Origin of the sequence: Kushneria indalinina DSM 14324, assembly GCF_003385845.1 — a bacterium.
In the GTDB taxonomy this organism is placed as follows: Bacteria; Pseudomonadota; Gammaproteobacteria; order Pseudomonadales; family Halomonadaceae; genus Kushneria; species Kushneria indalinina.
This window is the reverse complement of sequence record NZ_QRDJ01000007.1, coordinates 837,233-894,128: the sequence shown is the minus strand read 5'-3', so window position 1 is coordinate 894,128 and position 56,896 is coordinate 837,233. Positions and strand designations below refer to the sequence as shown.

At 62.7% G+C, this 56,896-nt stretch carries 55 protein-coding genes (2 of these 55 cut by a window edge); 35 read left to right on the top strand and 20 right to left on the bottom strand.

Features of this window, described 5'->3' with window-relative positions:
- From C8D72_RS10735 to C8D72_RS10725, 4 genes are all read right to left on the bottom strand, one after another.
- A protein-coding gene (locus C8D72_RS10735; RefSeq protein WP_245955226.1) for a metal ABC transporter permease crosses the window boundary here: on the bottom strand, nt 1–207 show its beginning. 675 nt of this gene lie to the left of the window's left edge; only the first 207 of its 882 coding nucleotides appear in the window; its start codon is at nt 205–207; its stop codon lies off the left edge, out of view.
- Nucleotides 204–974, bottom strand: a complete 771-nt coding sequence (locus C8D72_RS10730) for a metal ABC transporter ATP-binding protein (RefSeq protein ID WP_115854388.1) — start codon at nt 972–974, stop codon at nt 204–206. Before C8D72_RS10730 ends, C8D72_RS10735 begins: the two co-directional genes overlap by 4 nt.
- Nucleotides 971–1,150: a hypothetical protein gene (locus C8D72_RS17375; protein ID WP_147301528.1), complete on the bottom strand. Its 180-nt coding sequence runs from the start codon at nt 1,148–1,150 to the stop codon at nt 971–973. The genes C8D72_RS10730 and C8D72_RS17375 overlap by 4 nt, the downstream gene beginning before the upstream one ends.
- A gap of 177 nt (nt 1,151–1,327) precedes the next feature.
- The gene (locus C8D72_RS10725; protein ID WP_115854503.1) at nt 1,328–1,615 is read right to left on the bottom strand and encodes a DUF4235 domain-containing protein; all 288 of its coding nucleotides are present in this window, start codon (nt 1,613–1,615) and stop codon (nt 1,328–1,330) included.
- A 136-nt stretch (nt 1,616–1,751) separates the two neighbouring features.
- On the opposite strand from C8D72_RS10725, the gene C8D72_RS10720 reads away from it, so the two are divergent.
- From C8D72_RS10720 to C8D72_RS10675, 10 genes are all read left to right on the top strand, one after another.
- Entirely contained in the window at nt 1,752–2,417 is a 666-nt protein-coding gene (locus C8D72_RS10720; RefSeq protein WP_115854387.1) for an alpha/beta hydrolase, read from the top strand.
- Nucleotides 2,418–2,559: 142 nt separating this feature from the next.
- A complete protein-coding gene (locus C8D72_RS10715) occupies nt 2,560–3,162 on the top strand; it encodes a cupin domain-containing protein (RefSeq protein WP_115854386.1) in 603 nt (200 codons plus the stop codon).
- Between the two features lie 175 nt (nt 3,163–3,337).
- Entirely contained in the window at nt 3,338–4,669 is a 1,332-nt protein-coding gene (hisD, locus tag C8D72_RS10710) for a histidinol dehydrogenase (RefSeq protein ID WP_115854385.1), read from the top strand.
- 68 nt (nt 4,670–4,737) lie between these two features.
- Nucleotides 4,738–6,231 carry a M81 family metallopeptidase gene (locus tag C8D72_RS10705; protein WP_115854384.1) on the top strand — a complete coding sequence of 498 codons (1,494 nt, stop codon included), beginning with the start codon at nt 4,738–4,740 and terminating at the stop codon, nt 6,229–6,231.
- An 85-nt stretch (nt 6,232–6,316) separates the two neighbouring features.
- The gene (locus C8D72_RS10700) at nt 6,317–7,864 is read left to right on the top strand and encodes a sodium:solute symporter family protein (RefSeq protein WP_115854383.1); all 1,548 of its coding nucleotides are present in this window, start codon (nt 6,317–6,319) and stop codon (nt 7,862–7,864) included.
- A 12-nt stretch (nt 7,865–7,876) separates the two neighbouring features.
- A complete protein-coding gene (locus C8D72_RS10695; RefSeq protein ID WP_115854382.1) occupies nt 7,877–8,392 on the top strand; it encodes a hypothetical protein in 516 nt (171 codons plus the stop codon).
- Nucleotides 8,393–8,456: 64 nt separating this feature from the next.
- Nucleotides 8,457–9,884: an APC family permease gene (locus C8D72_RS10690; protein WP_115854381.1), complete on the top strand. Its 1,428-nt coding sequence runs from the start codon at nt 8,457–8,459 to the stop codon at nt 9,882–9,884.
- 58 nt (nt 9,885–9,942) lie between these two features.
- A complete protein-coding gene (locus tag C8D72_RS10685; RefSeq protein WP_115854380.1) occupies nt 9,943–11,301 on the top strand; it encodes an APC family permease in 1,359 nt (452 codons plus the stop codon).
- Nucleotides 11,302–11,303: 2 nt separating this feature from the next.
- Nucleotides 11,304–12,116: a carbon-nitrogen hydrolase family protein gene (locus C8D72_RS10680; protein ID WP_170140570.1), complete on the top strand. Its 813-nt coding sequence runs from the start codon at nt 11,304–11,306 to the stop codon at nt 12,114–12,116.
- Nucleotides 12,117–12,276: 160 nt separating this feature from the next.
- Nucleotides 12,277–12,957: an alpha/beta hydrolase gene (locus C8D72_RS10675; RefSeq protein ID WP_170140569.1), complete on the top strand. Its 681-nt coding sequence runs from the start codon at nt 12,277–12,279 to the stop codon at nt 12,955–12,957.
- A 100-nt stretch (nt 12,958–13,057) separates the two neighbouring features.
- Here the strand turns inward: C8D72_RS10675 and C8D72_RS10670 are convergent, their stop codons facing one another.
- The 4 genes from C8D72_RS10670 to pdxR form a co-directional block, all read right to left on the bottom strand.
- Entirely contained in the window at nt 13,058–14,530 is a 1,473-nt protein-coding gene (locus C8D72_RS10670; RefSeq protein ID WP_115854377.1) for a sodium:solute symporter family protein, read from the bottom strand.
- Nucleotides 14,523–14,732 (bottom strand): hypothetical protein, encoded by a 210-nt coding sequence (locus tag C8D72_RS10665; RefSeq protein WP_115854502.1) that lies wholly within the window; start codon nt 14,730–14,732, stop codon nt 14,523–14,525. The genes C8D72_RS10670 and C8D72_RS10665 overlap by 8 nt, the downstream gene beginning before the upstream one ends.
- 126 nt (nt 14,733–14,858) lie before the next feature.
- Nucleotides 14,859–15,128, bottom strand: coding sequence for a DksA/TraR family C4-type zinc finger protein (locus C8D72_RS10660; protein WP_115854376.1), 270 nt, complete (start codon nt 15,126–15,128; stop codon nt 14,859–14,861).
- Between the two features lie 32 nt (nt 15,129–15,160).
- Complete coding sequence (pdxR, locus tag C8D72_RS10655; RefSeq protein WP_115854375.1) at nt 15,161–16,627, bottom strand: MocR-like pyridoxine biosynthesis transcription factor PdxR; 1,467 nt, start codon at nt 16,625–16,627, stop codon at nt 15,161–15,163.
- 90 nt (nt 16,628–16,717) lie between these two features.
- Here pdxR and C8D72_RS10650 point away from each other — a divergent pair, with 90 nt between their 5' ends.
- The 5 genes from C8D72_RS10650 to C8D72_RS10630 all read left to right on the top strand — a co-directional run bounded on the left by C8D72_RS10650 (nt 16,718) and on the right by C8D72_RS10630 (nt 20,768).
- Nucleotides 16,718–17,176: a GNAT family N-acetyltransferase gene (locus tag C8D72_RS10650; protein WP_115854374.1), complete on the top strand. Its 459-nt coding sequence runs from the start codon at nt 16,718–16,720 to the stop codon at nt 17,174–17,176.
- A complete protein-coding gene (locus tag C8D72_RS10645) occupies nt 17,173–17,892 on the top strand; it encodes a GNAT family N-acetyltransferase (RefSeq protein WP_115854373.1) in 720 nt (239 codons plus the stop codon). The genes C8D72_RS10650 and C8D72_RS10645 overlap by 4 nt, the downstream gene beginning before the upstream one ends.
- A gap of 3 nt (nt 17,893–17,895) precedes the next feature.
- Nucleotides 17,896–18,534, top strand: coding sequence for an FMN-binding negative transcriptional regulator (locus C8D72_RS10640; RefSeq protein WP_115854372.1), 639 nt, complete (start codon nt 17,896–17,898; stop codon nt 18,532–18,534).
- Between the two features lie 90 nt (nt 18,535–18,624).
- The gene (locus C8D72_RS10635) at nt 18,625–19,584 is read left to right on the top strand and encodes a GlxA family transcriptional regulator (protein WP_115854371.1); all 960 of its coding nucleotides are present in this window, start codon (nt 18,625–18,627) and stop codon (nt 19,582–19,584) included.
- The gene (locus C8D72_RS10630) at nt 19,581–20,768 is read left to right on the top strand and encodes an MFS transporter (protein ID WP_245955225.1); all 1,188 of its coding nucleotides are present in this window, start codon (nt 19,581–19,583) and stop codon (nt 20,766–20,768) included. Before C8D72_RS10635 ends, C8D72_RS10630 begins: the two co-directional genes overlap by 4 nt.
- Before the next feature lie 74 nt (nt 20,769–20,842).
- Here C8D72_RS10630 and C8D72_RS10625 read toward each other — a convergent pair whose 3' ends face one another.
- The 3 genes from C8D72_RS10625 to C8D72_RS10615 form a co-directional block, all read right to left on the bottom strand.
- Nucleotides 20,843–21,208: a hypothetical protein gene (locus C8D72_RS10625; protein ID WP_115854370.1), complete on the bottom strand. Its 366-nt coding sequence runs from the start codon at nt 21,206–21,208 to the stop codon at nt 20,843–20,845.
- Nucleotides 21,209–21,316: 108 nt separating this feature from the next.
- Nucleotides 21,317–22,945 carry a BCCT family transporter gene (locus C8D72_RS10620; protein WP_211308831.1) on the bottom strand — a complete coding sequence of 543 codons (1,629 nt, stop codon included), beginning with the start codon at nt 22,943–22,945 and terminating at the stop codon, nt 21,317–21,319.
- Nucleotides 22,946–23,184: 239 nt separating this feature from the next.
- The gene (locus C8D72_RS10615) at nt 23,185–24,186 is read right to left on the bottom strand and encodes a 2OG-Fe(II) oxygenase family protein (protein WP_115854368.1); all 1,002 of its coding nucleotides are present in this window, start codon (nt 24,184–24,186) and stop codon (nt 23,185–23,187) included.
- Between the two features lie 120 nt (nt 24,187–24,306).
- Here C8D72_RS10615 and C8D72_RS10610 point away from each other — a divergent pair, with 120 nt between their 5' ends.
- The 5 genes from C8D72_RS10610 (at nt 24,307) to C8D72_RS10590 (ending at nt 29,905) form a co-directional block, all read left to right on the top strand.
- Nucleotides 24,307–25,203 carry a LysR family transcriptional regulator gene (locus tag C8D72_RS10610; RefSeq protein ID WP_115854367.1) on the top strand — a complete coding sequence of 299 codons (897 nt, stop codon included), beginning with the start codon at nt 24,307–24,309 and terminating at the stop codon, nt 25,201–25,203.
- Nucleotides 25,204–25,393: 190 nt separating this feature from the next.
- Nucleotides 25,394–26,029, top strand: coding sequence for a LemA family protein (locus C8D72_RS10605; RefSeq protein ID WP_245955224.1), 636 nt, complete (start codon nt 25,394–25,396; stop codon nt 26,027–26,029).
- A gap of 19 nt (nt 26,030–26,048) precedes the next feature.
- Nucleotides 26,049–26,801: a TPM domain-containing protein gene (locus C8D72_RS10600; RefSeq protein WP_115854365.1), complete on the top strand. Its 753-nt coding sequence runs from the start codon at nt 26,049–26,051 to the stop codon at nt 26,799–26,801.
- Nucleotides 26,802–26,824: 23 nt separating this feature from the next.
- Nucleotides 26,825–27,475: a TPM domain-containing protein gene (locus tag C8D72_RS10595; RefSeq protein ID WP_115854364.1), complete on the top strand. Its 651-nt coding sequence runs from the start codon at nt 26,825–26,827 to the stop codon at nt 27,473–27,475.
- A gap of 243 nt (nt 27,476–27,718) precedes the next feature.
- Complete coding sequence (locus C8D72_RS10590; RefSeq protein WP_115854363.1) at nt 27,719–29,905, top strand: TonB-dependent receptor; 2,187 nt, start codon at nt 27,719–27,721, stop codon at nt 29,903–29,905.
- 22 nt (nt 29,906–29,927) lie between these two features.
- Here the strand turns inward: C8D72_RS10590 and C8D72_RS10585 are convergent, their stop codons facing one another.
- Nucleotides 29,928–30,551, bottom strand: coding sequence for a YqaA family protein (locus tag C8D72_RS10585; protein ID WP_115854362.1), 624 nt, complete (start codon nt 30,549–30,551; stop codon nt 29,928–29,930).
- 203 nt (nt 30,552–30,754) lie between these two features.
- Entirely contained in the window at nt 30,755–31,144 is a 390-nt protein-coding gene (locus C8D72_RS10580) for a hypothetical protein (protein ID WP_115854361.1), read from the bottom strand.
- 370 nt (nt 31,145–31,514) lie between these two features.
- Between C8D72_RS10580 and C8D72_RS10575 the strand changes: the two genes are divergently transcribed.
- Both C8D72_RS10575 and C8D72_RS10570 read left to right on the top strand, forming a co-directional pair.
- A complete protein-coding gene (locus tag C8D72_RS10575) occupies nt 31,515–33,752 on the top strand; it encodes an NADP-dependent isocitrate dehydrogenase (protein ID WP_115854360.1) in 2,238 nt (745 codons plus the stop codon).
- A gap of 120 nt (nt 33,753–33,872) precedes the next feature.
- Nucleotides 33,873–34,271 (top strand): VOC family protein, encoded by a 399-nt coding sequence (locus C8D72_RS10570; protein WP_115854359.1) that lies wholly within the window; start codon nt 33,873–33,875, stop codon nt 34,269–34,271.
- 8 nt (nt 34,272–34,279) lie between these two features.
- Here the strand turns inward: C8D72_RS10570 and C8D72_RS10565 are convergent, their stop codons facing one another.
- Genes C8D72_RS10565 through C8D72_RS10555 form a run of 3 tightly spaced genes read right to left on the bottom strand, consistent with a single transcriptional unit; the run spans nt 34,280 to nt 36,768 of the window.
- Nucleotides 34,280–34,723, bottom strand: coding sequence for an MAPEG family protein (locus C8D72_RS10565; protein WP_115854358.1), 444 nt, complete (start codon nt 34,721–34,723; stop codon nt 34,280–34,282).
- 49 nt (nt 34,724–34,772) lie between these two features.
- Nucleotides 34,773–35,318: a collagen binding domain-containing protein gene (locus tag C8D72_RS10560; RefSeq protein ID WP_115854357.1), complete on the bottom strand. Its 546-nt coding sequence runs from the start codon at nt 35,316–35,318 to the stop codon at nt 34,773–34,775.
- Nucleotides 35,319–35,355: 37 nt separating this feature from the next.
- Nucleotides 35,356–36,768: a sigma-54 interaction domain-containing protein gene (locus C8D72_RS10555; protein WP_115854356.1), complete on the bottom strand. Its 1,413-nt coding sequence runs from the start codon at nt 36,766–36,768 to the stop codon at nt 35,356–35,358.
- Nucleotides 36,769–36,942: 174 nt separating this feature from the next.
- Between C8D72_RS10555 and speB the strand changes: the two genes are divergently transcribed.
- From speB to C8D72_RS10520, 7 genes are all read left to right on the top strand, one after another.
- The gene (gene speB, locus C8D72_RS10550) at nt 36,943–37,896 is read left to right on the top strand and encodes an agmatinase (RefSeq protein WP_115854355.1); all 954 of its coding nucleotides are present in this window, start codon (nt 36,943–36,945) and stop codon (nt 37,894–37,896) included.
- 91 nt (nt 37,897–37,987) lie between these two features.
- Nucleotides 37,988–39,376 (top strand): sodium:solute symporter family protein, encoded by a 1,389-nt coding sequence (locus C8D72_RS10545; RefSeq protein WP_115854354.1) that lies wholly within the window; start codon nt 37,988–37,990, stop codon nt 39,374–39,376.
- Nucleotides 39,373–40,971: a 5-guanidino-2-oxopentanoate decarboxylase gene (locus C8D72_RS10540; RefSeq protein WP_115854353.1), complete on the top strand. Its 1,599-nt coding sequence runs from the start codon at nt 39,373–39,375 to the stop codon at nt 40,969–40,971. Before C8D72_RS10545 ends, C8D72_RS10540 begins: the two co-directional genes overlap by 4 nt.
- A gap of 38 nt (nt 40,972–41,009) precedes the next feature.
- Nucleotides 41,010–42,326, top strand: a complete 1,317-nt coding sequence (locus tag C8D72_RS10535) for a purine-cytosine permease family protein (RefSeq protein WP_115854352.1) — start codon at nt 41,010–41,012, stop codon at nt 42,324–42,326.
- Nucleotides 42,323–43,066, top strand: a complete 744-nt coding sequence (locus tag C8D72_RS10530; protein WP_115854351.1) for an MBL fold metallo-hydrolase — start codon at nt 42,323–42,325, stop codon at nt 43,064–43,066. The genes C8D72_RS10535 and C8D72_RS10530 overlap by 4 nt, the downstream gene beginning before the upstream one ends.
- Nucleotides 43,067–43,077: 11 nt before the next feature.
- A complete protein-coding gene (locus tag C8D72_RS10525; RefSeq protein ID WP_115854350.1) occupies nt 43,078–44,529 on the top strand; it encodes an aldehyde dehydrogenase family protein in 1,452 nt (483 codons plus the stop codon).
- 84 nt (nt 44,530–44,613) lie between these two features.
- Complete coding sequence (locus tag C8D72_RS10520) at nt 44,614–45,519, top strand: DMT family transporter (protein ID WP_115854349.1); 906 nt, start codon at nt 44,614–44,616, stop codon at nt 45,517–45,519.
- Here the strand turns inward: C8D72_RS10520 and C8D72_RS10515 are convergent, their stop codons facing one another.
- The gene (locus C8D72_RS10515) at nt 45,520–46,518 is read right to left on the bottom strand and encodes a LacI family DNA-binding transcriptional regulator (protein WP_115854348.1); all 999 of its coding nucleotides are present in this window, start codon (nt 46,516–46,518) and stop codon (nt 45,520–45,522) included.
- 177 nt (nt 46,519–46,695) lie between these two features.
- On the opposite strand from C8D72_RS10515, the gene C8D72_RS10510 reads away from it, so the two are divergent.
- The 4 genes from C8D72_RS10510 (at nt 46,696) to C8D72_RS10495 (ending at nt 52,486) form a co-directional block, all read left to right on the top strand.
- Complete coding sequence (locus C8D72_RS10510; RefSeq protein ID WP_170140568.1) at nt 46,696–48,024, top strand: MFS transporter; 1,329 nt, start codon at nt 46,696–46,698, stop codon at nt 48,022–48,024.
- Nucleotides 48,025–48,069: 45 nt separating this feature from the next.
- On the top strand, nt 48,070–50,331 hold the full coding sequence (locus C8D72_RS10505) for a glycoside hydrolase family 3 C-terminal domain-containing protein (protein ID WP_115854346.1): 2,262 nt from the start codon (nt 48,070–48,072) through the stop codon (nt 50,329–50,331).
- A gap of 82 nt (nt 50,332–50,413) precedes the next feature.
- Nucleotides 50,414–51,475 (top strand): PA0069 family radical SAM protein, encoded by a 1,062-nt coding sequence (locus C8D72_RS10500; protein ID WP_115854345.1) that lies wholly within the window; start codon nt 50,414–50,416, stop codon nt 51,473–51,475.
- A 30-nt stretch (nt 51,476–51,505) separates the two neighbouring features.
- Nucleotides 51,506–52,486 carry a zinc-dependent alcohol dehydrogenase family protein gene (locus C8D72_RS10495; protein WP_211308830.1) on the top strand — a complete coding sequence of 327 codons (981 nt, stop codon included), beginning with the start codon at nt 51,506–51,508 and terminating at the stop codon, nt 52,484–52,486.
- Between the two features lie 118 nt (nt 52,487–52,604).
- Here C8D72_RS10495 and C8D72_RS10490 read toward each other — a convergent pair whose 3' ends face one another.
- The 3 genes from C8D72_RS10490 to C8D72_RS10480 form a co-directional block, all read right to left on the bottom strand.
- Nucleotides 52,605–53,708 carry a Gfo/Idh/MocA family protein gene (locus C8D72_RS10490; RefSeq protein ID WP_115854344.1) on the bottom strand — a complete coding sequence of 368 codons (1,104 nt, stop codon included), beginning with the start codon at nt 53,706–53,708 and terminating at the stop codon, nt 52,605–52,607.
- A 121-nt stretch (nt 53,709–53,829) separates the two neighbouring features.
- Nucleotides 53,830–55,053 carry a GGDEF domain-containing protein gene (locus C8D72_RS10485; RefSeq protein WP_115854343.1) on the bottom strand — a complete coding sequence of 408 codons (1,224 nt, stop codon included), beginning with the start codon at nt 55,051–55,053 and terminating at the stop codon, nt 53,830–53,832.
- Between the two features lie 301 nt (nt 55,054–55,354).
- Complete coding sequence (locus C8D72_RS10480; protein ID WP_115854342.1) at nt 55,355–56,047, bottom strand: hypothetical protein; 693 nt, start codon at nt 56,045–56,047, stop codon at nt 55,355–55,357.
- 224 nt (nt 56,048–56,271) lie between these two features.
- Between C8D72_RS10480 and C8D72_RS10475 the strand changes: the two genes are divergently transcribed.
- Both C8D72_RS10475 and C8D72_RS10470 read left to right on the top strand, forming a co-directional pair.
- Complete coding sequence (locus C8D72_RS10475; RefSeq protein WP_115854341.1) at nt 56,272–56,631, top strand: translation initiation factor; 360 nt, start codon at nt 56,272–56,274, stop codon at nt 56,629–56,631.
- Nucleotides 56,632–56,633: 2 nt separating this feature from the next.
- Nucleotides 56,634–56,896: the 5' portion of a YbaY family lipoprotein gene (locus C8D72_RS10470; protein ID WP_115854340.1), read on the top strand. Its footprint extends 157 nt past the window's final position; the window shows 263 of its 420 coding nt (coding positions 1–263); its start codon is at nt 56,634–56,636; the stop codon falls past the right edge of the window.

Below are 56,896 nucleotides of genomic sequence, written 5' to 3'. Positions count from 1 at the left end.
CGCGACCAGAAAACCGACCGCAGCGCCCGGCAGCACGGCATGGCTCATGGCGTCGCCGACCAGGCTCATGCGCCTGAGCATCAACAGTACGCCCACCGGGCCCGAGCCCAGCCCCAGCGCCATACAGGCCACCAGCGCCCGCCGCATAAAGCCAAAATCCACAAAGGGCGCCAGCGTGGCGTCATAGATCATCGAAGGAAGACTCATGCCTGCTCCTCCTCGTGAAGGGCACAGGTATGGGCGTCCGCGCGCCAGGACTCCTCCATCATGTTGGCCCGACGCAGGTTGTGATGCTGCAGCACCTCATCGGTGGGTCCCCAGGCGATCGCCTCCCGCGCCATCAACAGCGTCTGCGGAAAGCACTGACGCACCTGGGACATGTCATGCAGCACGGCAATCACGGTGCGGCCATGCTCATGCCAGTGGCGGATCAGGGTCAGCAGATCTCGGGTGGTGCGCTCATCGATGGCGTTAAAGGGTTCATCCAGCAAAATGACCGGGGCATCCTGCAGCAGAAGACGGGCAAACAGCACGCGCTGAAACTGCCCGGAGGAGAGCTCGCTAATGCGACGCTGCTCGAAGCCGGTCAGGCCGACCTTATCGAGGGCATCCAGCGCCCGGGCCACATCCTGGCGCTTCATGCCGCCAAACACGCCCAGACGATGCCAGTCCCCCATGGCCACGGTATCGAACACGCTCAAGGGGAAGCTGCGATCGACCTCGGCGGCCTGGGGCAGGTAGCCATAACGACTGGGCGACATGCCGGCGCGATCGATCCGGCCCTCCGAGGCGGCCATGGTGCCGGTCAACGCCTTGATCAGGGTGGACTTTCCGGCGCCGTTGGGACCGATGATGGCCGTCAGACTGCCGGCCTCGAAGCTGCCGGTCACATGGTGCACGGCCGGATGGCGCTGATAGGTAATCGTCAGGTTATCGAGATGAATGGGCGCACCTCGGGGATCAGAATGGCTCATGGTATGGCCACCGCCCAGTGCACCATGCCCCAGAGCCCGACCAGCCCCACAACCGCCAGCAGCAGCCGCCAGACGACCGATGAGGCCAGAATCGAGCGCCGGCAGCGGATCATGACGTTATCGCGCGCGCGCTGAGCGTTCGGCGAATCATCCATAGAAGAGAAGTGACGAGACACGATGTGATTCCATGACAGCACAATGCCGAGCGGGCAATCACTCGGCATCAAAAATGTTATAAAGTATCATCACATGAGAGTCATGGCAGTGCAATCACTCTCCGCAATGTTGCTCGCTCGGGCGCATTGTCTTCCGATCAGGCGGGTCCGCGCGAGCACTCTGCGTGTCGAAAGGCATCAGTCCTCGAGTCGTGCCAGCAGCCGCTGTCCGCGGTGTGATCGACGGGTGCGCCGCAGGCCGGCCGAGGCCACCTTCCACCCCACGATTCTGGCCGCTCCCACGACCATGCCACTGGCAGCGCCCCATAAAATGGCCTGACGCCACTCGATATCGTCCCGATCGGGATTGACGGGCGGCTCGAAGACGCCGTAGCGAAAGGTCTTTTTCAGGGTCTGACGCATCAGTATGCCCGCGACGCCCGCTGTCGCGGTGCCCACAATGGTCCATAGGGTTTGTGGCTTCATGGCAATCTCCCGTTGAATGATCAGTGACAGCCTTTCAAGCCTGGCCGATCCCGTTTGATGCCACCAGCGCCCATGGACAGCCCCGGCGTTGTCACGCACCATCCAGTGATCCCCTTGCCGACCCACAGGACGCCCCATGACCGAACAGCCCCCCGTGATCTTCGAGCCCGAACAGACACCGGCCACAGCCGTGGTCATCATCCTGCACGGCCTGGGTGCCAGCGCGCACGATTTCGACCCGCTCATTCCAGCACTTTCGCTGCCCGACGATCTGGCGGTGCGCTTTGTCTCCCCCCATGCCCCCATGTTGCCGGTCACCGTCAACAACGGCATGACCATGCCGGCCTGGTATGACATCACCAGCATGGCACTGGAGCGCGAAATCGACGAAGGCCAGCTCAGAGAATCGGCGCAGCGTATTCAGCGCCTCATCGACGAGCAGATCGCCAGCGGCATCGACAGCCGCCGCATCGTACTGGCCGGCTTCTCCCAGGGAGGCGCGGTCGCCTATGAAGCGGCCCTGACCTATCCCGAACCACTGGCCGGAGTGCTGGCCATGTCGACCTACTTTGCCACGGCCGAGAGCATCGAGACGGACGCCGCCAACCGCGACACGCCGATCGAGATCCACCACGGCACCCAGGACCCGATCGTGGATGAGACGCTCGGCCGGCGCGCCTCCGAACGCCTGACCGACATGGGCTATGACGTGGAGTACCGCACCTGGCCAATGGCCCATACCATCAGCGCCGATCAGGTCCCGGCCATTCGCCAGTGGCTGCTGGCACGGCTGTCGTCCTGATGTAGCGGAGAAGCGCTTCCCAAACGATACCGAAGGCAGCGCAGCCGGCACGAGCGCTCAACCGCCGGATTTACGTTCGAGTCTGATAAACTCGCCGCATCAGTAAAAAACACGCCGGTGGTCTCTTTTTGATGGTCGTTTCATGACAGCACACAATGTTTCAACCAGTGCAGACCCTGCGGCGCTGACCACCGGTCAACGTCTACGCACGCTGCGAAAGGCACGCAAGATGTCGATAAGGCAGCTGGCCGAGCACAGCGGCGTCACGCACCCGTTCATCTCCATGATCGAGCGGGACCGTCACAGCCCCTCCATCAGCTCTCTGAAAAGAATCCTCGACTGCCTGGGGATCACGCTGAGCGATTTCTTTTCGGAAGCGCAGGACAGCGACGACAGCCCCGTCGGCCGGCCCATCTTCTACCACGCCGATGACCTCGTCGAGCTGGCCGATGGCACCTCCCTCTCCTACCGTCAGGTTGGTTCGCATCTCGAGGGCGCCGCCATGATGATCCTGCACGAGCGCTACGCGCCCGGTGCTGACACTGGTCCGGCTCCCTACTGTCATGACGCCGAAGAAGGCGGTGTCGTGGTTCAGGGCAAACTCGAGATGACCGTCGATGGCGAGGTTCGAATCCTTGAGACCGGCGACGCCTACTATTTTGACAGCCGCCTGCCGCACAGAATGCGAAATCCCTTCGATGAGCTCTGTATTGTGGTCAGCGCCGTAAGCCCGCCCACCTTCTAAACCGTACTTCTCCAGGCCCGGCATTCGATCCAGACACCTTTTACACATTGGGCCATGGTCGTATCCGCCAGCGTTGACAGGCGGGCAAAGTGGTAAATATATTTAACGGTAAGCATATTTACCACTCTTGCAACCTATCACGGCCTGCATGGCGAATAACATGAGAGAGTACGACATGGCACGAATCACGTTCGACGACACGAAGGTGCACTACCTCAAGCAGGCCGAGACGGAGCCGGAGGACGCGGGACACGAACTGGCCAATACCGTGGCTGGCATTATTGCCGACGTGCGACAGCGGGGTGATGAGGCCCTGACGAACTATGCGGCCCGTTTTGATCACGTCGAAATCACGCACTTCGAAGTTAGCGATGAGGAAAAGTGCGCCGCCGTCGAGGCACTCGACGATCAGACCCGTCGCGATACCGAGTTTGCCATCGAGCAGGTACGCCGCTTTGCCAGCGCGCAGCTTGAAACACTCAAGCCGCTCGAGATCGAGACGCTTCCGGGTGTTCATCTCGGTCATCGTCATATTCCGCTCACCACGGTCGGCTGCTACGTCCCGGGCGGACGCTATCCGCTGCTCTCGGCACCCATCATGTCACTGGTACCGGCAACCGTGGCAGGCTGTAAAACCATCGTGGCGTGCCTGCCGCCGGGTGCCCATGAATCCATGGTGGCCATCAGCCATCTGGCCGGCGCGCATCGCATCTTTCGCATCGGCGGCGCCCAGGCGATCGCGGCCATGGCCCACGGCACGCAGAGTGTTCCCGCCGTCGACAAGATCATGGGCCCAGGCAACGCCTTCGTAAATGAAGCCAAGCGACAGGTGTTCGGCACGGTCGGTATCGATGCTCTGGCCGGCCCCAGCGAAATATTCATCATCGCCGACGACAGCGCCGACCCACGTGTGCTGGCCGCCGACATGCTCGCCCAGGCCGAGCACGACCCCCGCACCCGCCCGGGTCTTGCCACCACCAGTGAGCGCATTGCCCGCGAGACAATCGATGAGGTCGAGCGCCAGCTCGAAAGTCTCTCCACCCGAGAGACGGCCGGGGAAGCATGGCGCCAGCGCGGCGACGTGGTGGTCTGCGACGATGAAGCCACCCTGATCGCTTTTGCCGACTTCATGGCTACCGAGCATCTGCAGGTCCATACCCGCAATGCTCATGAGCTGCTGTCGCGCCTCACCAATTACGGCTCGGCGTTTATCGGTGAGAACGCAAGCGTAGTGTTTTCCGACAAGTGCTGTGGCACCAACCACACTCTGCCGACCATGACGGCGGCCCGCTATACCGGCGGCCTGTGGGTGGGCACCTACCTGAAGACCTGCACGCATCAGTGGATCGAGCCTGACGGCATTGGCGCCATCGCCCCTTCGGCCATTCGTCAGAGCCTGACCGAGCGCATGGAAGGCCACGCCCGCGCCGCCGCGCTGCGGCTTTATCCCGACCGCATCGACGACATTTTGTCAGGGCAGATCGAGGATGTGGTGAGGGAGCGCTGAGCACTCCGGCCCTCGTTAGTTGCCGGTGACATGCCGGCTCATGACAACGCCAACAAGAGGCGAAAGGCATGACGATCCTGATAGGCTCAATCAAGCAAGAAACCAATACTTTCAGTGATGTGCCGGCAACGCTTGAGACCTTTGCATCGAGCTACCTTCACTACGGTGACGATATCGCCGCGGCCCTGAGGGGCAGTCGCACCGAGCCGGGTGGTTTCCTGAAGGTGCTGCAAGACCATGGCCGGGCTTACCTTCCCACGGTTGCGGCGGCGGCCATTTCCGGCGGTCGAGTCATCGATAAGGCCTGGCAGACACTACGGGATGCCGTACTCAAGCCCCTCAGGGAAGGGGTTCGGGTAGAGGGGATCCTTCTCTCGCTGCACGGCGCGATGCTGAGCCAGCATTGTGACGATCCCGAAGGCAATCTGCTTGGTGCGGTACGTTCACTTGTGGGGGGCGACGTGCCAATCGCCGTCAGTATTGATCCCCATGCCCATCTGACCGACACCATGCTGGACAACGCCGACATCGTACTGGCGTACAAGACCTTTCCTCATATCGACCAGTTCGAAACCGGCGTACAGACCGCCGAGCTGCTGCTGGCAATGCTTGAAGGCCGGCTCAGACCGGTCACACGGCGCATCAGGCTCCCCATGCTGGTCAGCCCCGAGGCGCAGGTCGATTCGCAGTCACCGATGCGCGACGCGCTCAAAGCCGTCAGAGCGCTGGAGAAGGAAGACGGCATTGCGGCCGTGAACTACTGCCCGGTGCAGCCGTGGCTGGACATTGCAGACACCGCCTCGGTCATCAGCGTCACCAGCCATGACGATGCCCGGCGCGCACAAGAACAGGCAGAGCGGCTTGCCGAACAGATATGGGCGCTGCGCGATCGGTTTATCGTCGATCGCCTGTCACCGGACGAGGCCGTCAAACGCGGCATGATTCATACCGGCCCACGGCCACTGGCGCTGGTGGAGTCCGCAGACTCCACTCTGGCGGGCGCCCCGGGCGGCGGAGTGACCCTGCTGAAGACGCTGCTGGCCCACCAGGCCGAGGTTACAAGCTATGTCACGGTGGTCGATGCCGAGGCCGTACAGGCTGCCATCAGAGCCGGCAAAGGTGAGCGCGTCGTCACGCAGGTGGGCAAGCGTCAGCCCGAGTTCCATGATGAGCCCATCGAGATTGACGGTATCGTCACCACGCTCTCCGACGGCCGCTTTCGGCTTCAGAGCTCCGATGTCATGGAGAGCATGGGCCCCACGGCGGTGATCCGCATCGGCGCTGTCCATCTGGTGGTCTGTAGCAACGCCTTTGCCCATCTCGATCCGCAAAGCTACGAATTTCTAGGACTGCGGCTCGACCAGGCGCGCATCGTGGGCATCAAGTCCACGCTGCATTTTCGCGCCAATTATGGCGACCATGTCGACGACATCCTGCTGATCGAGGATGAGGGCGTCAGCAGTGGGCGCTTCGAGACCTTTCGCTGGCAGCATCTTTCACGGCCCATGTGGCCGCTGGACGAGTCGCAACGTGTCGAGACGCACTGGCGTCAGAGGCGCTAAGCCCGGGTTTTCGGCAGCCGCCGTTGCCAAATGAATATTCAGGACGTCTCTAACCACAATCAACAACGACACCGTGGAGACTGATATGGGCATTACCGCTTACGTGGTTCCGGTACTGGTCGTCTATTTCGCTCTGATCCTAGGGCTGGGCTACTACCACTCGAGAAAGATCGAAAACTCCGAGGATTTTCTGGTCTCCGGTCGTAACACCGGTTTCTGGGTGCTCGCCGGGACCATTGTCGGGACCAACGTTGGCGGCGGCACCATGATCGGCATCTCTGCCGAGGCCTATCGAAGCGGGGTATCGGCCATCTGGCCGGTACTGCCCTCCCTGATCTTCATCGGTTTGTGGACGTTCTTGTTCGTGCGCTATATCAACCGCATCCGCCAGGTCACGCTGCCTGACTTTCTGGTGCTGCGCTTTGGTGAACGAGTCCGCGTACCGGCCGCCATCTTTACCATGCTGCGCTCCATCGTACTGACCGGCATGCAGATTCTGGCGATGGCATCGGTCGTCTCGACCGTGCTGGGCTGGAGCATGACGGCCTCGATCATTTTCTCCTTCGTGGTCACCGTGGGCTACTGCCTGCTGGGCGGGCTGCATACCGTCATGGTGACCGATGCCATTCAGACGGTCATCCAGACGCTCGGCCCCCTGTTGATCGTGACACTCATTGTCTTCGGCCTGACACAGTCAGGCACGCTGAGTGACCAGGCCGCCACGCTGGATCCGTCAATGTGGAATGTCTGGGAACCGGGCTGGGTGGTCATACTCGGCTTCATCGCCGCCAGCGGCCCCTACTACCTGATCTATCAGCCCATGTGGCAGCGCGTCTACGCGGCCCGAGACGAGAACACGGCCGTCAAAAGCATGGCATGGGGAACGGTGTTCTCCTTTCTAACCGTATTGCTGCCCATCACCATCGGTATTCTGGCTCATCTGGTCGCTCCCGCCGACATGGACCCCAATCGAATTCTGCCGTGGCTCTATCTGGAATATTTTCCGCCACTGGTGGGGTCGTTTTTCGCCGTATCCCTGATTGCCGCCATTATGAGCGTTCTGGATTCGATGGTGCTCGATGGCTCAGCCAACTTGGTGCGCGACATCTATCAGAAGCGGCTCAACCCCCGGGCCAGCGAGCGCCAGCTGATCCGTATGGGACGGGTCTCGATACTGATCATCTCGACACTTGGGCTATTGATGGCGCTGGCCCTGCCCAATCTGATCGTACTGTGGGTATTCGCCAACGCACTGGCAGCCGGCGGCATCGTGGTACCGGCGCTGGCGGCGTGGTTTTTCAAGCGCGCCACCTCTCGCGGCGCCTTCTGGGCCATCGTCGGCGGCGGCGTGGGCACCGCGTTCTGGGGCGGCGTCAACTGGGTCATGACCGGCGACCCGGGTACGCCCTGGCTGGGCATCAGCCCGGTCTACGTCGGTTTTGTCATCAGCACGGCACTGCTGATCATCATCAGTCGCAACACCCCTCATGGGCCGGATGAGAATCCGGAATCAACGTTGTATCACTGGCGCGACGTCGCGCATGCCGATTCGCCCCAGGCATCGGTTTCCATCGAGCGGGTCTGGGCAAGCTTCATGCAACACTCATCTGCCCACCCCGCTACTCGAGCCTGAGAGGAGTATTCCATGACGATGGTATGCCATGGCCGCGTGATCAGATCGTACTTCGATGCCGCTCAGCTTGAAAAACGCTGCCTCAAGCGCTGGCACGTACTGAAATCGGCCCCGCTTTATGTGCCTGTCCACCGCGTCGCCATGGCGATAGACATTCGCCGCTTTTTTCGATACCAGCGACAGTGCGGCACGTGGCTGATCGACACTCTACAGCCGCACATACGCACCGCCAGTGAACGCGTCGACTTGGTGTTGGAGGATATCAGCGAAGGCATCGTGCTGACGCCCGAACTCTCCTCTCATGAAGCACCTGACATCGCTCGCCGCGCGCTGCTTGAGCAACGCTTTCGATTTCTCACGCAGCCTATCTCGATCAGCAGTGAGTACCTCGATACCGTCTACCACCCTTTTATGCTGCTGCTGGCTCATAAAAACAATCGGCAGCGATTGATGGTGCTCGACCGGATAACCGGCGAGGAAAACCTGTTTCTCAGGGCGCGGATGCAGTTGCCCGAATCGCTGCACTAGTAACAGCCGTTACCATCCGAACATCACAACACCAATAACAACAGCCGTCTGCAGGAGTGCCACCATGCAACCCCCATCGCATAAATCCGAGTTTGTTCGCGTACTGGCCCGCACGGATGTGCTGGCGCTGGTGTTTGGTGCCATGATCGGCTGGGGCTGGATCGTTCTGACCGGCACCGCGATTCTCAATGCCGGCAGTCTCGGCGCCATCATCGCGTTTCTGATCGGGGGCACCGCTGTGCTGCTGGTCGGTCTGACCTATGCCGAGCTGGCCGCGGCCATGCCCCGCGTTGGCGGCGAGCACGTCTACAGCTATCGAGCGATGGGGCATTTCGCCTCGTTTGTCTGCACCTGGAGCATTGTGCTGGGCTACATGAGCGTGGTGGCCTTCGAAGCAGTGGCTCTGCCGACCGTCGTGGAACAGCTCGTGCCCCACTACAGCGTCGGCTATCTCTGGACCGTTGCCGGCTGGGACGTCAATGCCAGCTGGGTCGCGGTGGGCGTGGTCGGCTCGATCGTCATGATGCTGATCAACTTCGTCGGTATCTCGACGGCGGCGCTGCTGCAAAAGCTGGTCACCGGCCTGATCCTGGCGGCCGGCGTGTTGTTCGTGACCGGGGCGCTTTTCACCGGCGAGGGCGCCAACATGACGCCGCTGTTCAATCACGACGAAGGCGGTATCGTCGGCGGCATCATGGCGGTTCTGGTCATGGTGCCCTTTTTGTTCGTGGGCTTTGACGTCATCCCCCAGGCGGCCGAGGAGATCAATCTTCCGGCGCGCAACATCGGCCGGGTCATGGTCATCGGGGTCCTGATGGCCGTGGCCTGGTATTCGCTGATCATTTTAGGCACGTCCCTGATGCTCGATCAGCCGGCGCTCGAACAGAGCTCGCTGTCGGTGCCCGATGCCATGGCGGCCGTGTTTGATAGTACCTGGGCCAGCAAACTGATGATCCTGGCGGGTATCGCCGGCATCATTACCAGCTGGAACGCAATGTATATCGGCGGCTCCCGTGCCATCTATGCCCTCGCCCACGCTGGCATGCTGCCGGCCTTTCTGGGTCATTTGCATCCTCGCTACAAAACGCCCGTCAACGCCATCATCCTGATCGTCCTGCTGTCGATCGCCGCCCCCCTGCTGGGACGCCCGGCGCTGGTATGGCTGGTCAATGCCGGCGGGCTGGGCATCGTTATGGCCTATCTGATGGTGGCACTGTCGTTTGTGATTCTGCGCCGTCGTGCGCCCGACATGCCGCGCCCCTTTCGCGTCAGCGCCGGCATGCCGGTGGGCGTTCTAGCGGCCGTTTTGTCGCTGGGCATGGTCTGTCTGTATCTGCCGGGCAGCCCTTCGGCACTGATCGCCATTGAATGGGCCATCTTCGGTGGCTGGATGCTGCTGGGGCTTGTGATGTACGCCTTCGCGCTGAAGCGTTACGGCCGCGCGCACAGCGACCGCATCATGCAGGGAATGTTTGCCGCACGGCCCGAATAGCGCATCGGCAGTATCGAATACCACAACAATCGATCACATCGACCCGTTCGGAGGCGCCATGACTAATACATCCTCATCGACCAGAACGCTGGAACGTACGCTGAACCTTTCTTCCGTGGTCGTCATTGGCGTGGCCTGGGTCACGCCGCTGATCGCGCTGGCCACCATCGGCATCATCATCGAACTCTCCAATGGCACGGCGCCTACCGCCTACCTGATCACGCTTCTGGCGATGATATTCACGGCCTGGAGTTATGGGCGCATGGCGTCGGTGCACTATAAAAGTGCCGGCTCTGCCTATACCTATGTGGGCATGGAGATGGGGCCCCGACTGGGATTTCTGACCGGCTGGCTGATCCTGCTGGATTATTTCTTTATCCCGCTGGTGGTCTGGCTGATCGGGGCGGCCTATCTGGCCGAGCAGTTTCCGGCCGTGCCACTGGGCGCGTGGATCATCGCCTTTATCGTGCCCACGACGTTGCTCAACATCATCGGTATTCGGGTGGCGGCGAAGGCCAACTACCTGCTGGTCGCCTTTCAGCTGCTGGTCATCGCCATTTTCGTGGCGCTGAGCCTATCGCATTTTGCCGGCCACGATACCGGCGCCACACTGCTGTCGCCCTTTTTCAATCAGGGCACGACGTTTGCGGCGCTGGCCACGGCGGCCGCGGTCGCGGCCTACTCCTTCATCGGTTTTGACGGTCTGACGCTTTTGACCGAGGAAACCCATGACCCACGGCGCACCATTCCGCGCGCGATGTTGATCGTGGTGGCATTTTTCGGCGTGTTGTTTGTCGGCGTGGCCTGGGTGGCGCAGCTGGTCCATCCGGGAACGGAGTTTGCCAACGTGGACTCCGCGGCTCTGGAGCTTGCGCGGCTCGTGGGTGGTCACCTGTTTGCTGCCATCGTGCTGGCCGGTCTGATCATCGGCCAGTTTGCCTGCGGTCTGGCGATACAGGCCGGCGCCTCACGGCTTCTTTTCACCATGGGCCGGGATGGCGTGTTGCCGAAATCCTTGAGCCATCTCTCGCCGCGCTACAAAACACCGGTGGTCGGCATCGTGCTGATCGGTCTGACCGGGCTGGTCGGGCTGTTCATGGACGTCACCACCTCGGCCTCGTTTATCAACTTCGGGGCTTTCAGTGCTTTCATACTGGTCAACATCAGCACCATCATGCACTACCGGCGCCATCGTCCGGGCCGGGGCATTGGCGCGATACTCGGCTGGGTCGTCCTGCCGCTGGCCGGGGCCATCGTCAATTTCTATCTGTTGATGAGCCTTGATATCGACGCACGTCTTATTGGCGGCATCTGGCTGGCGCTGGGCGTTCTCTGGCTGGCCGTGCTCACACGCGGGTTCAGGCAACCGCCGCCGCGCATGCAGCTCGACCAGCCCGATCAAACTCAGGAGCAATGATCATGACGGTCCCCATTTTACAGGTGGCGCTGGCGCAGCTTGTCCCCGTTGTTAACGACGCGGGGGCCAATCTGGTTCGCATGAGGCAGATCATGGAAGCGCATCGCGAGGCAGACCTGGTGGTCTTCCCAGAGCTCTTTTTGGGCGGCTATACCACGCGCACACCCGCGGCACAGGCCATCGATGTCGAAAGCACCGCACTGAAACAGCTCTGCGACCACGCCGCGTGGTGCGAAACCGCCGTGATTTTTGGCGCCGCCGAGCATTATCGCGGCGGTATCGCCAACTCGGCCTTCTGCATCAATCGCCACGGCGAAGTGGCCGGCATCTATCGCAAAACGCATCTGTTCGGCGATGAGATCGACGCTTTTGTCCCCGGCGACGAGCTAATTACCGTCGACATCGACGGGCACCGCCTCGGATTGATGATCTGCTTCGATGTGGAGTTTCCTGAGGTGGCGCGCGCCCTGTCACAGGCGGGCGCCGAAGCACTGGTGACCATCTCGGCCAATATGACGCCCTTTGGCATGGACCACCATCTGTTTGCCATGGCGCGGGCGGTCGAGAACACCCGGCCCCATGTCTACGTCAATCAGACGGGCGCCGGCGAGACCTTCGAGTTCACCGGCGGCTCGATGATCGTGTCGGTGGATGGCGAGCTGACGGCAGTCGCCGGCGAACACGAAGGCGTTGCACAGGGCCCGCTTGCTCTGACCAACCGCAGCGCGCTGCGCCCCGACTATCACCAGCTTAAAAGAGAAACCCTGCTGGTAAGACAGGCCAACCGAAACGATGTCACGGGCCCGACTCTCTGAGCCGATCGTATGAGCGCCCTAGATGACCGGGGCCATGCCTGCCATGCCGGCTTGCTTAAACACGGCGCCGGCGGGGCTGATCGCCTTTTGCGGCACGGAAAGGGCGCCTCATCACCGTCATCCTTGGGACATCGCTTTCATCGTCTCTCAAGGTGTCGACATGTCCTTTGCCCAGTCCTCGATCATCGAACCCGCCAGCGGCCGTCCGGCGGATGCCTGCGTTATCTTCCTGCACGGCCAGGGGGGCAGTGGTTATGACTTCGAACCGCTGTTTCATGCCCTGAACCTACCGGCCAACAGCGCGGTCCGCTTCGTGCTGCCGGGTGCCCCGATTCGCCAGCTGGAATGCCGCGAAGGCGCACGCGCCAGCGCCTGGTATGACGCCGCCCCCGGCGAGATCGCCGGCGGCCATGCCCAGCAGCAGATGATCGACGCCGTGCGTCAGGTCGAGATGCGCATCGACAGCGCGCTGGCCGACGGCATCGATGCCAGCCGCATCATTCTGGGCGGCTTCGGTCAGGGCGCGGATATCGCCGCCCACACCGCACTGGGCTATCGCAAGGGACTGGGCGGGCTGATGATGCTCTCCACCGCACTGGGCACGATGCCGTCCAATACTCATAACGCCAACCGGCACCTGCTGATCACCATGCACCACGGTCGTCAGGACCCGGTCGTGGGTGAAGCCGCCGCCCGTCAGCGCGCCGATCAATTCACCCGCATGGGCTACAGCGTCGACTACCACGCACATGCCATGGGCAACGAGTTCTGCGCCGACGAGCTGTCCCAGCTGCGCGCCTGGCTGGTCACGCGCCTGATCCGCACCCGTCTGGTCGCCTGATTCACCCCGCCTTATTAACGGATTGGATAGCGTCTGACTCCACAGCGCCGCCTTCGGGCGGTGCTGTCGTTGGTGGCGCGGTCTACTGTCATGAGAGGCATCAAGTTCTCCCCTGCCGGGCGGCAATCTGCATGAAATGCGCGGCGTGGCGGGGCGGCCGGGTCACCAGGCTTGTCGCGACGTATAAAAGCGCTGCGAGTGGCAACCCCCAGAGCCCCGGCGGCAGCCCCAGCGGTTTGATGCCGGTGACAAAACTGGCCAACACCAATGCGCCGGTGACCACAATGCTGACCAGCGCCCCGCTCGCCGTGGCGCGAGACCAGAAAAACGCGCCCACAATGGCGGGCACCGCCACCACCAGCCCGCTGGAGGAGGCCACCGACAGCACCGCAATCAGATCCAGGCGCAGCTCGGCAAAGCCCAGCGCGATCAGCGCAATCACCGGCATGACCCATTTGCCCAGCCTGAGCTGGGCCTGCTCGCCGGCCTCTTCCCCAGCCCCTCCCGTTGAAGGTGCCCGGATATCGCGCGCGATCATCGAGGCCAGCGTCAGCATGATGGAATCAATCGTCGACACCGCCGCGGCCAGAATGCCCACCATCACGATTACGCCCAGCACCGGCGGCACGTGGTTTGAGGCCAGAAGCGTCGGCGTGGCGAGATCGGCACTTTCAAGCGTCGGAAAGGCGACCAGCGCCGAAAAGCCCCACAGCACCGACACCAGCGTGTAAACCAGGCCGAACACCAGAAAGCCCAGCAGCATGCGCCGCATGGCACAGAGATCCTTCGGCATGAACAGGCGCTGGCTGACCTGGGGGTTGGAAAGGCTGAAAAAGAACCACGGCAGGGTCAGCCCCAGAAAGTTGACCAGGCTGAACACGCCATTGCCCGGCACCACCAGCGACTGCGGATGCTCACGGGCCAGCCGGTCAAAGAGCACGCCGAACCCGCCCAGTTCATGCACGACCAAAAGCGCCACCAGCGTCGAGGCCACGATCATGAAAAGGGCCTGCAGCGAATCGGTCCAGGCCACCGAGCGCATGCCGGCAATGCGCGAGAAGAGAATTGCCAGAATCGTGGCCACGACCACACCGGTCGTAAACGACACGGCGCCACCGCTCATGCCGGAGAGCAGATAGCCCACGCCTGCCAGCTGCACCGAGGCATAGGGAATCAGAAACAGACAGCTGGCCAGCGTCACCGCAATGCTTACGCCGCGGCTCTCGTAGCGATGCCCCAGCATCTCCGCCGGCGTGACAAAGCCGAAGTGGCCTCCCACCGCCCAGAAGCGCGGGCCAAAGACCGCCACCAGCGACACCCCGGCAAAGTAGAGAATCTCGAAGCCCAGCGCCCCCACGCCGCCGGCGTAGGTGAGTCCTGCCAGCCCCACCATCATGAAGGCGCTGTAGGTGGTCGCGCTGTAGCTCAGCGCCGAGACCACCCCGCCCATCTGGCGATTGCCAAGAAAATAGTCGGCCATGCCGGTGCCCTGCCCCTGCCGCGAGCGCCACGCCACGACAAGCGACACCACCAGATAAAGCCCCACCGCGCTCCAGATCAACGACTCACTCATGCCGGTCGCCCCGGCCGTGCCTGTCTGATGCTCGAAAGTGACGCGTGACCCGCGCATTGATCGCGATGACCAACACGCCCATCACGCTCCAGAGCAGAAAGCTGCCATACCAGGCATGCACCTGCGACAGCAGCGTAAAGGGCACCACAACAGCGATCATGATCAACAGTGCCATGATGCCGACCCAGCGTGACGTGGCCATCTCGTTCCCTCGCGCTTGATGATGAGACGCCAGCATAGCGCGACGCCCTTATGCTCGAAATAAGCAAAAAGCGTAAGGCATAAAAAAACCGGGCACGCCGGCCCGGTCTCTTGATGAAATTCCCCGTCAGCGCAGCTGACTGTCCTTGCTGCCGCGCCGGTTAAAGCCTGACGTCCGGCTGGTATGGCGATCCTCTTCGGCCTGGCAATTCACACACAGTCGAACGCCGGGGACCAGCTCGCGCCGACGCTCGGGAATGGGCGCCTCGCACTCTTCGCAGTGCGTCAGGCTCTCGCCCTGGTGAACCAGATGGCTGCGCGCCCGCGCCACGCCCTCTTCCACGGTATCGTCAATCTGATCCTGTACTGCGCCATCTCGTGTCCAGCCGCCGGCCATAATGCTCTCCCCTAACGCTGAAAAACCGAGCATTAAAGACGTCGCCACGCCTGCGCCAGCCAGTCACCGGCCCGGGCGATCTCCTGCTCATGACTACCAGCATAGCCCAGTACCAGCCCGGCCTGCAGTTTCGGCCCCGTAAAATAACGCGACAGCGGCGAGAGCTGAATGCCCTGGGCGTGGCCTGCCTCGACCAGCGCTTTTTCCTGTAGCGAATTATCAAGCCCGGCCAGCAGATGCATGCCGGCATGGCCGTCGGAGAGCGTGAGCCCCTCAACGGTCGCGGGCTTTAGCGCCTCACGCAGCGCCGCCTGACGAGTGCGATACGCCCGCCGCATGCGCGCCACATGACGGGAAAAATGCCCCTGCTCGATAAACTCGCCCAGTGCCGCCTGGGCCACATACTGCCCCTCCCGGTTGAGCCTGGCGTTGGCGCGTTGAAAGGGCTCGACCAGCTCCGATGGCAGCACCAGATACCCGAGCCGCAGTCCCGGATAGAGCACCTTGCTGAAGGTGCCCACATAGATGACCGGGGCATGATCCACCAGCCCCTGTAGCGAGGCCAGCGGCGGTGAGCTGTAGCGAAACTCGCTATCGTAATCATCCTCGATGATCCAGGCGCCCTGCGCCCGCGCCGTTTCCAGAAGCGCCAGCCGCCGCGCCAGGCTCAGCGTCACCCCACATGGATATTGATGCGAGGGTGTGACGTAAATCAGCTTTGGCGTCGATCCGTTGGGAGCACGCTGTGGATCGATGCCGTCTGCATCGACCGGCACTGGCACCAGCGACAGCCCCGCCGCCGTTAGCGCCACTTTCGCTCCGCCATAACCGGGCTCCTCGATCCAGGCACGGTCACCGGGGTCGGCCAGCAGCCGCGCGATCAGCTCAAAGCCCTGCTGCGCCCCCTGAGTGATCAGAATCTGATCCGGCGTGCAGCGCACCGACCGCGACAGGCGAAGATAGTCACACAGCGCGATTTTCAGCGCCGCCACTCCGCCCTCGGCCTGATAGGCCAGCCAGGATTCGGGGGCGCGCTGCTGATGGCGGCACAGCAGGCGCTGCCACTGCGCGCGGGGAAAGAGATCCAGCGCCGGAATGCCGGGGGCGAAGGCCCGGTGGCCACCGCCTGAAGGGGCGCAGGCCGCCAGCAGGCGATCGCCCCGGCAGGAAAGACCCGCCTCCCGCCGCGCCCCCGGCGCCTGATGTACCGCCTCGGCAAGCGCCAGCCGGGCCACGGACAGCCCCGCACCGGGGCGGGTGACCACCAGGCCTTCCGCCGCGAGCCGGTCCAATGCGGCCAGTGCCGTGTTGCGCGCGATGCCCAGCTCACGCGCCATGTGTCGGGAAGACGGCAGCGCCTCACCGGCGGCAAGTTCGCCGGTCTCGATCCAGCCGCGCAAGGCGCTATACAGCACCTGACTCAGCCCCGGTTCACGGTCCTGTGACAGGCGAATGGCCAGTGCCTCGATGACCCATGATGCGCGCGCACGTCGGCTCAACCGGTTCTCCTGATTTTCCTGAAACTGGACCTTATGGAAGAACCAGTATGCGGTCACGATGACAGCACGTCACCCACCGCTGGAGTCACCATGTCCGCCATTCGACCTGCCACACTCAATGACCTCGATGCCCTGACTGTACTGCTGGACGGTTATCGAATGTTTTATCAACAGGGCAGTGACGAGGCGGCCTGTCGCACCTTTCTTTATGAGCGTCTTGAGCACGGCGATTCCTGTCTGCTGGTGCACGACACCGGCCACGGCCCGGACGGCTTCGTGCAGCTCTACCCGGTGTTCTCCACCGTGAGTCTCTCTTCTCGCTGGCTGCTCAATGACCTGTTCGTGGCGCCACATGCGCGTGGGCGTGGTATCGGCCGAGCACTGATGCAGGCCGCCGCCAACCTGGCCCGTGAGCAGGGCGTCACCTCACTGATGCTGCGCACTCAGACCCACAACCATGCCGCAAAGGCGCTGTATGAATCGCTGGGCTGGCAGAAGAGTGACGATTTCGACACCTATATGCTGACCCTGCCGGCGACACGCTCATGACGGCGCCCACCGAACCCGAGACCGCCCCGGTGGGTGAGTGGATCAGCAACTGGCAGCCACCGAATCCGTTTGAGCGTACCCCTCTTGAGGGACGCGACTGCCGTGTAGAACCGTTGAATGTGGCAGCCCATGGCGAGGCGCTGTTTGATGCCTGGCAGGCGGATGGCGCCTCGCGCTGGATCTATCTCGGCGGGCGCCCGTTTGACGATCGAAAAAGCTGTCTGCGATGGCTTGAGCATCAGGCAGTGTTACGCGACCCGATGTTCATGGCGCTTGTGGATCAAGACAGTGACCGAGCACTGGGCGTGGCCGCCTGGCTCAACATTACTCCCGAGCACGGCACGATCGAACTGGGCCATCTGAGCTTTTCCACAAAAATGGCGGGCACTCGAATGGCCACCGAGGCGCTGCATCTGCTGATCGATCACGCTTTTACGCTGGGCTATCGCCGCATGGCGTGGAAATGTGACGCGCTCAATGCGCCGTCCCGACGCGCCGCCCGAAGGCTTGGTTTCCGTTTTGAAGGTCTGTTTCGACAGCACCGGGTCGTGCAGGGGCGTAATCGCGATACGAGCTGGTTTGCCCTGCTCGACCATGAGTGGCCAGCCATTGCCTGCGCACACAGGCAGTGGCTGGCACCGGATAATTTTGATGCTCAGGGACGCCAGCAACAGGCACTGTCGAGGCTGACCGCGCGTGTACTGCAGGAGGAATAAGCCATGTACCTGCCCCGCCACTTTCAAATGGAAAGCCTCGAAGCGCAGCACGCCCTGATGCGGCGCTATCCGTTCGCCACACTCGTCACCGTCTCGAGCGCCGGAATCGATGCCAACCCGCTGCCCCTGCTGCTCAACGCCTGCCGGGGTGAGCACGGCGTTCTCGAAGGTCATGTCGCCCGTGCCAATCCGCTCTGTCAGCAACCTCCCGACCACGCCATGGCACTGTTCCATGGACCGGACAGTTACATCACGCCGAACTGGTATCCGGCCAAACGCGAGCATGGCCGGGTGGTGCCCACCTGGCACTACCTGAGCATCCAGGCGCACGGCACGCTGCGCTTTATCGAGGACACCGACTGGCTGCGCTCGCATGTCGCCGAGCTGACCGACCGATTTGAGAGCGATCAAACCGCTCCCTGGTCGATCGATGACGCGCCAGCGGCGTACATCGATGGTATGTGCCGGGCCATTGTGGGCATCGAGTTTCATATCGAGCGCCTGGCCGGCAAGCACAAGGCCGCGCAGCACAAGGATGACGCCACACGCCAGGCGGTGCATGAAGGGTTTATGACTGCCGGCTGGGACGAGGGGCGCGCCGGGTGGCTGAGCGGCCAGACAGGCCCTGAACGCAACGATTGACCATTAATGTCCGAATCGGTGGGCAACGGGTCGTTGCCGACATCGCCAACCGGTCGCAGACTCGTGCTATCTCTCTACGAGAAGTCGGCGATGTCTCATACCCTGGATCTACTGGTCTACCCGAACTGCCAGCTGCTGGATGCCAGCGGCCCCTGGCAGGTATTTGCCTCGGCCAATGAGCTGGCCGGCAAGGCCTTTTATCAGCTGCGCCTGCTGGCAGAATCGCCAGGCCCTGTCACCACCAATAGTGGCATGACACTGCAGGCCACCCATGCGCTGGCCACGACCCCACCCGGCGATACGCTGCTGGTCGCCGGCGGTTCGGGCGTGCATGACCTTGAGGCGAAAACCATCGAAGCCATTGCACAGCGCGCCGCGACCACCCCGCGCGTGGGCGCGATCTGCTCCGGCGCCTTTGCCCTGGCGTGCGCCGGATTGCTTGATGGCCGCCGCGCCACCACCCACTGGCGCCATGCCGAGGCGCTGGCGCTGCAATTCCCGAAGGTACAGGTCGAGCCGGATGCCCTTTATCTGGAAAGCGGTGGCATCTACACCAGCGCCGGCGTGACGGCGGGTATCGACCTGGCTCTCTCGCTGCTGGCAAAGGATCATGGGCTGGTCCTGGCAGGAGAGGTTGCCCGGGAACTGGTGATGTTTCTGCATCGCCCGGGCAGTCAGGCGCAGTTCAGCGAAGGATTGAAGGCGCAGATGACCCGCCAGGGGCGGCTGCGCCGGCTGGTGGATCGCGTCACCGCCGAGCCCCTCGCCGACTGGCGAATCGATACCATGGCCGAGACAATGGCGGTCACCCCACGCCATCTGGCGCGACTGTTTCGTCAGGAACTGGCGATGACGCCGGGCGCCTTTCTGACCCGACTGCGGCTGGAGGCCGCCCGGCGCCTGCTGCTGGAAAGTGACACCTCAACCGCCCTGATCGCCGAGCACTGTCGCCTGGGTGGTGGCGAGCAGATGCGTCGTCTCTTTCAGCGTCATTTCGGGCTGCCGCCCTCTCTTTATCGGGCGCGCTTTGGCCCGGGAGTGACCCCATGACAGCACGACCCGAATCCACCCGGCTGCCCGTCACGGTCTGGTGGCTGGCGCTGTGTCAGGCGCTGCTGGTCAGCGGCAATATCATGCTGATCACCATCAACCCGCTAATCGGCGCGCGGCTGGCCCCGGGTGACGGCTGGATCACTCTGCCGGTGGCCGCCCAGATGCTGGGTACGACCTGCGCCACCCTGCCCGCCGGCTGGCTGACGGCGCGCTTCGGGCGGCGGCACACCTTCATGGTGGCCAATCTGGTGGGACTGGGCGGCATTGGTCTGGCGGCGCAGTCGCTGGTAAGTGAGAGCTTTGCCGGTTTCAATCTCGGCGCCTTTGCCATCGGCGCCAGCGTTGGTGCCGGCATGCTCTATCGTTTCGCCGCGGTGGATGCAGCGCCCACCCAGCGTGACCGCGCCCTGTCGATGGTGATGGCCGGTGGGGTGCTGGCAGCGCTGTTCGGCCCCTGGCTTGCCGGCGTCTCCCGCAATCTATTGCCAACGCCCTTTCTGGGCACACTGCTGGGGCTTGCCGGTCTGTATCTTGTCGCGCTTATCATTGTGGCCAACCTCGCCCTGACCGATCCGGTTGCTCGGGGCACCCGGGCCGCGCCGACATCACTGACCGCGCTGTTACGACGGCCGAGGCTGGCGGCCGCGATTCTGGCCGCGGCGCTGGGCTATACGGTGATGAATCTGGCCATGACCGCCACACCGCTGGCGATGACCCATCACGGCCATGATTTCGAGGCCACGACCTGGGTGATCAGCATGCATGTGCTGGCCATGTTCGCGCCCTCCTTTGTCACCGGTCACCTAATCCGGCGCTTTGGCCATCTCACCATGATCGTGACCGGGGCGGCCCTGCTGGCGCTGAGCGTGGCCTGCGCGCTGTTGACGCCGGCACTTTCTGCCTTTGGCGTGGGGCTGGTACTGCTGGGCCTGGGCTGGAACTTCACCTTCGTGCCCGCCAGCGCCTGGCTGACCACCGCGCACCGGCCCGAGGAGGCGCCCAGGGTGCAGGCGCTCAACGACTGCGTAGTGTTCAGCCTCGTGACGCTTTCGGCACTGGCGGCGGGGCCTCTCAATGCCTGGCTTGGCTGGCAGCAGCTCAACCTCTGGCTGCTGGTGCCCGTGATACTGATGGCACTGGGTGTGATGGGGCTGAATCGCCGGGCGCTTGCACGCCGGTAGACCGTGGCCGGACACTCGACAGACAGGCCTGCCTCTGGCGTAAGGCGGGCCTATCAACCAGCTCACCTGATGATTTACGGCGCGGTGTCGTCCTGAGTGCGCTGGTCCTGAATATCGCTGGTGCTCTGCTCTGTGCGGAGGGTGTGATCATCGTTCATGGTGCCGGCGCCGTCTTTTTGGCGCTGGCGCTGCGTGCTGTCGGTCACGGAAGAGGCTTCATGGGAGTCGCGAAGCTGCTGCTGGCGATCCCCCTGCATACTGCCGCTCTGGTCCTGCATGCCGCTGGCGCCGCCCTGACGGGACATGCCGCCGGTATTCTGCCCGGACGTTTCCATGGATGGGGAGGACAGATTGTCCTCCCCCGGCTGCGACGAGGCCAGCGCCAGCATGGGCACCAGCGCCAGGGTCAGCCCCCACGATGCGATCTGCGATGCTTTCATGACAGTGTGCTCCAATGAGTCATGCCAGCTCTGAGCATAGAGCGCGCCGGGAGTGTTCACCCTGTTTCAAGGTGCTGCTTTGGTCGGGTGGCTGGCCATTCGGTGCCATCAGCGCCCGGTCGTATCATCCCCCGTATTGCTCCAGTTGCCCTTTTGGGTCCAGGGGTCGTGACGCGGGAACGCTTCGATGCTGATTTCGGGGTCGCTGTAATCCGGTTGATAGCGCAGGTCGTACTTGGCCGCGCGCACAAAGGACACCATCAGCAGCACGGCAATCGGCAACAGCGGCAGGCCGCCCACGACACTGGCCGTCTGCAGTGTTTCCAGACCGCCCAGCCACATCAGTACCGCCGGGAGAATCGACAGTGAGAGGGCCCAGAACAGGCGGTTCCAGCGCATCGGCTCGCCCCCTTCCATTGTCGTTTCCACGGCGGCAGCCAGAATGTAGGACGTGGAGTCAAAGCTTGTGGCCGTAAACAAAATGGCCAGCAGGGTGAAGGCGGCGATGGCGATCCAGGCCATGGGCAGTTCGTGGAGGACGGCAAACATGGCTGCCGTCGGCCCCTGGTCGTTGAGGATGGAGACGGCATCGAGCTGGCCGGTCATCTGCATGTAGAGACCGAAGTTACCCAGCGTGATGAAAAAGGCCGCACACCCGAGACTGCCGAAAAAGATACCGCCGGCGACCATCTGGCGCACGGTGCGCCCGCGTGAAATACGGGCCACGAAAAACCCCATGGTCGGCGAGAACACCAGCCACCAGGCCCAATAGAACATGGTCCAGTCCTGTGGAAAACTGGAGTCGGGAAATCCGTCGATGCCGCCAAAGGGCTCGGTCCATGTCGCCATGCGGATCAGGTTGGAAAGCATCCGTCCGATGGCATCCAGCCCGGTATTGGCCATGAACAGCGTCGGCCCGAGCACGAATACGAAAATAAGCAGACCGATGGCCAGCCACAGATTGATGTCGGACAGGATCTTGATGCCCTTTTTGAGCCCCGACCAAGCACTCCAGCCAAATATCGCCGTACAGATCAGCAGCACGATCAGCTGCGGTCCGACACCCAGCGGCACGCCAAACATCTGGTGAGCGCCTTCATTGATCAACGGCGCCGCCAGACCGAGCGTGGTCGCGGTGCCCGCCATCAGGCCGAAGATGAAAAGAATATCGATCAGCTTGCCCAGCCAGCCGTTGGCGAGTTTCTCGCCCAGTACGGGCAACATTGCCTGACTGACTTTCAATACGCTTCGCTTGCGCACATGCAGGAAGTAGGCCATCGGCAGCGAGGGGATCAGATAGATCGACCAGGTCACGATCCCCCAGTGGAAGATGCCGTAGGTCGACGCCCAGCGCGCCGCCTCGTTTGACATGGGTTCGACTTCAAACGGCGGGCTCTGGATGTAATACATCCATTCGATCACCGACCAGTAGAGAATGCTGGCCCCGATCCCGCCACAAAACAGCATGGCCGCCCACGACCAGGTCCGGAACTCGGCCCGCTCGTCGGCCTCGCCAAGCTTGATCTGGCCCAGATTGCTGAAAACGACATACACCATGAACCCCATGGCCACCACGCCCAGCAGCAGATACAGCACCCCCAGCTGTTCGGTGACCACGTTTTTGGCGGTCAATACCCAGCGCGCGCCGGCCTCGGGGAAAAGAACCAGAGGCACCGCCACGGACAGCAGCAATACGAAAGCACCGATAAACGTCGGCCAATCAATGCGTTTCAACATCCACAATACTCCCATTTTATATTATTCATGAGCCATCGACCGGACAGGTCGCAACGCCGCCGTACCGGCGGTCATGGCACACCTTTTATAATCGATATCATCAGGCAGGGACGCCGCACCGGGCGGTGGCAATCACAGTGCCCGGGGGCAGCCCGAAAGAATCGCAACGTTGCGGGATCGTGCCACGTCAGGGAGCGGCAAGCGTTGGCAGGCGCCTGACAGGCGCCGGTATCAACGCTCTACGTCGGTGCGGTGGGTGTGCGTTCAAGCCCCTGAAATTCGACGAATTCCAGCATCCGCGCCCAGAGCCGATCTCCATAGACATAGCCGTCTCCATCGACACCCTCCAGGGTCTGAATATGGGCATCGACGGCCGGCTCGAAGAAAAACGGGATCGAGTGTCGTGAACGGGTGCCGCCAACGATACGGTGTTCGGTGGCCTGGATGCGCCCATCGGACCAGTCCGACAGCAGCCGGCCAAAATTGACCACCAGCGCGTTATCACGCGGCACAACTTCCTCCCAGTTGCCATCGGGCGTACGCACCTGCAGCCCGCCTACCCGGTCCTGCCACAACAGCGTAATGAAGCCGTTGTCAAAATGCGGCACGCCGACCAGCCAGCGTCGGGCGTCGCCTTCACCGTCGATGGCCGGCATCGATGCCAGCGCATCGGGCGTACGCCGGGGATAGTGAATCAGACGCAGAGTGGAATTGCCGGCATCAAACGGCTCGAGCAATTGCTTGCGAGGCATACCAAGCCCCTCGGCCAGCGCTTCAGCGATCACCCGACCCAGCCGCTCCATGCCCCGGTAATACCCGGCGACATCCGCCGACCAGCCAGGCAGCGCACTCTCCAGCGGCTGCGGTGTCGGCTCACGCAGCGGGTCGCCGCTGGCCGCATCGGCACGCTCCGGATGGGCAACATCCGGCCCCAGATCGATCCCCTCCTTCCATGTCGGATCTTCATCCTGCGGCGGGAAATAGCCGCGATAGACATTGCGATTGCCGGGTTCGAACTTGTGGCGCGCCAGACGCTGCCTGCCACGCGCCTCGAGCTCAAAAAAGCGCAGCAGCCGAGCATGAATGTCATCCGGCAGGTGCAGCTGCTGCGGCGCCACGCCGACCGTCATGAAACCGGAATGGCTGGCCGCCTCAACAATGGCCGCCACGGTCTCGTCCCGCGTCGGACCGTTGTCCAGCAGGGGCGTCAGGTCGATATGGGGAATCAGCGTCTGCGTCATGAATCTGCTCCAGCGTTCAGCGAAAACCGCATCGTCTGGTGGCGATGACACGGTATCGAACGAATTCAGGGATGCAGTATGCTGCGCAGGATCGATCCATCAGTAAAACGAGTCATTTCAATGGCAGCCATCGGCCATACCGATAGTGCAGCGTTGACCGCGCTGGACAGCGACCTGCTGATTGCCTTTGTCACCGTTGTCGACAGCGGTGGATTCACTGCAGCGGCGCAGCATCTGCACAGGACCCAGTCCACCATCAGTCTGCGTATTCGTACGCTGGAATCACGACTGGGAACCGTGCTTATCGAGCGCAACAGTCGTCTGGTTCGACTGACCAGTGAAGGCGAAACCTTTCTGGTCTATGCCCGCCGACTCCTGCAGCTTCAGCAGGAAGCACTTGCGGCGCTGGGCCGGTCACGCCCCGTAACCCTGCGTTTCGGGCTGCCCGAGGACTATGCCGATGCCTGGCTGACGGCGCTGCTGGCCCGTTTCGGCGAACAGCATCCGCAGGTGCAGGTCCACATTCACTGTCGTATGTCGACAGAGCTTCTGGAACAGCTCGAGCGCGGTTTTCTGGACATTGTGCTGGCCGTACGACACACGCCTGAAAGCAGTGGCCGGGCCATTGCCACTGAAGAGGTCGTCTGGGCGGCGCATCAGAACTTCAGGCTTGATCCCGCAAAACCGATTCCACTGGCGCTGTTCCCCGAACAGTGCATCTATCGCCGCCGCGCGCTCACCGCTCTTGCAGGCCTTGGTCGCGACTGGCAGATCGATGCGACCAGTCAGAGCCCCAGCGGGCTGCGCGTCATCGTCAATCAGGCACAAACCGTTACCCTGGTGGATCGACGCTGGCTCCCTGACGGCTGGAAAATACTGGGCGCCGCCGAGGGGCTGCCGGCAATACCGCCAGCGACCCTTGAAGTCCATCGTTCACCCAGTCTGACCCACCCGGCATTTGCCGATTTCATCACCCTGATCGAGGACGTCCTGACAGAACGTGGGCGCCCGGACTGATACCGGCTCAGTCAGGATACTGCTTGAATGCACCCTGCCCGGGCCGCGACATTGATCCTTAAGAAGCGACTGATGACACCCATCAAATTCACCCACAACCGGTCAGTGACCTGTAGACTGACTCAAAGGGCAGGACATCACCACGATCGCCTGCCAACGCTCAAAGTCCGTTCGTTCGAGACCCCGAATCATGCCCATGTATTGCAACCGCTCTTCCTCCTCCCGCGCCGGCCTGCGCCCCGTCTACTGGCAGTGTCTGGCGCTTTTGTGCCTGTGTCTGGCCCTGTCCGGCTGTGGCATCAACAACATCCCGACGCTGGATGAGAAGGTGAAATCCGCCTGGTCTCAGGTCGAAAACCAGTACCAGCGCCGCGCCGACCTGGTCCCGAACCTGGTCGAGACGGTGAAGGGCTTTGCCAACCAGGAGCAGGAGACGCTGACGGCGGTCATCGAGGCGCGCTCGAAGGCGACCTCGATACAGGTCGATGACAGTACGCTCAACAATCCCGAACAGTTTCAGCGCTTTCAGCAGGCACAGGGCGAGCTGAGCGGTGCCCTGAGCCGCCTGATGGCGGTATCGGAGCGCTACCCGGAGCTCAAGTCGAACCAGAACTTCCTGGCGCTGCAGTCCCAGCTTGAAGGCACGGAAAACCGGATTGCGGTGGCCCGTCGCGACTTCATTCAGGCGGTCGAGGCCTACAACACCGAGATTCGTACCTTCCCTGGCAGCATCTGGCACAAGATCATGTACAGCGACCTGCCGATTCGCGAAAACTTCGAGGCCACTGCCGAAAACGCAGACCAGGCCCCGCAGGTAAATTTCTAAAACAACAGGTGATTTCCTGATGCGACTGACACGCTCGCTCACCGTCGGTTTTTTACTGCTGCTGTGCACGGCAGCCGTACAGGCCGCACCCGACTTCCCCGAGCTGACCGGGCGCGTGGTGGACAACGCCGAGCTGCTCGATGCGTCCACCCAGACGCAGCTCTCCGACACGCTGGCCGCCCATGAAGAGGCCACCGGCGAACAGGTGGTGGTGGTCACCCTGCCCGATCTGGGCGGCGAGACCATCGAGCAGTACGGCTATCAGCTGGGCCGCGAATGGGGCATCGGCCAGGAAGGCGAGGACAACGGCGCCCTTTTGATCGTGGCCCTCGATGAGCGCCAGGTACGCATCGAGGTCGGCTACGGCCTTGAAGGACGCCTCACCGATGCGCAGTCTTCCACCATCATCAACCAGGTCATCACGCCCGCCTTCAGCGACGGCGACTTCGCTCGCGGGATCGTCGAGGGCAGCCAGGCCATGATCCAGGTGCTCGGCGGCGACCCGCTGGCGCAGAGCGAGCAGCGCAGCGAACGCGGCTCCGGTGAGTCCAATGAGCTTGGCGGCGCCGGCATCTGGCTGTCGATTCTGATGTTCATCGTCTTGATGATCGTTCGCGGCGGTGGTCGCGGTGGCGGTGGCCTGCTGGGCGGCATGCTGCTGGGCGGCATGCTGGGCGGCGGTGGCCGTTCTGGTGGCGGTCTCGGCGGCGGCGGTGGCTTCAGCGGCGGTGGCGGCGGCTTCGGCGGCGGCGGTGCCTCCGGCGGCTGGTAACGACTCTAAAGGGATAACGCGGTATGTCATTACTAAAAGAGAGCGAACAGCGCGAGGTGGGCGAGGCGATCGCCCGCGTCGAGCGCGACACCGATGCCGAGATCGTCACGGTGCTGGCCGAACGGGCAGACGACTACGCCTATATCCCGCTGCTGTGGGCGGGGCTTGTCGCCCTGATCTTACCTGGGGCGCTGGCCGTCATCGCCGGCTGGTTCGATGCTGCCACATGGCTGGGTGGCTGGACCCTGCTGCTGACGCAGTGGGTCCTGTTTGCGGTGCTGGCAGTGGTCTTTCGCCTGCCCGGCATCACCACGCGCCTGATTCCGCAACACGTGCGCTACTGGCGCGCCGCCAACCTGGCCCGGCGGCAGTTTCTCGAGCAGAACCTGCACCATACGCAGGAGGGCACCGGCATGCTGATCTTCGTCTCGGAAGCCGAACGCTATGTCGAAATTCTGGTGGATGAGGGCATCTCCCGCCGGCTGGACAACGCGGTCTGGGCCGATATCGTGGCCGACTTTACCCAAAAGGTACGCGCGGGTCAGACCAAGCAGGGCTTTCTCGACTGTGTCGAGGCCTGCGGCAAACTGCTGACAACCCATGTGCCCGCCACCCACGAGCGCAACGAGCTGCCCAATCGTCTGATTGTGCTTGGCCGGGACGACATCGGCTAAATCGGCCTGTCACATAGCGCCGGCCGTCATGGCCAGCATCAGAAAGCCACCTCCCGGGGTGGCTTTTTTGCATCACGGCTCCCCTGATCCGGCGAGCGCATCTGCCATGCCAGGGCCAAACTGAAGGCCGCCCTGCTATCGACCCGGTCGGGTTGTCGTCCCGCCCGCCCCCGGGGTAGCGTCTCGTCATGAACAAGAAGCATTCTCAATAAATCGCATAACAACGAGATCACGGGAACCCGGATGCCTTATCAACCCCATGTCGTCACGACGATGGCGATGACGGCCAGCCTGCTGCTGACCCCGATGACGGCCACGGCCGAGGCGCCTGCGCCTGCCACCACAACGACCACCACCCGCCAGGCCACCGAGGCCACGGCACTTGAATCACAGGAGGAGATGGTGGTGGTCGGATCGCGCACGCCTGCCTCGCCCGACCAGATTCCCGGCGCCGTCTGGCTCATCGATCGCGAGCAGATCGAACGCCGCACCCAGGCCGGGGAGGATCTCAAGACCATGCTGGGCAAGCTGATTCCGGGGCTCGATTTCGCCCCGGAAGGGCGCACCGAGTACGGCCAGAACCTGCGCGGGCGCAGCCCCCAGATTCTGATCGACGGCGTGTCGATGACCAGCTCCCGCGGGCTGTCGCGCCAGTTCGACTCGATCGATCCGTTCAATATCGAGCGCGTCGAGGTGCTCTCCGGGGCCAACAGCCTGTATGGCGGCAACGCCACCGGCGGCACCATCAACATCGTGACCAAAACACCCGAGGCGGGCGGGCCGCATTTTGAAACGCGGGTCGGCGCCACTTCCGGGTTCAACAACCATCGCGATTTTGACCGGCGCGTGGCCCAGTCGGTGGCCGGCGGCAGCGAGCGCGTGCGCGGCCGGTTGAGCGTGGCCTATGAAGAGAACGGGCGCTTTTACGATGGCGACAACCGAGAGATCTTTCCGGACCTGGCCCAGACCGATCTGCAGGACAACCGCGCCATCGATGTGATGGGCCGTGTGGATATCGACCTGGCCAAGGATCAGAGCCTGTCGCTTCTGGGCCAGCACTACGACTCGGGCTTTGAGGGCGAGCGCGGCGTCTTCTTTCCCGAGCTTACCGAAGGCCGCCTGGACAACGCCGACATCCGCGGCAATTACAGCGCCGACCGCGACCCGGGCACCGAACGCCAGCTCTACAATGCCAACTACCACCACGGCGATCTGCTGGGGCAGGATTTCTATTTTCAGGCGTACTATCGCGAAGAAGAGAGCAACTTCGGGGCCTTCCCCTATCCCAGTGGCGAGTTTCGCGCCTCGCAGCAAAATACCGACCTGGGTGGCGCCAAGGCCCTGTTTTCAACGGCTCTGCGCGATGATCTCGAGCTGACCTACGGCATCGACTACTACCATGAGCGCTTTACTTCCAACCAGGCCTTTTTCGATCCCGCAACGGTGGCCGCCTCAGGTGGACTGCAGCTTGATACAGCAAGCATTGGGCCGCGCTATCCGGATTACTCGGTCGATGGCCTTGCCGGCTTCGCTCAGCTTGAGTGGCAGGTCACCGAGCGGTTGAAAGTGCAGGGCGGCGTGCGCCAGGAGCATGCCGATGTGGATGTGGATGCTTTCGCCGTAGGCGATGACATAAACGATGGCGGTAGCAACAGCTACAGCAACACCCTCTATAACTTGGGGGTGGTGCAGGAGTACGACAGCGGCCACCGCTTCTGGTCGAACTATAGCCAGGGCTTTGAACTGCCCAACATTGGTGGGGTGTATGACGATGCGCAGTTCGATATCGGCAGCAATCCGGTCGACGGCATCCAGACCGATCAGGTCGAGCTGGGCTGGGGCTATCGCAGCCGCACCTGGAACAGCCAGGTGGCGCTGTATTACGCCTGGTCGGACCGGGCGCTGGACAATGACGAGCAGCTGGGCACCAGCATCATCGATGACAAGCGCCGCGACTACGGCCTCGAGGCGGCCACGTCGCGTTATATCGGGGATCACTGGGAAGTCGGCGGCACCGCCCATCTGACCCGCTCCGAACAGCTCGACGATGACGGCAGCTGGCACAAGCGCGATGCGCGCTACGCCTCGCTGTCCAGCGCCACGGCCTTTGTGGAATGGGCCGGCAATGACCGCTCACTGCGTCTGCAGGGCAATCACGCCTTCGATCTTTCCGACGATGCCAGTGATCTGGGCGCGGCCGGCGACAACGAGATCAACGGCTTCACGACGTTTGATCTGATCGCCCGCCAGCGCACCGACGGCTACGGCACCTTCACGGCCGGCATCGACAATCTGCTGGACAAACAGTACGCCACCGTCTGGGGGCAGCGCGCGGCGATCTTCTATTCGCCCGACTTCGGCCCCGAAGAACTCTACGAGTTTCAGGGCCGCGGACGCACCTTCTCGCTGGGCTGGAACATGAACTGGTAGGAAACGGCATCAGGGGCGGCGGCTAGCCTGCGCTACCGCCGCCCATCAGATTGATCCCCTTGTAAATCAGATAGCCCGCCACCGCGACGATCAGCAGCACCAGCATGGTCCGCTCATGACGCTTCCAGAGCCTGAGCGCCCGATCACCAAAAAAGTGTACCAAAAGCGCCAAGCCGAAATAGCGCGCGCCGCGGGCCAGCATCGCGGCCAACATGAACAGCACAAGGGAGTAGCCGGTACTACCGGCCACCAGCATGGCAATCTGAAACGGGATGGGAATCACGCCGATGGAGAGCACGGCCAGAAAGCCGTTGTCACTGAAGCGCTGGTCGAAATCATTAAACGCCTGCTGACCGCCGAAAAGCCCGATCAACTGATCGCCAAAATACCCCATCGCCCAGACCCCCAGCCCGTAGCCGATGGCCGCCGCCAGCAGATTGCCCGCCAGCGCCACCAGGGCCAGCTGCCAGCGACGCTCGGGGCGCAGCACCATCCAGGGGATCAGCACGGTTTCGATCGGAATCGGCACGATCAGGGTTTCAAGCATCGAGGCCACAAACAGCAGCCAGATGGCACCTGGGTGATCCATCATGTCGGCAAGCCGATTACCGAGACGCTGTTTTTGATGCTGCAGGCTGCCAGCCATGGGGATCCCTTCGTTCATTGCACGGGCCCGTCTACTGGACTGCCCTGATATCTGACAGCCAAGCCTGGCACAAGGACCGCCTGTCTGGCCCGCGGTCTTCAGCCGGAATCAATACCCGCGATCAAAAAACGCCCCTGCCGCAGGGCAGGGGCGTCATGGTTACCGGCATTGGCCCCGATCCACCCGGGGCCGAGAGCGGCGGATTACTGTGCGGTGGTGTTACTGCCACCGCTACCGGATGTCCCCGTGCCGCTGTTGCCGGCGGTGTTGGAACCGGTACGGTTATCGATGCCCTGTTTGGCCTTCTCGCCGGCCTTTTGGGTCATGCTGCCGGAATTGGACGTATGCCTGTCAATTTCCTGGCCGGCCTTTTCGCCTGCTTTCTGCTCCATTTTACCGGTCATGCTGCCGGACTGACCGCTGGTGCCATGATCGCCACCCTGCTGGCCTGTCTGGCTGGCGTCGCCACCCCCCTGCTGAGAGGACATGCTGGTACTGTTACTGACCTGCCCGGTGGAACCTGCCTGCTCGCCGGCCAGTGCCGGAGTCGTGGCCAGTGCCAGAACAAAGGGTGCTATCCATGTCGCTTTCATGTTGCCTCCTGCAATGATTGAGTACTCCTTCAGGGTAGAAAGACCCGGCAATTATCCAAGCGCTGACAACAAATTCTTTGGTATCAGGCATTTAAATAACATGGATTATTTTTTGAGCCTCCCTTGCGCGGGGCCTGCTCATGCACCCGGCAGGGTGCACTGTTATACTCGCCATGATCGGATCGCTGGCTCATGCGGGCGCATTATTCGCATGAGGTCCGGGCGCTTCGCAGGCAAGATTCATCGTCGGGCGAGTGGGTGCGAAGACAGACGATAGACTGCCCTTGCACGACCACTGCGTACCGCTCCAGCTTCATGCAACCGTCATGTATTCCATGCAATCGCAGTGACAAGAGAGGTTTATACCAGGATGTCCAACACGCCGAAAATCATCTACACCCTCACCGACGAAGCACCTGCGCTGGCCACCCATTCGCTGCTCCCCATTATTGATGCCTTTACCGATTCGGCCGGCATCATCGTCGAAACCCGCGATATTTCGCTTGCCGGGCGCATTCTGTCGCAGTTCCCCGATTACCTGAAAGACGACCAGAAGATGGCGGATCATCTGGCCGAGCTGGGCGATCTGGCCAAAACGCCGGAAGCCAACATCATCAAGCTGCCCAACATCAGCGCCTCGGTGCCCCAGCTCAAGGCCGCGATCAAGGAGCTGCAGGGTCAGGGCTACGCCATCCCCGACTATCCCGAGTCGCCGGAAAGCGACAAGGAAAAGGACATTCGTGCCCGCTTTGATCGCGTCAAGGGCAGTGCCGTCAACCCGGTACTGCGCGAGGGCAACTCCGATCGCCGGGCGCCGAAGTCGGTCAAGAACTACGCGAAGAAATATCCGCACCGCATGGGCGAGTGGTCGTCCGACTCGAAGTCTCACGTTGCCCACATGAGCGAGGGCGACTTCTACGGCAGCGAGAAATCCGCCGTGGTCGAGAAGGCCGGCAATCTGAAGATCGAGCTGGTCCAGAAGGACGGCACCACCACCGTACTCAAGGACAAGGTCGCCGTCACCGAGGGTGAAGTGGTCGACGGCGCCAGCATGAGCGCGCGTCGCCTGCGCCGCTTCATCGAAAGCGAAATCAAGGACGCCAAAAAGCAGGGCGTGCTGTTCTCGCTGCACCTGAAAGCCACCATGATGAAGGTCTCCGACCCGATCATGTTCGGCATCGTGGTCGACGAGTTTTATCGCGACGTGCTGGAAAAGCACGGCGAGGTGCTCGGCCAGGCAGGCTTTAGCGCCAACAGCGGCGTGGGCGATCTCTACTCGGCGCTCTCCTCGCTGCCCACCAGCAAGCAGGACGAGATCAAGTCCGACATCGAGGCGCTCTACAAGGAACGCCCGTCGCTGGCGATGGTCGATTCCGGCAAGGGCATCACCAACCTGCACGTGCCCAGTGACGTCATCATCGATGCCTCCATGCCGGCGATGATTCGCGACTCCGGCAAGATGTGGGGCGCCGATGACGCCCGCCACGATGCCAAGGCCGTCATCCCGGATCGCTGCTACGCCGGCATCTATCAGGCCACCATCGAGGAGTGCCAGAAAAACGGCGCCTTCGATCCGACCACCATGGGCAGCGTGCCCAACGTCGGCCTGATGGCGCAGAAGGCCGAAGAGTACGGCTCCCACGACAAGACCTTCCAGATCCCGGCCGACGGCACCGTGCGCGTTACCGATGAGGCAGGCAACGTACTGTTTGAGCATTCGGTTGAGCGCGAAGATATCTGGCGCATGTGCCAGACGAAGGACGCCCCGATCCAGGACTGGGTGAAGCTCGCCGTGACCCGTGCCCGTGACAGCCAGACGCCGGCGATCTTCTGGCTCGACAGCGCGCGCGCCCACGACGCGCAGATGATCAAAAAGGTCGAACAGTATCTGAAGGATCACGACACCAGCGGTCTGGATATCCAGATCATGACGCCGGTCGAAGCCATGCAGTACACGCTGGTGCGTACGCGCCGCGGTGAGGACACCATCTCGGTGACCGGTAACGTACTGCGTGACTACCTCACCGACCTGTTCCCGATCATGGAGCTGGGCACCAGTGCCAAGATGCTCTCGATCGTGCCGCTGATGAACGGTGGTGGCCTGTTTGAAACCGGCGCCGGTGGCTCCGCGCCCAAGCACGTCCAGCAGCTGGTGGAAGAAAACCACCTGCGCTGGGATTCCCTGGGGGAATTCCTGGCACTGGCGGCGTCACTTGAGCACCTGGGCAAGACGTTTGATAACCAGCGCGCCATCGTGCTGGCCAACGCACTCGATCGCGCCAACGGCGAGTTCCTCGACAGTGACAAGTCGCCCAAGCGCAAGACCGGTGAGCTGGACAACCGCGGCAGCCACTTCTATCTGGCGCTGTACTGGGCCCAGGCGCTGTCCGAACAGGACGACGACGCCGAACTCAAAAAGCTCTTTGGCGAGCTTTACGAGACGCTCAGCAACAACGAGCAGGCGATCCTCGATGAGCTCAACGGCGTGCAGGGCAAGGCCGTCGAGATCAAGGGGTACTACCACCCGGATATCGAACTGGCCGGTCAGGCCATGCGTCCGAGCCGCATTCTCAACGATGCACTGGCCACGCTCTCCAAAAAGAGCTGATGCGTTGATGGTCAGCTGTCAGCCATGACAGCCCATAATGAAAACCGGCGCCCTCGGGCGCCGGTTTTTTTATTACCCTTCAGGATGTGCTGACAACTCAGGGACCAGGGAGATCACCTCATGCCGCCATCACTGGATCGTATCGATCACATTCATGTGTATGTCGCCGACCGCACGGCCGCCGAGCGCTGGTATCAAAGGGTGCTGGGCCTTGAGCGCGTCGCTGCGCTGGCGTTCTGGGCCGATGAACCGGGTGGCCCGCTGATCATCGCTGACAGTACCGGCGCCGTCTGCCTGTCACTGTTTGAGCGCGCCCACGCCCCCTGTCGCTCGACCATTGCGCTGGGCGTCAGTGGCGAGCAGTTTTATCAGTGGCAGAACTGGCTGATGCAAGAGCTCCCCGTACCGCCCCGGCTCGAGGATCACCAGGTGGCGTGGTCTCTCTATTTCAGCGACCCGGACGATAACCCTTTCGAGATCACGACCTACGACCGAGCGATGTCGCCAGTGGGTGCCTGAATAGCCCTTTAGACCGCCCCGGAGGCAAACAGCGTGACCGCCACCGCCCGCAAGGCCAGCCAGACCAGAGCGATGGTCGATACCAGAAACAGGGGAAAGCGCACCGCAACTCGATTGATGGTGGCCTGATAAAGGGAGTGGATGATGCGAAACAGCACATACCCCCAGGCAAACAACACATCCAGAGGACTGGCGCCCATCATGGCCAGAATGATGACCGCCGGATAAAAGATCGTGGGCTGCTCCATCAAATGGGTGTAGTTGTGCGCCTTCCAGTTGGCACGCTCGGGCAGCACCCTTTCCAGGTCCTGACCGCGCCCACCCGGGCGGGCGCTTTTCAGATCACCGCCGGTGTCCTTCATCGCCCTGAAGCGACTGAAGGCCATCCAGAACAGCATGACCAGTGACCACAGGATCAAAACGGCTGCCGGGGCGAGCATGGCGGCTTTCATTGAGGTTCTCCAGGACAGGATGGTTCAACAGGGTTGCAGCGGCGATCTATTATCGACTCAGCGTCACGTTGACCGAGCCGCCCTCCTTCACCCGCACCTGCTTGAGGATGAACGGGCTTCGTCCCTGACCGTTGGGCAGCGCCACGGTGCCGGCCACATAAAAGGTACCCGCCGGGATGCCGGTGGCAGTGAAGTAGCCGTTGGCGTCGGTGGTGGTCATGTGGGTATAGGCCTGCGCGCGCGGGTCGGCCGGCTCAACGCGCTGACCGGCCAGGGCCTTGTCGGCGGCTTCGGCCGAATACTCGGTGGCCGGCGCAATCGAAACCTTCTCACGATTGCCGTAAACGGTCTGTCCCGAGGTCAGCTGATAGGCCAGACGCCCCTTGATGGTCGCAGTACCGGTTTTTGAAAGCGCTGCATAGGTCTCGACCGGGAAGGGCACCTGCCTGGGCACGGTCGCCTCGACCGGACCCTCGCTGGAAAGCCCCGGAATATGTTCAGCGCCCGGAATGTTCTGCGCCATTCGCTGCACGCTTTCACAGCCGGACAGTCCCATCACCAATACGGCACCCGCCCATACCTGCCACTGACGCATTGTCTGTTCCTCGCTTCAATGCATGAAAGGGCCAAGCTTACCGCGACGACACCCGCAAGCCATGCTTTTTAAGCTTGCGCACCGCGCTAGGCTGGCTGATGCCCAGCCGCCGAGCCAGCTCATAGGTGGAAGAAGCACCGCGAACGGCGCGTTCAAGCAGCTCACGCTCCGTACGCAGAAGGGTGGCTGCAAGATTGAACGTGTCACTCTCTGGCAGCGCTTCGGGTTCGAAGTCGCTGGCGACTTCAGCCCCTTTCGACGGTATCAGCCGACAGCTTCTTTCGCGGGTGTCGTCTGCAACATCCATATCACTGGTCAACCAGCTGCGCTCAAGGAAATTTTCCAGCTCACGAACGTTACCGGGCCAGTCATGGCTCATCAGCTGCGCCCAGAGCCGCTCATCAATCACGCGAGTGAGACCGTAGCGTTCGTTGAGTCGACGCATCTGGCGCTCTACCAGCGCCGGAATATCCTCACGTCGCTCGCGCAGGGGCGGCAGATGAACGGGCACCACATTGAGACGGTAATAAAGGTCCAGCCGAAAAGCGCCTTCCTCCACACGATGCTCCAGCGCCTGATTGGTAGCCACGACCAGGCGAAAGTCGAGCCGCCTGGGCAAGGTATCGCCAAGACGCATGACCATACCGTCCTGTAATACTTTGAGCAGCTTGGCCTGCACGGATAGCGGTAGTTCGGCGATCTCGTCAAGAAACAGAGTGCCGCCCTCGGCCTGTTCCATCAGCCCCGGCTTGCCACGTCGGGAGGCCCCGCTGAACGCCCCCGGTGCATAGCCAAAGACTTCCGATTCAAACAGACTTTCAGGGATGGCGCTGCAGTTCACATCGACGAAGGGCCCTTCACGACGCTCGCTCCAGCAGTGTACCTGCCGCGCCAGCGCGGTCTTGCCCACACCGGATTCCCCAGTCAGCAGTACAGTGACCTGCGTATCAGCCACTCTTTTAAGCAGGGCCACCGCATCCTGCATACCACGGCTGCGCACCTCGAATGCCTCAAGTCCCAGGGTTCTGGTCAGGGTATCCGGGTCGCTGCGACGCAACTGATCGTTAAACCGATTAGACAGCAGCGCGTACTCTTCCTGTAGAAGCTGCAGATCCGTCATGTCCCGTGATCGGCTTACGACCCGTACCAGCTCGTCGTGCACAAAGATCGGATGCGCCTCGGCCAGTACCTGTCGACCGGTCAGCGTGGTCTGCATGACCTGTGCCGAGGCGCCACTGGCCAATACCTTCATGGTGACCGAAGGCGAGAACACTCCGCGGGCTTCAAGCGCCTGGGCGCTGGTACTGCGCAGCGCCTGCATCGAGACGCCATAGACCGCACAGGCGCCGGGGCTTGCGTGCAGTATGTCACCGGTGGCGTCAGTGATGACCAGATGATCGTGGGATGATTCCAGCAGGACCTCCAAAAGCGCGCTGTCGATATCGCTCATATCGCCTCCGGTGATTCATGGATGGATCACCATACAACAATGAATCATCATTGACAGGGAAATGATTCATCCGTGCATCAAGGCTGCTTGTAACTGCTTGAATCACGGCCATTGCAGAATTGGCACGATTACTGCAATGAATCAGTACCTGCTACTGGCATTCGAGGATCAACGATGAGCACCAGGAACTTCAATCAGCCACTGGGCGGCAACGAGATGCCCCGCTTTGGTGGCCCGGCCACCATGATGCGCCTGCCCACCCAGGATACCGGTGCTGGGCTGGACGTCGCCTTCATTGGCATTCCGATGGATATTGGCACCTCCAACCGCCCCGGTACCCGTTTCGGTCCGCGCCAGATCCGGGACGAGTCACGCATGCTGCGTCCCTTCAATGTCGCCACCGGCGCGGCGCCTTTCGAGAGTCTTCAGATTGCCGATATCGGTGATGTACCGATCAATACCTTCGATCTCAAAAAAAGCGTCGCGATCATCGAGCACTGGTTCGATGATCTGCTCACCCACGACGTTATACCGCTGACGCTGGGCGGCGATCACACCATTGCCCTGCCGATTCTGCGCGCGATGGCCAAAAAGCATGGTCCGGTGGGCCTGGTACACATCGATGCCCATGCCGACATCAATGAGCAGATGTTCGGTGAAGAAATTGCCCATGGCACGCCCTTTCGCCGCGCAGTCGAGGAGGGGCTGCTGGACTGTCAGCGGGTCGCCCAGATCGGCCTGCGGGGTACCGGCTACGCGCCCGATGAATTTGACTGGGGCCGCCAGCAGGGGTTTCGCGTGGTGCCTGCCGAAGAGTGCTGGCACAAGTCACTCACACCCCTGATGGCCGAGATCCGCGAGAAGGTAGGTGGTGGCCCGGTCTATGTCACCTATGACATCGACAGCCTCGATCCCGCCTACGCGCCGGGCACCGGCACGGTGGAGATCGGTGGCCTGACCATTCCCCAGGCACTGGAGATCATCCGCGGTCTCAGGGGGCTGGATATCGTCGGCTGTGATCTGGTCGAGGTATCGCCGCCCTATGACCCCCATGGGCAGACGGCAGTGGTGGCGGCCAATCTGATGTTTGAGCTGCTCTGCATCCTGCCCGGCGTTCAATACCGCTAGCCCACTATGCCAGTCGGCGCCAGCCATCTGGCAGCAGCCGTACGCCATCACAACAACAAACACCGTCCCCGGGGCGGAAGGATGATTCTGTATGTGGCTCGATCTACTGGTCATTGCGCTCTATGCGCTGGGCATGCTGGCGCTGGGCTGGGTGGGCATGAGGCGTGCCCGCAATCAGGAGGACTATCTGGTGGCCGGCCGTCGGCTGGGACCGGGACTCTATATCGGCACACTCTCGGCGGTCGTGCTCGGCGGCGCCTCCACCGTCGGCACGGTCACGCTGGGCTACACCTATGGCCTTTCGGGCATGTGGCTGTGTGCGGCCCTCGGCCTGGGGCTGATCGTACTGAGTCTGGTACTGGCCGGGCCACTGGCAAAACTGAAGCTCTATACCGTCACCCAGCTACTGGAGCGGCGCTATACGCCGGCGGCGAAAACCGTCAGCTCGGCCGTCATGCTCGCCTATGACCTGATGATCGCAGTGACCTCCACCATTGCCATTGGCACCTTGGTCACCGTGCTGTTTGCAGTACCGGCCTGGGTGGGCGTCCTGGTCGGCGGCAGCATCGTCGTGGTCTATGCCACCATCGGCGGCATGTGGTCGCTGACGCTGACCGATATCGTGCAGTTCGTGATCATGACCATCGGCATGGTGGGCCTGATGCTGCCGCTGACCGTCCACTACGCCGGGGGCTGGAGCGCCCTGATGGAAAGGGCTGATCCGGGCCATTTCTCGCTGACGGGGATCGGCTGGAACACCATCATCACCTACTTCGTAATCTATTTCCTCGGCATTCTGATCGGCCAGGATATCTGGCAGCGGGTGTTTACCGCCCGCTCGGTACGCGTGGCCCGCCTAGCCGGCGCCGGTGCCGGCCTCTACTGCATCGTCTATGGGGTACTTGGTGCCCTGGTCGGCGTGGCGGCCAGCGTACTGCTGCCCGATCTCGACAATGCCGACAATGCCTTCGCCGCCGTTGCCCAGCTGGCGCTGCCCGATGGGATTCGTGGCCTGATCATAGCTGCCGCCATGGCGGCCATGATGTCGACCTCCAGCGCCGGAACCCTGGCCGCCTCGACACTTCTGACTCGCGATCTACTGCCGGTTCTCACCGGTCGCGCGCCGGATGAGCGCCTGTCGACCCACCGTCTGTGTACACTGCTGATCGGGGTACTGACCGTACTGCTGTCCTTGGTGGTCAACGATGTCATTGGCGCGCTGACCATCGCCTACAACCTGCTGGTCGGCGGCATGCTGGTCCCCATCATTGGGGCCATGTTCTGGAAACGCGCCTCCAACGTCGGGGCCATCGCGGCCATGGCCGCCGGCACGGTGGCGGTACTGATGTTCATGTTCAAGGACGGGCTGCTGGCCAATACCCCGGTCTACGCCGGCCTCTTCGCCAGTCTGGTCTGCTTCGTGGCCGGCAGTCTGGCCCGACCCGATCACAGCCGCCCGGTGGCGGAGGCAGGCGCATGAGTCATACTCTGGCACACTGGCTGGTACGGGCGCTGGCGGCGCACGGTATCGATACCGTCTTCGGCATTCCCGGCGTTCATACCATTGAACTCTATCGCGGGCTGGCGGGTGGCGCACTGCGGCATGTCACCCCGCGCCATGAACAGGGCGCTGGTTTCATGGCAGACGGCTACGCGCGCGCCAGCGGCCGGCCGGCGGCCTGTTTCATCATTACCGGCCCGGGCATGACCAACATCGCCACGGCCATGGGGCAGGCACTGGCCGACAGCGTACCGATGCTGGTGATCTCAAGCGTCAACCGGCGCGCCGAGCTTGGCATGGGCGAAGGTCGCCTGCATGAAATGCCCAGCCAGCATGACACGCTGGCCGGTCTCAGCGTCTTCAGCCATACCCTGCTTGACCCTGCCAATCTGCCGCGCGTGCTGGATCGCGCCCTGGCCGTATTCGATACGGCCCGGCCGGGCCCGGTGCATATCAGCATTCCCCGTGACCTGTTCAACGTCACGCTTGAGTCGCCGCTGCCCGCAACGGCGCACCTGTACGCCCCGGCGCCCGACCCGGAGGCCATCGCACAGGCCACTCAATGGCTGAACGAAGCACAGCGACCGCTGCTGCTGCTCGGGGGTGGCTGCGTCAGAAATCCGGAGGCAGCACGCGCGCTGGCCGAGCGACTCGATGCGCCCGTGTTGACCACCATCAACGCACGTGGCGTGCTGGGGCGTAATCATCCACTAGATCTGAGTGCCAATGCCACCTGGCCCGAGGTTCGCGAATTCGCCGCGCAGGCCGATGTCATTCTGGCGATCGGCACCGAGCTGGGCGAGACCGATTATGACGTCACCTTCGACGGCGGCTTCAGGCTGACCGGTCGGCTGATTCGCATCGATATCGACCCCGGGCAGCTCAATGCCAATCATCCACCGGCGCTGGGGCTGGTGGCCGACGCCAGCGCCGCCATGACCAACTTGCTGGCCCGGCTGACCCCGGTCGAGCGTAACGGCGCCGCCATCGTCAGTGCCCTGCACCGTCGCCTGGCGCTGCATGAACGCCCTGACATGGCGCCCTTCGTTCCGCTGTTCGAGATACTGACGCGCGTGCTGCCCGAGGCGATCATCGTGGGTGACTCCACCGCGCCGGTCTATGCCGCCAATCATCTGCTCGCGCGCGGCGCCCCTCGCCGCTTTTTCAATGCCTCCACCGGCTACGGCACGCTGGGCTACGGTCTGCCGGCTGCACTGGGCGCAGCACTGGCACGCCCCGACCTACCGGTGGTGGCACTGGTCGGGGACGGTGGCGTGATGTTTACCCTGGCAGAGCTTGGTGTCGCGCTCGAAGAACAACTGCCGATCATCATCGTGGTCTGGCACAACGCAGGCTTTGAGGAGATCCGCCGCGCCATGGATAGCGCAGGTGTTACACGGCTGGGAGTGGACCCGGTAGCGCCCGACTTTCAGCAGCTGGCCGCCGGATTTGGCATCGCCGCTCTCCGGGTGACCACACCACAGGCGCTGGAAGAAGCGTTGAACAACAGAGCGCTGGATGCACCCTGCCTGATCGAGATCGATGCCGGGCAGTGGCAGGCTGGCCGTGTCTAAACCCGGGTGCCGGCGCTCAACATTACAAGGACAATCGCATGCCCTCTTTCAAAAATTTTTTCGGGCAGGACACGCTGGGCGAGCATCAGCACCGCAGTCTCGGCGCCTTCGGCACACTGGCCCTGTGGCTGGGTGCCAATGTGGTCGTGACCACCATTCTGACCGGCATGCTGCTGGTGCCGGATCTTTCCTTCACTACCGCCATGGGCACCGTCGCTCTGGGTTCGGTGATCGGTGCCATACCGCTTTTGCTGGTGGGACTGATGGGTCAGCGCACCGGCCTGCCCTCCATGGTATTGACCAGGCGCGCCTATGGGCCGCTGGGCAGCCGGCTGATCTCACTGGTCAACATGTGTGTACTGATTGCCTGGAGCTGGATTCAGGCGCTGCTGGCGGGTATGAGCCTTGACTACGCCATTGAGGCCACCAGCGGCTACTCCAATCTGCCCTTGATGACGATTTTGTGCGAAACCGTGGTCGTCATGGTCGTACTGCGCGGACACCTGGGTATTGAGCGCGTCGAACGCTGGGCGGCGCTGGCCATGCTCGTGCTGGCCGGGATCGTGCTTTATCAACTCAATCGCCACTACGAGCTCAGCGCGCTTGTCGAAATACCGGTCGAGTCCCGTAACGCCATTACGCTGGGCATTGCCTTCGATATCGTGATTGCCACCGCGTTTTCGTGGATCTCCTCCTCGGCCGATTACAACCGCAACTGCAAAAGCGGCGCCATCGCCATCTGGGGCACCTGGCTGGGTTACGTTCTGGCGGCATTGATCGCCATGGGGCTGGGGGCTGCCATCTCGGGACTGTCGATCATCAATGGCCTTGAGCAGACCTATGACCCGACCCGCCTGCTGGCCGGCTTCGGTTTCGGGCTGCCCGCAGCGCTGGTCATCTTCTTTTCGGTGATGACAACCAACGTCATGGCGGTCTATAGCGCCACACTCTCGTGCATGAATGTCGCCCCGGGCATGAGTTTCTGGAAGCCGGCACTGATCATCGGTGTTGTCACGGTATTCGGCGCGCTGATTCCCGGTATTCTGGATCAGTTCCAGAACTTTCTGCTGCTGATCGGCGCCCTGTTCATTCCCGCCTTTTCGGTAATGATTGCCGACTACTATCTCGTCGGTCGTGAAGGCTACAACACCGCACTGCTCGATGCTCGACGCCAGCCCGGGCGCCCCACGGCACCCATCGCCATCGGCGCCTATCTGATCGGCGCGGCGCTGGCAGCCTGGTGGACACTGGTGACCCCGCTGCCCTTTGGCGCCTCGCTGCCGGTATTTGTCATCACCGGTGGGCTCTACTGGCTCGGTGTCCGAGTGCTGACGCCTTCGGAGCGTGATACATGACCCATATTGTCCTGCCACGCCGCGACGCTGATCAGTGGTATCGCACCACAACCATGGGCGCAGGCATCACCTGTATCGATGAGCCGGCGATCCGACCCTTTTACCGCTGCAATATCTGGCATGTTCGCGGCCGCGATCGCGATCTGCTGGTGGATTTTGGCCTGGGGGCGGTGCCGCTGCGCCGGCATGTGCCGCAGTTGACCGAGCGCGATCTGCTGGCAGTGGCCAGTCATACTCATTTTGATCACATCGGCGCGGCGCATGAATTTGGCACCTGCCATGTCCACGCGGCCGAGGCCGACATCCTTGCCAGTCCCGACCTTGAGCGCACCCTGGCCGCCGATTTTCTCGACGACGCCATGTTCGAGGCGCTGCCGCCGGCCCCGTTTGAATATCACCGGTATCGCCTCTCTCCGCCCGATCGCATCGCATGTCTAGAAGACGGTGACATGCTGGATCTGGGCGATCGCCGCTTTGAAGTCATCCACACGCCGGGCCATTCGCCGGGCGGCATCGCACTGTGGGAAGCCGCCAGCGCCACCCTGATCTCGGGTGATCTGATCTATGACGGGCCGCTGATCGAAGATACCTGGCACAGCAATCTCGACGACTACGCCGCCAGTATGCGGCGACTACGCGCCCTGCCGGCCCGAACGGTACACGGCGGCCATTTCCCCAGCTTCTCCGGGGAACGGCTGCATGCCCTGATCGAGACATGGCTGCGCGATCACAAGGCCTGAGGAGTAGCCATATGGAGAAGTTGACCCATCAGTTTATCGCCAACAAGTGGGTGCCCATTGCCGGCCAGCGCCGTCTTGATGTCATCAACCCCTTCGATGAAACCAGACTGGCCATCCTGACCGGAGGCGACGCGGCAGATGTTGATGACGCCGTCAGAGCCGCCCGCGCAGCACTGCCCGGCTGGCGGGCGCTGGGCGGGCGCCAGCGAGGTGAGTGGTTGATGCGCATTGCCGATGCCCTGGCACACCGGCGTGAAGCCCTGATGCACTGTTCATCGATCAATAACGGCAAGGTGCTGGCCGAAGCAGCCATCGATCTTGACGATGCCATCGCCTGCTATCGCTACTACGCCACTCAGGCCGGCGATCTCGAGGCACGTCAGGGGCGCCCTGTCGAGGCCACCATGGCCGGGGTCAGCGCATTCGAATATGAAATGCCGGTGGGCGTGGCCGGCCTGATCACGCCCTGGAACTTTCCACTGGTGACCAGTGCCTGGAAAATCGCCCCGGCACTGGCTGCCGGCTGCACGGTGGTCTTCAAACCTTCCGAGGTGACACCGCTCCCCGAGCTGGCGCTGGCAGACATTGCGCTGGAAATCGACCTGCCCGCCGGGGTGTTCAATCTGCTGCTCGGTGATGGTGAAGGCATCGGCGCACCGCTGGCCCGTCATCCGGGCATCGACAAGCTCTCCTTTACCGGCAGCAACGGTGTGGGGGAGGCCATTATGCGAGAGGCGGCCGCCGGCACCCGCAATCTGTCACTTGAGCTGGGCGGCAAGTCCCCCATCGTGGTGCTGGAGGATGCCGACCCCGAACAGGCCGCCGACTGGATCATGGCAGGGCTTTACTTCAACGCCGGGCAGATCTGCTCGGCCACGTCACGCCTGATTGTCGACCAGCGTGTGGTCGAGCCGGTACTGGCGGCGCTGAGCGCGCGTATTGATGCGTTGTCTGTTGGCGATCCACTGGATGCGCATACGACCATGGGGCCCCTGGCCAGCGCTGCACAGCGCGAACGAGTGCGCGGCTATCTTGCCCGGGCAAAGGAGGAAGGTTTAATCGCCGTACGTGATGAACACCATCGAACACTTCCCGAGCACGGCTTTTTCGTTGCCCCGGTGCTCTATCGGGATGTGCCTGCTGACAGTGCGCTCTGGCGCGAGGAGATTTTCGGACCGGTGCTGTGTGCCCATACCGTGAGCAATGAGCAGGACGCCGTGGCGCTGGCCAACGACAGCGATTTCGGTCTTGCCGCTACCGTGATCAGTGGCGATGCCGAGCGCGCCCGGCGCCTGGGTGCCGAACTCGAGGCGGGCATTGTCTGGTTCAATACCGAGCAGCTGGTCCTGCCGAACATCAGCTGGGGCGGCATGAAACGCAGCGGCATCGGACGGGAGCTGGGCCCACAGGGACTGGCCGCCTATCTTGAGCTCAAGCATGTGGTGGGACCATCAGGTGACTGATGTGTCGCGGTAACACCCTGCTAGAATGAAAACGTCCCGCCCGGCATCACATCAGGCGGGGCGTCTTTTCATTCGGGAGCTGCCGTGCCTCTTCGCGATTTCTATCTGGTGCTGGCCGTCATCCTGATCTGGGCGTTCAACAACATCATGATCAAGCTGGGCCTGGTCGAGATGCCGCCGCTTTTGATGACAACCCTGCGCTTTACGCTGGTAGCACTCTTGATCGTGCCCTTTACCCGGATTACCCGCGTGCAGCTGCCGCTGGTGCTGAAGCTGGCCGCCAGTTTCGGTCTGATGCATTTTGGTTTCCTGTTTATCGGGCTCAACTACGCCGAAGCCGGCACCGGGGCGCTGCTGGTACAGCTGGGGACGCCCTTTGCCACCATCCTGGCGGCCATCTTTTTGAAGGAGCGCCTGCGCCTCAAACCTGCCATCGGCATGCTGGTGTCCTTTTCCGGTGTCGTGGTGCTGGCCGGTGGCCCCACTCTGCCGGGGCCGCTGGCGCTGACGCTGCTGCTGTTGAGTGCGCTGGGCTGGGCGATCACCAATCTACTGGTCAAGACAGGCCCGGAGATCGAGCCGTTGACGATGGCCGGCTGGCTGTCGATGTTTGCCATCCCGCTGGTCGGGACAGGCTCACTTTTGTTTGAACAGCATCAGTGGACGGCGATGATGGAGGCCGGCTGGCGGGGCTGGGGCGCGGTAATCTACAGCGCGGTGATGTCCTCGATCATCGCCTATGGCCTGTGGAATACCCTGCTGCGGCGCCATTCGGTGGCACGCCTCATTCCACTGTCGCTTCTGACTCCGGCGGTCGTGGTACTGCTGGGCGTTTTAATGCTTGGTGAGAGCATGGCACTCAACAAGCTGATGGGCGGCGCACTGGTGGTGGGTGGCATTGCGATCATCAATCTGAGGCGTTCCCGGCGCGTACCGGTCAGTGCCGGGCCTGGCGCTGCCAGTACCACGCAGGCGCCAAAAGAGAAGTAGTCAGCCCCCCGGGGCGGCCACTGTTTCCCGCTCGATCAGTGTCGGCATGAAAGGCGTCGAGGGCGGCAGCGTAGCGCCCTCGATCAGTGCCAGCAGTCGCTCGGCGGCGGCCTGCGCCATCTCCTCGAGCGGCGCATGAACGGTCGTCAGAGCCGGTACCACATGGCGCGCGCAGGCCTCATCGTCATAGCCGATCAATGAGATGGTCTGCGGCATCGAGATCCTTCGCGCCCGCAGGGCCGCCATGGCGCCCAGCGCCATGTCATCGTTGCCGGCCACCACGGCCGTGACCGCCGCCTCGCGGGCCAGCAGGGTTGCCATGCCCTGCTCGCCGCTGCGCTCGGTAAAATCACCCTCGATGATGGCGTGCTCATCCGTCTCGATCCCCTCCTCGCGCAGGGCCCGTCGATAGCCGGCCAGTCGCTCGGCCGCGTCCTGCTGTTTCAGCGGACCGGTCAGACAGGCGATACGTCGATGGCCCTGCTCCAGCAGATGGCGGGTGGCCAGGTAGCCGCCGCACTCGTTGTCCAGATGGATACAGTGTTCGGCGATCTCCGGCACCCGCCGGTTGAACACCACCAGCGGTGTGGTGGCCGCAAGTCCAGCAAGCGTTGCGTTGGAGAGCGCATCGGCGTGCACGATCAGCCCGTCACAGCGCCGCCCGAGCAGGAAGTCTACCGCCTCCTGCTCGCGCCCGGCCTCGCCGCCGCCACTGGCCACCAGCAGGGAAACATTGGCCCGTCGCAGCGCCGCCTCAAGCGTCATCATCACCCGACCCATGAAGGGACCGCCCAGATGCGAGATGACCAGCCCCACACCATTCAGCCGGTTGGAGGCCAGCGAGCGCGCAAAGACATTGGGGGCGTACCCCAGCGCCTTGATGACGGCTTCGACGCGGGCCCTTGTCTCGGCATTGACCCGTACCTCCCCCTTCATGACGCGGGATACCGTGGCAGGAGAGACGCCGGCGCGGGCGGCAACCTCACGAATGGTAGGCATGACGACATCCTTTTGGTTGTGGGCTCACTTGACCAGATGCTGCGCGTGACGGCAAGCGCAGCGTCTGCCTGCCCGTATGGTCGCCATCCATCAATTTAATCCAATGTCGCATAGTGAGATGGCCCTCGACAGACCATCATGAAACCGGTTTCACGAACACGGGATGACAATGAGGGCATGCCAATGCTGGGAGTGCAGGAGAAGCTGAGCTATGGACTGGGCGACTTTGCCAGTGCCTTCACCTGGGCCTCGCTGTCGCTGTATCTGATGTATTTCTATACCGATGTGTTCGGCATCAGCCCGGCGCTGGTGGGCACCCTTTTTCTGGTCACCCGACTGTGGGACGCCGTGACCGACCCGGCCGTGGGCCTGCTGGCCGATCGCACCCGTACCCGCTTTGGTCGCCTGCGTCCCTATCTGCTCTTCTTCTCACTGCCGCTGGGGGCAATGCTGGCGCTGACTTTTACCACACCGGCGTTGAGCGAGACCGGACGCGTCATCTACGCCTTTGCGACCTACATCGCGCTGATGGGGCTCTATACGCTGGTCAATATCCCCTACTCGGCGCTGCCGGTGTCGATGACCACCGACAACGACGAGCGCCGCCAGCTGACCAACTACCGCATGCTGCTCTCCTACATCGCCTTTGTGCTGATCAGCTACGCCACGCTGCCGCTGGTCGAGTTGCTGGGCGACGGTGACGAGCAGCGCGGTTTTGCACTGACCTACACCCTCTATGGCGTGATCACCTTTGTCGTTTTTCTGATCACTTTCCGGGGCGTGCGCGAGCGCTATGTCGAGGGCGACAGCGCCAGCAATCCGTTAAAAAGCTTCGCCCACATCGGCCGGGCCCGGCCGTTCTGGATCATGTTCGCCACCAGCATCCTGGTCTTCACCCTGATGCTGATGCCGGATTCGGCAGCCATCTACTTCTTCAAGTACTACGTCGGCGAGGCGTCCTCGGTGTCACTGTTTCTGGCCATGGGCTACGCCAGCATGGTGGTGGGAGTGATCGTCAATCAACTGATCATGCGGCGTTTTTGCAAGCGCCGCGTCATGATCGGCGCCAATCTGGCCTACGCCATCGCCCTGGCGAGCTTTTTCGTGGCGGCCGACCTGGGCCAGCCGTTCTACTTTGCCGCCTTCATGGCTGCCAAGTTCATCAACGGCATCATCGCCCCGACCATGTGGGCCATGGTGGGCGATATTGCCGATTACGTGGAGTACAAAAGCGGGCACCGCGCCACCGGCACCACCACCAGTGCCGTGACCTTCAGCCAGAAGTTCGGCATGAGCATCGGTGGCCTGCTGACCGGCGTGCTCTTCAGCACCTACGGCTATACCCCCAATACCGAGCAGAGCGACACCGTGCTGGTGCTGATCAAATCCATGATGAGCGTCCTGCCGGCCCTTGGTGCGCTGGGCGTGGCGGCGCTGATGCTGATCTACCCGCTGGGGGATCGCCGCATGGCCGAGATCCGCACGGCCAAGCCCACGGCGGCGTAGCGCATCCACATCTCCCAATTATCCGACCGACGAGGAAGCAATATCATGCGCAATCTGAAAAGCCTGATCGAACAGATGACGCTGGAGGAGAAGGCCGGCCTGTGCTCGGGCGATAGCTTCTGGCGCACGAAGGCCATCGAGCGCCTGGACATTCCCGCGATCAATCTCTCCGACGGACCCCACGGGCTGCGTGCCCAGGGTGAGGATCAGGACCACCTTGGGGTGAACGAGAGCAAACCGGCCACCTGCTTCCCTACGGCCGCCGGCCTTGCCAGCTCCTGGAGTGTGGCGCTGCTCGAACAGCTTGGCGCCGCGCTGGGGGATGAGGCTCAGGCCGAAGGGCTGCACGTGGTGCTGGGGCCGGGCGCCAACATCAAGCGCTCGCCGCTGTGCGGGCGCAATTTCGAGTACTTCTCCGAGGATCCGCTGCTCTCCTCGCACCTGGCGGCGGCCCATATTCGCGGCACCCAGTCGCGCGGGGTGGGCAGCTCGCTCAAGCACTTCGCCGCCAACAACCAGGAGCATCGCCGCATGTCGGTGGATGCGCGAGTCGATGAGCGCACCCTGCGCGAGATCTATCTGGCAAGCTTTGAGTACGCCGTGAAGGAGACGCAGCCCTGGACGGTGATGTGCGCCTACAACCGGCTCAACGGCGAGTACTGCAGCGAACACCGTCGGCTTTTGACCGATATTCTGCGCAACGAGTGGGGCTTTGAAGGCTATGTGGTCTCTGACTGGGCCGCGGTCAACGAGCGCGTGGCGGGGCTGGCCGCCGGCATGGAACTCGAGATGCCCGCTTCCGGCGGTGAACGCGACGCCCAGATCGTCGCCGCCGTGCAGAACGGCCAGCTGGAAGAGGCGGTGCTGGATGTTGCCGTCGAGCGGCTGCTGCGTATCACCTTCAAGGCCGTTGATGCCCGCCTTGAAAACGCCTCGTTCGACGCCGAGGACCACCACCAGCTGGCCCGGCGTATTGCCCGTGAGAGCATGGTGCTGCTGCAAAACGATGGCACCCTGCCGCTGTCCAACGAGCATCGCGTGGCCGTGATCGGCGAATTTGCCGAGCGCCCGCGCTATCAGGGTGGCGGCAGCTCACACGTCAACGCCACCCGCGTCGAGCCGCTGCTGGAGGCACTCGAGACCCGGGGCGCGAGCTTTGACTATACCAAAGGCTTCGAGATCGACCGCGATGCGCCCGACCGTCAGCTCGAACAGAAAGCCGCCCAGCGCGCGCGCGATGCAGACGTTGCCGTGCTGTGTCTGGGGCTGCCCGACCGTCACGAGTCGGAAGGCTATGACCGCACCCATCTGAATCTGCCGGCCAATCAGCTCGCCCTGATCGAGGCGGTCACTGCCGCCCAGCCCAACACCGTGGTGGTGCTGGCCAACGGCGCGCCAATCGTGATGCCCTGGGCCGGGCAGGTCAGCGCCATTTTAGAGGGCTATCTGGGCGGCCAGGCGGTCGGCGCGGCGCTGGCCGATCTGCTCTATGGCGAGGTCTCACCCAGCGGCAAGCTGGCCGAAACCTTCCCGCAGCGCCTTGAGGACAACCCGGTCCATCTCAACTTCCCCGGCGAAGGCGATGTGGTGCGCTACGGCGAGGGCATTTTTGTAGGCTATCGCTACCACGATACCCAGGACGTCGCACCGCTTTTCCCCTTCGGTCACGGCCTGAGCTACAGCCGCTTTGACTACGCCAACCTGACGCTTTCCGATGACACCTTCAGCGGTGATGGCCGGCTCACGGTCAGTCTCGATGTCACCAACAGCGGTGACTGTGAGGCCAGCGAGATCGTACAGCTCTACCTGAGTGATCAAACGCAGACCGTGCCGGTGGCGGCGCAGGCCCTGCGCGGTTTTGACCGGGTAACGCTTGCCCCGGGCGCGACCGCCCGGGTCGAGATGACGCTCGCACGTCGGGATTTCTGCTGGTACGACGCCGAGCGCGCCGACTGGCGTCTGCCCACCGGCGCCTTCGAGGTTCGCATCGGCGCCTCCTCGCGCGATATTCGCCTGAGCCGGTCCATCGAGGTACACGTTGACGAGACGCCGCTGCCGGCGATCGGTCGCAACACCCTGCTGGGCGATCTGCAAACGCATGAGGGCGCTGCTCGGGTACTGCGCGAGCATCTTGCCGACCTCGCCGAGGAGCTGCCCATGCTCAATAGTCTGATGGACAAGGGCGGCGATAATGATCTGATGGACGCCATGGGTCGCTACCTGCCGCTGCGCGCCCTGATCTCGTTTTCGAGCTTCACCGAGGCACGTCTTGACGCCCTGCTGAAGGATCTGAAAGCGCTGGCGTAACCTTTTGTACGCCCGCCAATGATGGCTTGGGTTCTCCCTGCAATAACTGTATATTTAAACAGTACTCAGGGAGGATACCGGCATGTCAGGTGGATCCATTATCGGCCGCGGTGCCAGCGGCAATCTGCATCACCGCTTCGATCGCAACCGGATCGAGGCGGTCGATGACGGCTGGTGGCAGGAGGATGCACCTGCCAGTCACGCCACCGAGGTGCGCCTGGAGCACAGCCGAACAGCGATATCGCGCAACCAGTCGCCGGACATGCCCTTTTCAAGCTCGCTCAACCCCTACCGGGGCTGTGAGCACGGCTGCATCTACTGCTTTGCCCGCCCCTCCCATGCGTACTGGGATCTCTCCCCGGGCCTTGATTTCGAAACGCGCCTGATCGCACGCACCAATCTGCCGACCCTGCTGGCCGAGGAGCTCGCCCGCCCCGGCTATGTCTGCGAGCCCCTGGCACTGGGCGCCAATACCGACCCCTATCAGCCCATCGAGCGCCGGCACCAATTGAGCCGACAGCTGCTTGAGGTACTGCTGCGCCATCGCCATCCGCTCACCATCACCACCCGCAGTGCGCTGATCCTGCGCGATCTTGATCTGCTCACCGAGCTGGCCCGCGAGCGGCTGGTGCGGGTCTTTATCAGCTTCACCACGCTGGACAGTGATCTCAAGCGGATCATGGAGCCGCGAGCGGCCTCTCCAAAGGCGCGGTTGAAGGTCATTCGCACCCTGCGCGAGGCGGACGTGCCGGTCGGTATTATCACCGCGCCGATGATTCCCATGATCAACGACATGGCACTGGAAAAACTGCTGCAGGCCGGCCGCGATGCCGGCGCTACCAGCGCCGGCTATACCCTGCTGCGTCTGCCCCATGAGGTGCGCCCGCTGTTCGAGCAGTGGCTGTCGGAACATTTCCCCGACCGGGCCGGGCACGTCATGAGCCTGATCCGCCAGTCACGCGGCGGTCGCGATTACGACAGCCGCTTCGGCCATCGCCTGCGCGGCGAGGGCCCCTTCGCCGATCTGCTCGCCCAGCGCTTTCGGCTGGCCATTCGCCGCCTCGGGCTCAATCGACGCCGCGAGGAAGAGCAGCTTGATATCACGCGATTTGCGCCGCCTCACCAGCAGATCGATCTGTTTTAGCCACAACAATTCAAAAGGAGGAGACCCGACATGAACGCTGCCATCGCCCATGCCGACCTGCCGCTTGACATGCAAAGCCCCGCGCTGCGCTATCACCGCTTTGGCTCACCGCTGGAGGTGCTGCATCTGGAACCGAAGCCCGATGGAGCGCTGCCGCAGGAGCAGCTGCGCGTGCGCATGACCTGCGCGCCCATCAACCCTTCGGATCTGATCCCGATTGCCGGCGTTTATCGCCATCGGATCGCACCGCCGCTGGTGGCCGGTCATGAAGGGGTGGGCGTGGTCATTCAGGCGCATGGTGCGTGGCGCGCGCTCGAGGGACGACGGGTGCTGCCGCTGCGTGGTCCCGGCACCTGGCAGCAGACGCTGGACTGCGACCCACGCCTGGTCGTGCCCGTGCCCGACGACATCCCTGATCATGTCGCCGCTCGCGCCTGGATCAATCCGATGACCGCCATGGCCATGCTGGGGCGCTGGCCGGTCGAGGGATGCGATGTGCTCCTGACGGCGGCGGGCTCGAACTGCGCGCGGCTACTGGCGCAGTGGGCGCTGTGCTGCGGGGCGCGCTCTGTGACCGGCATCTGTCGCAGCACCCATCACCGCGACGCGCTGACCAGCATGGGCGTGCAGGTGCTGGACCAGGACGATCACGCTGCCATCGATGCCGCGGCCGCCCGCGCCGGGCGCATTTTTGATGCCACCGGCGGACGGCTGGCCGACCGACTGCTGACCCACATGCCCTCCGAGGGGATATTTGTAACCTACGGAGCACTCTCCGGCGTGCCCATCAGCTCCCGGCGCATGAGTGGGCGCGTGCGCCACTTCCATCTGCGTGACCATATCAAGGGGCTGGATCGTGACGAGTGGCAAAGCAGCTTTGAAACCCTCTGGGCGCTGCTGCGCGACATCGATATGCCGCCGGTGCGGCACTTCAGGCTCGCCGAGTGGCGCCAGGCGCTGATCTGGCACGACAGCCGCCCGGACATAAAGTCCATGCTGACGCTCTCCTGATTCTGCCCTGACGCCGTCTGCCTTTCTTTCAGGAAGCGTCGGCATGAAAGCGCCGGTATAAAAAAGGGCCGCCCCTGTTGGGCGGCCCTTTTGCGATCACACACGTTACCGGGATGACTCAGTCACCGCTGATGGTCTCGACGCTGACCACCTCGGGTGGCTCGACCGGCGTGAGGCGTCGCACCTGATCCGAGCGGATACGATCACGATACTCGAGCGGCTCGATCGACTGCGGCTGACCGGTTTTAAGCGCCTGCTCGATGGCTTCCAGAATGCGCACATCGCGCAGCCCTTCCGTGCCATCGGCCTCGGGTGCGATGTCATTGAGAATGCAGTGGGAGAAGTAGTCGGTCTGGCCGCCAAACTGCTCCACCGGTCCCGGCGAATGGGCCGTGGTCTCGCCGTCAACGCTCAGATCGTAGTCGATCGACACGCCAGGACCGAACATGTAGCTGGGCCTTGCGAACAGCGCGCCGCGCTCGCCCACGACCGACAGATGGTTGTGGCCGCTGGTGGCATAGCTGACGAAGAACTGGGCCAGCCGCCCCTCGGCAAAGCGCAGGCTGACGGTCACGCTGTCATCGCAGGTGTAGTCGCGCCCCGGCGTATTGTCGCTCATCGCGCTGACCTCGACCGGCTCGGCGCCGAACAGATGACGCACCGCGTTGATCGGATAGGCGCCCATGTCGGGGACGGGGCCTGCCCAGTAGCCGTGCAGGGCGCGATGGTTTCTGGGATTGAGATCCTGGGTGAGCTGAGAGGAGAACGACCGCGGGGCGCCGATGGTGCCCTCACGCATGTGCTGGATCATCTCCAGCGTGCCCGGCTCGTGGTGCAGTCGGTAGGCGATCATCAGCTTCGCGTTGCCCCGCTCGGCCGCCTCGATCATCGCCTCACAGTCCTCGACGCTGGTCGCCATCGGCTTTTCCAGCAGGACATGGATGCCCACTTCCAGCGCCGGCACAGTGTCTTGGCGGTGGCGAAAGTTGGGCGTGGCGACATAGACGGCATCGATCTCGCCGGAGTTCAAAAGCGTCTCGTAATCCTCATAGCCGTAAACCCTGAGGTTATAGCGCTTGCCCAGCACCTCGGCCTTTTTCGGATCGCCGGTGACCAGTGCGGTCATCTCCGAGTGGTCGCTGGCCGCGATGCCCGGCATGAACGCGCCCTGTGAAATCTCCCCACCGCCGAGGACGGCGTAGCGCACCTTTCCCTGTGCCATATGACCTCCTGCTGATCCATGAATAAAAACGATGCCTAAAGCCTGGCGCAACCTTACGGTGCTGTCAGGCAGGCCGGCGATATTCATCATGGGGGCCACCACGGCCCCTCGGCAGGCAGTTTCAGCCGGTGCGACAGGCCTCGGCATTCGGCCGGGGCAGATCATGAATCACCACCCGGTTGCGCCCGGCGGCCTTGGCGCGATAGAGCGCGGCATCGGCGGTCTCGAAAAGCGTCGGGATGTCAGCCCTGTCCCGCAGCCCCAGCACCACGCCGACACTGACGGTGACCACGTCGGCCGTACTGCTGTCACAGTGCGCCAGCGCCAGGCGCTGCACGCTGGCGCGCAGACGCTCCGCGTAGAGCTCAATCTCCTCCGACGAAATACCGGTGACAGCGATAATGAACTCCTCGCCGCCGAGTCGACCGGCACGCCCGACCGGCCCTGCCGCCTCGGCCAGCGCCTGTGCCACGCGCCGCAGCGCCCGGTCCCCGGCGGCATGCCCGTAGTGATCGTTATAAAGTTTGAAGTGGTCGATATCGACCATGGCGATGGCTACCAGAGCGTCCGGTCCTACCCGGCCCAGGTCACTGGCGAGCGCGGCATGAAACCCTCGACGATTGGCAATATCCGTCAGGGGGTCCAGCGCCGCCAGACGACTGAGCATGTCACGCTGCTCGGCCAGCTGGCGCTTGCGGCTCTCCTCGCGCTCGATGAGCAGAAAGTGCCGGCGGCGCTCGTTTTCCAGTGTCCGGTTGGCAAACAGCGCCGGCCCGACGATCACGATGGCGGTCATCAGATTGTGTAACTGCAGGATCGGTAACTGAATGGGCCCGAAGGCGATCGCCAGCGCCTGGACCAGCATCACGGTAATGGCCAGCACCATTACCAGACGCACAGGCAGCGCCATGCTGATCACCATCGCCATCAGCGCAGCATAACTGGCAAAAACGAACCCCAAGGCGTTGGCGGAGTCGGAGCGCGTAACCAGAAACGCCAGCAGGGAGACTGCGAGCAGGTGAAAACCGCAGGTAACGACCTGCTGCACCATCAGCGAGCTGCGCACATGATGCAGCCAGTAGAGCACTGCAAGCCCGAGGGGCAGCATGATGGCAAAGCGAAAGGTCAGGGCCAGCCAGACCTGGTCGGGCACGGTAAACCAGTCTCCTGCTGCAAAGGCCAGATAAAACCCCAGCCCGATGAGCACGGACATCGACAGGGCATGGCGACGCATCGCCTGCGTTTGGGCGGCAAAGGCGCCCATTCGCCCGGGGGGTATTGCGACCCGTCCCAGCCAGCCCCTGCCCTCCAGCGCCCGATCCAGTTCGGTGGCCTCTTCCTGCATGGTGGACTCCCTTGTCCGCGGCACCGGCTTGCACTTGTTCGGGTAATTCGCCACTGCCACGAGGGTATGCCATGACCTCCCTGACAAGCCCCCATCCTGCTACCGGCCGGCGCGTCAGGTGGGCCTGACAGTGCTTATCGACCGCAGAGAGGCCCGCTTGAGGATCCCATGCCATCTCCAGAGCGCCAGTGTCATCCACATCGCTTGCAGAAAAGTGACCCATGAGGCCACATGGGGAAAAGCGACCTTTTAGCTACAAAAAAGCCCCGCATGGCGGGGCAAGTTCACGAGAAGACGGGGATTAAAACGTGTATTCGATACCGATGACGGCGACCGGGTAGACGTTGTACTTGTTCAGGTCGCTGCGCAGATCGTCTTCCTGATTACGCACTTCCTGATCGACAGCAGCCCTTGCAGCGGGCCCGGTAACAGAACTATCAAAAATATCGCCCCGTGGTGTCAGTGATACGCTGGGGTCGATCCAGAAGGCACCAGCTTCGGCATAGAAGCCCAGACCCTGCTTCGAGCTGTTGCGCCAGCCGATGCCCAGGTAGGGCTCGACGTTATCGGAGAGTTTGGCGCGGCCATTCAGGCGCGCGTTGCCGGCGTCCCCGGAAATACCAAAGTCCTCGAGCGCGCCATCACCGGTATAACGGCCTACGGCCTTGAGCTGAACATCAGGCTTGACCGCGCCAGCTGAAATAAAGAAACCACTGTTGACCCACGGGTAGATATCCAGCTTGAGACTGTAGATATCCATGTCGACCTCACCCTTGTAGGTCACATCACCGTTGGTGTGCTCCAGATCGTCGTAGTTGTAGCCGCTGTAGCCGGCCGTCAGGGCAAAGTGATCATGAAAGCGCCAGCTCACATTGGCGCCCAGCCCGGTCGTACCGGCACTGCCGGCTACCGACCAGTGATCGTCAGCCATGGCGGCGGCACTGGTGACCAGCAGCAGGGATCCGGTGATGACAGCGGTTGCGATACGACGCATGGTATAGCCTCTCGAGAATGATCATTGTTCCGGTGCGCCGATGATGTCGGCGTCATGTGATAGCCGTGAGTCTACCCATGCCGTCGCTGTTCAATTGTCTGAATAGCGGCGCTTTGGGTTTTCATTTCTATCGGCGGCGGCGCCTCGGGCAGGCATCTGTCGTTTCGAACTGTCGCGGGGCTGCGCTATTCTGGGGCCTTCTTGAGGCGAGCGGGAGTCGAACCATGTCATCACTGCGCGATCAGTTGAGCCGCAAGGTGTATTCCACCGAAACAGGGGATATGCGCAAGCACGACGAAAGCGATGAGCAAAAGGCGCAGGATGAGACGCGGCTGTCATCGCTGGATGGCATCGTGCGTATCAAGCGCGAAACGGCCGGACGCAAGGGCAAGGGCGTGACCACGCTGCACGGCATACCGCTGCCGAGCGATGAGCTGAAAACCCTGATGCAGGGGCTGAAAAAGCGCTGCGGCAGCGGCGGGGTGCTCAAGGAAGGCGTGATCGAGATTCAGGGCGATCATCGCGACACGCTACGCGCCGAGCTGGAAAAGCGCGGCTATACCGTCAAACTGGCGGGGGGCTGATCATGTCGGGTCCTTCGTTTCGCGCCTCACTGCTTGCTGCCTCACTGCTGCTGACCGGCCTTTTGAGCGGCTGCTCGCTGTTCGCCAGCGGTCCCGATTTCGCCACGCTCTCGGGGGAAGCCATCAGCGACGAGCAGGCGCCGATCGCTGATGACGCCCGGCTGGAAATTCGCCTGCTGGATGTCACCCAGGGGCGCACCACGATCGCCAAGGTCGATCAAAACACCCACGGGCGCTGGCCGGTGCCGTTCATGCTGCAGTATGA

Coding starts and splice junctions, on each gene's coding strand:
- C8D72_RS10590 (WP_115854363.1), top strand. CDS start 27,719: ATGCCTTATCAACCCCATGTCGTCACGACGATGGCGATGACGGCCAGC.
- C8D72_RS10475 (WP_115854341.1), top strand. CDS start 56,272: ATGTCATCACTGCGCGATCAGTTGAGCCGCAAGGTGTATTCCACCGAA.
- C8D72_RS10680 (WP_170140570.1), top strand. CDS start 11,304: ATGACGGTCCCCATTTTACAGGTGGCGCTGGCGCAGCTTGTCCCCGTT.
- C8D72_RS10565 (WP_115854358.1), bottom strand. CDS start 34,723: ATGAAAGCCGCCATGCTCGCCCCGGCAGCCGTTTTGATCCTGTGGTCA.
- C8D72_RS10605 (WP_245955224.1), top strand. CDS start 25,394: ATGCCCATGTATTGCAACCGCTCTTCCTCCTCCCGCGCCGGCCTGCGC.
- C8D72_RS10690 (WP_115854381.1), top strand. CDS start 8,457: ATGCAACCCCCATCGCATAAATCCGAGTTTGTTCGCGTACTGGCCCGC.
- C8D72_RS10635 (WP_115854371.1), top strand. CDS start 18,625: ATGTCTCATACCCTGGATCTACTGGTCTACCCGAACTGCCAGCTGCTG.
- C8D72_RS10630 (WP_245955225.1), top strand. CDS start 19,581: ATGACAGCACGACCCGAATCCACCCGGCTGCCCGTCACGGTCTGGTGG.
- C8D72_RS10725 (WP_115854503.1), bottom strand. CDS start 1,615: ATGAAGCCACAAACCCTATGGACCATTGTGGGCACCGCGACAGCGGGC.
- C8D72_RS10700 (WP_115854383.1), top strand. CDS start 6,317: ATGGGCATTACCGCTTACGTGGTTCCGGTACTGGTCGTCTATTTCGCT.
- C8D72_RS10685 (WP_115854380.1), top strand. CDS start 9,943: ATGACTAATACATCCTCATCGACCAGAACGCTGGAACGTACGCTGAAC.
- C8D72_RS10660 (WP_115854376.1), bottom strand. CDS start 15,128: ATGGCCGGCGGCTGGACACGAGATGGCGCAGTACAGGATCAGATTGAC.
- C8D72_RS10670 (WP_115854377.1), bottom strand. CDS start 14,530: ATGAGTGAGTCGTTGATCTGGAGCGCGGTGGGGCTTTATCTGGTGGTG.
- C8D72_RS10515 (WP_115854348.1), bottom strand. CDS start 46,518: ATGCCTACCATTCGTGAGGTTGCCGCCCGCGCCGGCGTCTCTCCTGCC.
- C8D72_RS10580 (WP_115854361.1), bottom strand. CDS start 31,144: ATGAAAGCGACATGGATAGCACCCTTTGTTCTGGCACTGGCCACGACT.
- C8D72_RS10640 (WP_115854372.1), top strand. CDS start 17,896: ATGTACCTGCCCCGCCACTTTCAAATGGAAAGCCTCGAAGCGCAGCAC.
- speB (WP_115854355.1), top strand. CDS start 36,943: ATGAGCACCAGGAACTTCAATCAGCCACTGGGCGGCAACGAGATGCCC.
- C8D72_RS10650 (WP_115854374.1), top strand. CDS start 16,718: ATGTCCGCCATTCGACCTGCCACACTCAATGACCTCGATGCCCTGACT.
- C8D72_RS10505 (WP_115854346.1), top strand. CDS start 48,070: ATGCGCAATCTGAAAAGCCTGATCGAACAGATGACGCTGGAGGAGAAG.
- hisD (WP_115854385.1), top strand. CDS start 3,338: ATGGCACGAATCACGTTCGACGACACGAAGGTGCACTACCTCAAGCAG.
- C8D72_RS10545 (WP_115854354.1), top strand. CDS start 37,988: ATGTGGCTCGATCTACTGGTCATTGCGCTCTATGCGCTGGGCATGCTG.
- C8D72_RS10705 (WP_115854384.1), top strand. CDS start 4,738: ATGACGATCCTGATAGGCTCAATCAAGCAAGAAACCAATACTTTCAGT.
- C8D72_RS10570 (WP_115854359.1), top strand. CDS start 33,873: ATGCCGCCATCACTGGATCGTATCGATCACATTCATGTGTATGTCGCC.
- C8D72_RS10555 (WP_115854356.1), bottom strand. CDS start 36,768: ATGAGCGATATCGACAGCGCGCTTTTGGAGGTCCTGCTGGAATCATCC.
- C8D72_RS10510 (WP_170140568.1), top strand. CDS start 46,696: ATGCCAATGCTGGGAGTGCAGGAGAAGCTGAGCTATGGACTGGGCGAC.
- C8D72_RS10665 (WP_115854502.1), bottom strand. CDS start 14,732: ATGGCCACGTCACGCTGGGTCGGCATCATGGCACTGTTGATCATGATC.
- C8D72_RS10675 (WP_170140569.1), top strand. CDS start 12,277: ATGTCCTTTGCCCAGTCCTCGATCATCGAACCCGCCAGCGGCCGTCCG.
- C8D72_RS10615 (WP_115854368.1), bottom strand. CDS start 24,186: ATGACGCAGACGCTGATTCCCCATATCGACCTGACGCCCCTGCTGGAC.
- C8D72_RS10495 (WP_211308830.1), top strand. CDS start 51,506: ATGAACGCTGCCATCGCCCATGCCGACCTGCCGCTTGACATGCAAAGC.
- C8D72_RS10480 (WP_115854342.1), bottom strand. CDS start 56,047: ATGCGTCGTATCGCAACCGCTGTCATCACCGGATCCCTGCTGCTGGTC.
- C8D72_RS10600 (WP_115854365.1), top strand. CDS start 26,049: ATGCGACTGACACGCTCGCTCACCGTCGGTTTTTTACTGCTGCTGTGC.
- C8D72_RS10730 (WP_115854388.1), bottom strand. CDS start 974: ATGAGCCATTCTGATCCCCGAGGTGCGCCCATTCATCTCGATAACCTG.
- C8D72_RS10695 (WP_115854382.1), top strand. CDS start 7,877: ATGACGATGGTATGCCATGGCCGCGTGATCAGATCGTACTTCGATGCC.
- C8D72_RS10720 (WP_115854387.1), top strand. CDS start 1,752: ATGACCGAACAGCCCCCCGTGATCTTCGAGCCCGAACAGACACCGGCC.
- C8D72_RS10610 (WP_115854367.1), top strand. CDS start 24,307: ATGGCAGCCATCGGCCATACCGATAGTGCAGCGTTGACCGCGCTGGAC.
- C8D72_RS10620 (WP_211308831.1), bottom strand. CDS start 22,945: ATGTTGAAACGCATTGATTGGCCGACGTTTATCGGTGCTTTCGTATTG.
- C8D72_RS10575 (WP_115854360.1), top strand. CDS start 31,515: ATGTCCAACACGCCGAAAATCATCTACACCCTCACCGACGAAGCACCT.
- C8D72_RS10595 (WP_115854364.1), top strand. CDS start 26,825: ATGTCATTACTAAAAGAGAGCGAACAGCGCGAGGTGGGCGAGGCGATC.
- C8D72_RS10490 (WP_115854344.1), bottom strand. CDS start 53,708: ATGGCACAGGGAAAGGTGCGCTACGCCGTCCTCGGCGGTGGGGAGATT.
- C8D72_RS10540 (WP_115854353.1), top strand. CDS start 39,373: ATGAGTCATACTCTGGCACACTGGCTGGTACGGGCGCTGGCGGCGCAC.
- C8D72_RS10645 (WP_115854373.1), top strand. CDS start 17,173: ATGACGGCGCCCACCGAACCCGAGACCGCCCCGGTGGGTGAGTGGATC.
- C8D72_RS10715 (WP_115854386.1), top strand. CDS start 2,560: ATGACAGCACACAATGTTTCAACCAGTGCAGACCCTGCGGCGCTGACC.
- C8D72_RS10485 (WP_115854343.1), bottom strand. CDS start 55,053: ATGCAGGAAGAGGCCACCGAACTGGATCGGGCGCTGGAGGGCAGGGGC.
- C8D72_RS10530 (WP_115854351.1), top strand. CDS start 42,323: ATGACCCATATTGTCCTGCCACGCCGCGACGCTGATCAGTGGTATCGC.
- C8D72_RS10535 (WP_115854352.1), top strand. CDS start 41,010: ATGCCCTCTTTCAAAAATTTTTTCGGGCAGGACACGCTGGGCGAGCAT.
- C8D72_RS10500 (WP_115854345.1), top strand. CDS start 50,414: ATGTCAGGTGGATCCATTATCGGCCGCGGTGCCAGCGGCAATCTGCAT.
- C8D72_RS10525 (WP_115854350.1), top strand. CDS start 43,078: ATGGAGAAGTTGACCCATCAGTTTATCGCCAACAAGTGGGTGCCCATT.
- C8D72_RS10585 (WP_115854362.1), bottom strand. CDS start 30,551: ATGGCTGGCAGCCTGCAGCATCAAAAACAGCGTCTCGGTAATCGGCTT.
- C8D72_RS10625 (WP_115854370.1), bottom strand. CDS start 21,208: ATGAAAGCATCGCAGATCGCATCGTGGGGGCTGACCCTGGCGCTGGTG.
- C8D72_RS10560 (WP_115854357.1), bottom strand. CDS start 35,318: ATGCGTCAGTGGCAGGTATGGGCGGGTGCCGTATTGGTGATGGGACTG.